We start from the raw sequence: 47567 nt of genomic DNA, 5'->3' as shown, positions 1-47567 counted from the left end.
GCCGCGCGCGCGGCCGACATCGCGCTGGCGCCGGCGGTGCCGGATGGCGCCTTCGCCAGCCTGCGCGGCCAGATGCGCGCGCCGGTCAGCGGCAAGATCGCGGCGCGCTTCGGCGCCAAGCGCGGCCAGGCCAAGTGGAAAGGCATGTTCATCCAGGCCGCCGAGGGCGCCGACGTGCGCGCGGTGGCGGGCGGGCGGGTGGTGTTCGCCAACTGGATGCGCGGCTTCGGCAACCTGGTCATTGTCGATCACGGCAGCCAGTATCTGTCGATCTATGGCAATAACCATGCCTTGCTCAAGCACGCCGGCGACGCTGTCAAGGCGGGCGACACCATCGCCAGTGCGGGCAGCACAGGCGGTAACGAAGAATCGGGTCTATACTTTGAGCTCAGGCATCTGGGCCGGGCGTTCGACCCGGCCAGCTGGATCAAATTTTAAGGCCTCCATATGAAGCAGCTTAATTTTGGCAAGTCGGGTGCGCGCATCCGTAATTTTGGCCTGGTCGGAGTCGGCCTGGTGGCCGGAATCGCGCTGTCGCTGCAGTTTCCCGCGGTAGCGCAAAAAGCGGCCGGTGCGCCGCTGCCGCTGGACGAACTGCGCCAACTGGCCGACGTCTACGGGCTGATCAAGTCCGATTACGTCGAGCCGGTCGACGACAAAAAACTATTGTCGGAGGCGATCACCGGCATGGTGTCCTCGCTCGATCCGCATTCGGTCTACCTCGACAAACGGGCGTACCGCGAAATGCGCGAAAGCATGCAGGGGCGCTTCGTCGGCCTCGGCATTGAAGTGTCGATGGAAGACGGCTACGTCAAGATCGTTTCGCCCATCGAGGATTCGCCGGCCTACCGCGCCGGCATCAAGCCGGGCGACCTGATCACCCGCATCGATGGCGCCCCGATCAAGGGGCTGACCCTGGACGACGCCATCAAGAAGATGCGCGGCGCGCCCGGCAGCAAGGTAGCGCTGACGATTGCCCGCAAGGGCGAGGACAAGCCGCTCGCCGTCGCGCTGGTGCGCGAGGAAATCCGGGTGCACAGCGTCAAGGGCAAGATCGTCGAGCCCGGCTACGCCTGGCTGCGCATCAGCCAGTTCCAGGAGCTCACGCTCGACGAGCTGGCGCGGAAAGTCACCGCGCTGTATGCGCAAGAGCCGCACATCAAGGGCCTGGTGCTCGACCTGCGCAACGATCCGGGCGGCTTGCTGCCCGGTGCGATCGGCGTCTCGGCGGCCTTCCTGCCGAAAGAAAAAATCATCGTTTCGACCATTGGCCAGTTGCCCGGCTCGAACGAAACGTTCTATGGCCGGCGCGAATTCTATGCCGGCCGCAGCGGCGCCGATCCGCTGGCCAAGCTGCCGGCCGCCGTCAAGACGGTGCCGATGGTGGTGCTGGTCAACACCGGCTCGGCATCGGCATCCGAAATCGTCGCCGGCGCGCTGCAAGATTACAAGCGCGCCATCATCATGGGCAGCCAGACTTTCGGCAAGGGCTCGGTGCAGACCTTGCGCCAGCTCACGCCCGACACCGCCGTCAAGCTGACCACCGCGCGCTATTACACGCCGCAGGGCCGCTCGATCCAGGCGCGCGGCATCATGCCTGACCTGCTGGTCGACGACAGCGCCGATGGCGACAGCCTGAACGGTGTGCGGGTGCGCGAGGCCGACCTCGTCAAGCACCTCGGCAACGAGGCCGACAAGGCCGACAAGCCGGTCACGATGGGGGCGCTACAGGCCAGTGCCAAGCGCGACGAGCTCGAGGAAGAGCGGCGCGTCGCCGCATCGCTGAAGAACCGCAAGCCGGTCGAATACGGCGGCAGCGACGACTTCCAGCTGGCCCAGGCGATCAACCATTTTAAAGGCTTGCCGGTAAAACTGTCGAAGGCCGACGTCGCGCTCGAGGCGCCTGAAGCGCAGGACGGCCGCAAACGTACAGCGCCGCAGGTGCCGCCCGAACTGAAAGCCAAGGCCCTCACGAAATGACGGCGTGGCGATGACGGCGATGACCGATGAGCAACTGCTGCGCTATTCGCGCCATATCCTGCTGGGCGAGATCGGCATCGAAGGCCAGCAGCGCCTGTTGGACGCGCACACGCTGGTGATCGGCGCCGGCGGCCTCGGTTCGCCCGCCGCGATGTACCTGGCCGCCAGCGGAGTGGGCCGCATCACGCTGGTCGACGACGATGACGTCGACCTGACCAACCTGCAGCGCCAGGTCATGCACACGACCGGCCGGGTCGGCCAGCCCAAGGTCGAGTCGGGCCGCGAAGCATTGGCGCAGATCAATCCCGACGTCGCCGTCACGGCGCTGCGCGAGCGCGTTGCCGGCGCCCGGCTCGTGCAACTGGTAGCCTCGGCATCGGTGGTGCTCGACTGCAGCGACAATTTCGCCACCCGCCATGCGGTCAACCGCGCCTGCGTGGCGGCGCAGGTGCCGTTGGTGTCGGGCGCGGCGATCCGCTTCGACGGCCAGATCAGCGTGTTCGATGCGCGCGACGCGTTCTCTCCGTGCTACGCCTGCCTGTTCCCCGAGGAAGCCGGCTTCGAGGACGCCGCCTGCGCCAGCATGGGCGTGTTCGCCCCGCTGGTGGGCGTGATCGGCGCGATGCAGGCGGCCGAAGCGCTCAAGCTGCTCATTGGCATCACGCCATCGCTGGCCGGCCGCCTGCTGCTGCTCGACGGCCGCGCCATGGAGTGGACCAGCATCGGCGTCGCCCGCAACGCTGCCTGCCCCGTCTGCGCGCATCCGGGTTGACCGTAGCACCCGTAGCACCCGTAGCACCCGTAGCACCCATAACAATGACAACAAAAGGAACGGCTCCATGAAGACGCTGCTCGCACTCACCCTTGCCGCCGGCCTCGCCGCTGGTGCCCATGGCGCCGAAACGGTGCGCTACGATGTCCATGCTGAAAATGGCAAGCGGATCGGCGAACAGGTCGTCGAGCGCGCCGACGACGGCCTCGTCACCGTCCGCTTCAGCTTCAAGAACAACGGCCGCGGCCCCGACCTGACCGAGCAGTTCCGGCTGGCGCCGGACGGCACCCTGGCGCAGTATGCGGTGCGCGGCAATTCGACCTATGGCGCGGTGGTGGACGAGCATTTCGAGCGCGTCGGCGACCGGGCAAGCTGGCATTCGACCTCCGAAACAGGCGGTAAAAGCGTGAGCGGCGCCGGCATGTACGTGCCGCTCAACGGCTCGTTCGAAACCGCCTCGATCGCGATCGCCGCGCTGGCGGCAAGGCCGGGCGCCAGCCTGGCGTTGCTGCCGTCGGGCGCGTTGACCCAGCGCACCCTCGACGTGCTCGACGTTGCCAGCGAGGGCCAGACCCGGACCGTGCAGCTGATCGCGCAGACCGGCCTGGGCCTGTCGCCGAAGCTGTTCTGGGCTACCACCGGCGCCCGGCCGCAGCTGTTCGCGGTGGTGTACCCCGGCTTCATGGCGATGACCGAGCAGGGCTGGAGCGGCAGCGTCAAGCTGCTGGCGGCGCGCCAGAAACTGGCCGAAAAAAGATTCTTGCCGAACTGGCTGGCCGCATGCAGCACAAGCTCGATGGCCTGACCGTGGTGCGCAATGCACGCGTGTTCGACAGCGCCACGGCGCTGCTCGGCCCGCTGTCCGATGTGTAAGTGCTGCGCGGGCGCATCAGCGCGGTGCTGCCAGCCGGCTCGCCCATGCGCGGCGCCGTCAACCAGATCGACGCCGCCGGCCGCGTCATGCTGCCCGGCCTGTTTGACATGCATGGCCACGTCAGCCGCTGGGAAGGCGGCCTGAACCTAGCCGCCGGCGTCACCAGCGTGCGCGACATGGGCAACGACAATGCCGAACTGCAGCAGATCCTCGACGAGACCGCCAACGGCACGCTGCTCGGTCCGCAAGTGGTGCCGACCGGCTTTCTCGAAGGCGAAAGTCCCTATTCGGCCAACATGGGCTTCGTGGTCAAGAACCTGGACGAGTCGAAGCGCGCCATCGACTGGTACGCCGAACACGGCTATCCGCAGCTGAAAATCTACAATTCGTTCCCGAAAGCGATCCTGCGCGCGAGCGTTGCCTACGCGCACGGCCGCGGCATGCGGGTGTCGGGCCATATTCCGGCAGGGATGCAGGCGCGCGACGCGCTCGACGCCGGTTTTGACGAGATCCAGCACATCAACCAGGTGATGCTCAACTTCGTCGGCTCGCCCGCCACCGAAACGCGCACGCTGGAGCGGTTCGTGCTGCCGGCCGAGAAAGTGGCAGCGCTCGACTTCGAGGCGCCGGTGGTGCGCAAATTCATCGCCCGCCTCAAGCAGCGCCAGACCGTGGTCGACGCCACCCTCGCCACCTTCGCCTTCCTCAAGCAAAAGGACGGTGACATCAACGAGCCGTTCGTCGCCATCGCCAGCCACATGCCGCCTGACGTGCAGCGCGCCTTCCACGTCGGCGAAATGAAGATCGCCGACGCCGCAACGTTGCAGCGCTACGAAAAATCGTACGCCAAGATGGTCGAGTTCGTGGGGCGCCTGTACCGCGCCGGCGTGCCGCTGGTGGCTGGCACCGACGAGCTCGCCGGCTTTACCATGCAGGCCGAACTCGAACTGCTGGTGAAGGCCGGCCTGACGCCGGCCCAGGCGATCCAGGTGGCGACCCGCAACGGCGCCCGCTACACCCGCACCAGCGATGAGCGCGGCGCGATCAGCACCGGCAAGTTGGCCGACCTGGTGCTGGTCGACGGCGAGCCGACCGAGCGTATCGGCGACATCCGCAAGGTGGCGGCGGTGATCACCCGCGGCTACCTGGTGTATCCGCGCGAGATTCACCAGGCGCTCGGCATCGAACCGTTCGTCGCCACTGTGCCGGCGCTGCAGGCGCTGGCGCCGGTGTCAAGCAATATTGCAAGCCAGTAAGAACCAGGGGCGGGCGATGGCGCGCACCAGCATCGGCATCGCCTGCCACCCTGTTTGCCAGAGCTGCAAGGGTGCTTGATTTCGGACTGATGTCAGCCTGATTACTGTGCCTGGCCGTAAGCACGGTTCGGCGTGCTGGCTTACAATGACTCAGGATGCGGCGCCGCCATTGCGCCCGCGAAGTTGGCCGCCGCCGCCCTTTCGCTCTATACTCTGCAATCCTTTTCGAGCTACCGACATTACATGACAATGCAAATTCACTCCCGTACTCGTTCACGATTTTCCCTCCGCCGGCACTTTGCGCGCGGCTTCACGCTGGTCGAAATCATGGTCGTCGTCGTCATTATCGGCATCCTCGGTGCGCTGGTGGTGCCCAAGCTGATGGGCCGCACGGGCGAATCGCGCGTGGCCGCCGCCAAGGTCGACATCTCGACCCTGATGCAGGCGCTCAAGCTCTACAAGCTGGACAACCAGCGCTACCCGACCACTGAACAAGGCTTGACGGCGCTGACCGCCAAGCCGACCGGCGGCCCGGCCGCCAGCGGCTGGAAAGCCGGCGGTTACGTCGAAAAACTGCCGAAAGACCCGTGGGGCAATGCCTATCAGTACATGGCGCCCGGCATTCACGGTGAAGTCGACCTGTTTTCGCTCGGCGCCGACGGCCAGCCGGGCGGTGTCGGCGAAGACAGCGACATCGGTTCCTGGGATATTTAATTTCAGTACGCAAGCATCAACGTGACGGAGTTTCCGTGCCAGCGATCGACAAGCGCCGCGTAACCCGCGGCTTCACCTTGGTGGAGTTGATGGTGGTGATGGTTATCATCGGCATCACGCTGGGGCTGGTCTCGCTAAATGCGATTCCAAGTCCGCAGCAGCATTTGCAGAACGAGGCCCAACGCCTCGCGCTGCTGCTCCAGCTCGCGCGCGACGAAGCGATCGTGCGCAACCGGCTGGTAGCGTTCGAAGCCGACGGCGAGCGCTACCGCTTCCTGGTGCGCAACGAAACGCGCTGGGACCCGGTCACTGGCGACGACCTGCTGCGCGAACGCGCTTTTAAAAATGCCCCGGTGTCGCTGCTGATCGACCCGGCCGGCACCGGCCCCGGCACGCCGCTGCGGATCACGTTCGGCCGCGAACCGGTTGACAAGCCGTTTTTGCTGACCCTGGCCAGCGGCGACGCCCGCGTGGCGATTCGCGCCGACGGCATCGGTCACTTCGTCGTCGAATGAAGACGCTGAAGATAAAGCTGTCATCGCGCATGCCCGTTAGATCGGCCGGCTTCACCTTGCTTGAAGTGCTGGTGGCGTTGGTCATCGTCGGCACCGCGCTGGGCGCGTCGCTGCGCGCGGTCGGCAGCCTCGCCGCCAACAGCGCCGGCCTGCGCACGTCGATGATGGCGACCTGGTCGGCCGAAAACCGGCTGGTGCAGATCCGCCTGGGCCGCGAGTTTCCCGCCGTCGGCAAGCGCGGCTTCGACTGCCCGCAGGGCGAGCTCAAGCTCAGTTGCGAGGAAGAAGTGCTGGCCAGTCCGAATCCGCTGCTGCGCCGGGTCGAGGTCAGCGTCATCGACAGCGAAAACCGGCGCGTCCTCAAATTGGTCCAACTCGTGATGAGTCCGCAATGAAGTCCGCCATGAAACGCGGCTCGCGCCTGCGCGGCTTTACGCTCGGCTTCACGCTCATCGAGCTGCTGGTGGCGATCAGCATCCTGGCGATGGTTGCGGTGCTCGGCTGGCGCGGGCTGGACGGCATCGTGCGGGCGCGCCTGGCGCTGACCGACCAGATGGAAACGACGCGCGGCATGCAGCTCGCGTTTGCCCAGATGCAAAGCGACTGCGAACACATGGCGGTCGACCGCGACCTGCTCGACCGGCGGCCCTTTCTGCTGGCCGACGACAACCGCATGACCTTGGTGCGCACCAGCTTCATTGAAAACGAACCGATGCGCCTGCAGGTAGTAGCCTACCGCGTGCGCGACGGCATACTGACGCGGCGCGAGTCGATCGGCACGCGCGACTTGCTTCAGCTCGACCTGCTGTGGAAAGCCGCCACCAGCGACGCCGACCCGACGCCCCCGGTGGCGCTGCAGGCTGGCGTCACCGGCATGCTGATTCAAACGTGGGAAAACAACCAGTGGCGCCAGCAGACGCAGACGCAGGGTAACCAACAGCCGCCGCCGGGGACGCCGCCGCCGGTCGTCGACGTTGTGCCGACCGGCCTGCAGGTGGCGCTGCAGGTGCGCCAGTCTGAAACGCCGATGGTCAAGGCCTTTTTGCTGGGGGGCATATGAAATTGAAGGCGAAACTGCTGTCGCGCCAGCGCGGCGTTGCGGTCATCACCGCCTTGCTGTTGACCACCCTGGCGATCACCATCGTCGCCAGCCTGTTCTGGGCCCAGCAGGTGCAAGTGCGGTCGATGGAAAATCAGAGATTGCACCTGCAGACCAAGTGGATCCTGCGCGGCGCGCTCGACTGGGCCGGCCTGGTGTTGCGCCAGGACGGCCGCGACAATGCCTTCACCTCGCTCGACCAGGTGTGGGCGACGCCGCTGGCCGAAACCCGGCTCGACCAGTACATCGAACGCGAACGGGTCGAGGGCGAGGTGTTCGATGCCACCTTGTCGGGCAGCATAATCGACGCCACCTCGCGGTACAATCTGTTTAATTTGGCAAAGCAGCGGCGCCGGGATCCGGCGCAGGTCGCCGTTTTTCAGCGGCTGCTGACCAACCTCAGGCTCGATCCGGCGCTGGCCGACAAGACCGCCATCGCGATCGCTGCCAGCGCGCCGCTACTGCCGACAACGGGCGATTCGCCGCCGGACGTTGCCGTCAAGCCGAGCGACGTGCGGGTCCGCCTGATCCAGCTCGACGACTTGCTGGCGATCCCGGGTTACACGGTGGAGGCGGTCGACAAGTTGCGCGACTTTGTCATCCTGCTGCCGGAAACGACGCCGGTGAACGTGAATACGGCGCCGCCGGAAGTGCTGGCGGCGGTGATCGAAAATTTTTCGCTGGCCGAGGCGAATGCACTGGTGGCGCGGCGCAAGAGCGCGCCTTGGCGCGATGTGGGGCAATTCGGCACCGAACTGAACGGCAAATTGCCGGTCAAGGATGCGGTAGGTGTGGTAAGTAACTATTTCCTGGTGCGCAGCCGGGTGCGGCTGGACCGCGCCGCGCTCGACGCCGAAGCGTTGATCAACCGCGGCACCGATCCGCGCAAGGTCACGACCTTGGTGTGGGTACGGCAAAACTAGAGACGAAAGCGAGACCGTTTGACTACTTTATATATCCGGCTTCCGGCCCGTGTCGACGGTGAAAGCGGCTTGTCGCGCTTCGCGTTGGTGGCCGACAGCGGCGCCGTCGACCGGCAAGGCGAAGGCCTGCTGCGCGGCTTGGGCGACCTGGTGGCGGCCAGCCGGCGCGTGGTGCTGTTGCTGGCCGCCACCGACGTGACCATGCTCCAGGTCAAGGCTCCGCCGCTGTCGGCGGCGCGACTCAAAGCTGCGCTGCCGAGCCTGGTCGAAGAACAGGTGCTGGGCGACCCTGCCGATTGCGTGCTGACGGTAGCGCCGGCCCAGTCCGACGAGGGCTTGCGCAGCGTTGCCGTGGTGCAGCGTGCGTGGCTCGAACCACTGGTGCGGGCGGTGCTGGCGCTTGGCGCGCGGCAGGTAGCGGCGCTGCCGGCCCAGTTGTGCCTGCCGCTGCTGCCTGGCAATGTCAGCGCCTGCGTCAGCCAGTCCGAAATCGTCGTGCGCGACGGCCTCTATTTCGGCCTCGGCCTGGCAATCGCCAGCACGCCGGAAATGGCGCTGCAGACCGCGCGCGAGCTGGCCGGCGACGCCCCGCTGACCTTGTACGTTCCTGGCGAAGAGCTTGCCCAATACCAGGCGCTGGCGGGCGATGCCGGCCCTGGCCTCACGCTCGAAGCGGACGCGTGGCAGCACTGGATCGCCGGCTCGAAGACCACCACGCTCGACCTGGTACCCGGGCTCGGTGCGGCCGGCGCCAGCGCCACCGACTGGCAGCGCTGGCGCTGGCCGATTCGGTTGGCCTTGCTGGCGCTGGTGGTCAACCTGGCGGGCCTCAATTACCAATGGCTGCAGCTCAAGCGCGAGGCTGACGCCTTACGCCAGGCCAACTTGCAAATCTACAAGGCCGCTTTTCCGAAAGACACGGTAATCCAGGACCCGGTGCTGCAAATGCGCGCCAACATTGCCCGCGCCAAGGCGGCCGGCGGTCAGGTCGGGACGGACGAATTCAGCTACCTTGCCGCCGCCTTCGGCGAAGCGGCGCGCGCGCTGCCGCGCCCGGTGGCGGTGGCGTCGCTCGATTATCGGGAACGCGCACTCAGCGTCAAGGTCAAACCGGAGTCGGCCGATCCCGGCGTCGTCGGCACCCTCAGGTCGGCACTGGCCGGACGCGGCCTGGGCTTGACCGAAGCGGCGCCGGCCACCTGGCAGGTTCGCAACACGGGAGCGAAGCCATGAGCGCCGCAAGCAATTTCGCGCAATGGAAGGAAAAGCTGGCAGTGGCGTGGCTGGCGCGCACCGAGCAGGAACGCAAGTACCTCGCGATCGGCGGCGCGCTGGCCGCGCTGGCGCTGGTGTATGGACTGTTCATCGCGCCGGCACTGGCGGCCAAGGCGCGGCTCGAGCAAGAGTTGCCGCAGCTGCGCACCCAGAACGCCCAGCTGCGCAGCATGGCGCTCGAGGCCGGCGAACTGGCGCGCCAGCCGGTGGTGCAGGTCACACCGATGACGCGCGAGTCGCTTACCGCCGGCCTGGCCACGTTGAGCATTACGCCGGCGTCGGTGACCATCACGGGCGAGTATGCGCGCTTGCAGCTAACGGGCGTGTCGTTCGCCAACCTGGTCACCTGGCTAGATGCCCAGCGGCGCGAAAACCGTATCGGGGTACAGGAATCGACCGTCACCGCGCTGGCCGTGGCCGGCCAGGTCGATGCCAGCTTGACTTTGCGCCAGGACAGCGGCGCGGGGGCTCGGTGAAGCGCGCCGTGCTATGGTGTGCGGCGGTCGTGCTGACGGTGGCGCTGACGGTGCTATTGTTTTTTCCAGCAAGCTGGCTGGGGCCAATTGTAGAACGTCAAACGGGCGGGCGTTTGACTCTCGGGGATGCGCAAGGTACGCTGTGGCGCGGTTCGGCCTTTCTGGGCGGGGCGCCGGGAGGCAACGGGGCGGTGACGCCACTGCTGCCTGGCCGTTTCGCCTGGCGCCTGTCGCCGCTGGTGCTGGTCGGCCAAGTCGCGCTTGAACTGGAAAACCCGCTGGCGCTGTCGCAGCCGATCCGGGTCGACGGCAACTGGTCGCAGTGGCAGGTCAGCCCAGCCGAGCTGATGCTGCCGGCCGAGAGGCTGGCCGGGCTTGGGGCGCCGCTCAACACGCTGGCGCCAAGCGGCGTGATGCGGCTGTCGTGGACGGCGCTCGAACTGGTGCGCCAGGAAAATATGGTGGCGGTCAACGGCCGCACGGTGCTGACGATGAGCGACATGGGTTCGCGCATGTCGCCGCTCAAGCCGCTCGGCAGCTACCAGCTGGCGATGGACTGGCAAGGCCAGCAGGCAAAGCTGAACCTGAGCACCTTGCGCGGCGCACTGTTGCTGTCTGGCAGCGGCACCCTCGACCGGGGCCGGATGCAGTTTTCCGGCCAGGCGTCGGCCGCAAATGGATATGAAGAATCGCTGGGCAATCTGCTGAATTTATTGGGCCAGCGCCGAATGGTGGGCGGCAAGAATATTATCGCGTTAGAGTTCAAATAATGAAAAAATCCACAAGCAGCACTTTCCAGGTTCCGGCGCTGCGCCGGCTCGTCGCCGGCGTCATGTTGTGCTGCGCGGCATCCGCGTTGACAATCACCGCGCCAGCGCTGGCGCAGGAGCCGACCGGTTCCGGCGCCGCCCTCAACTTCGTCAACGCCGACATGGAGTCGGTGATCAAGGCGGTTGGGCATTACACCGGCATGACGTTCATCATCGACCCGCGCGTCAAGGGCACGTTGACGCTGGTGTCCGAAAAGACGCTGTCGAAGTCGCAGGCCTTCGCGTTGCTGACGTCGGCGCTGCGGCTGCAGGGTTACGCCGTGGTCACCGGCGACGGCTTCGCCAAGGTGGTGCCGGAAGCGGAAGCGAAGCTGCAAGCCTCGCCAACCCAGGTCGGGGTCGGCGGTGCGCGCGCCAGGGGTGACCAGATCGCCACCCAGATCTTCCGCCTGAGCTACGAATCGGCGGCCAACCTGACCGCCGTGCTGCGCCCGCTGATTTCGCCGAATAACTCGATCATGGCGAACCCGGGCAACAACAGCCTGGTAATCACCGACTACGCCGACAACCTGCGCCGGCTGTCCAAGATCATCGCCGCGCTCGACGCCCCGGTTGGCGGCGACCTCGACGTGGTGCCGGTGCGCTATGCCGTCGCCAGCGACGTCGCCATCATGGTCAGCCGCCTGATGGAGCCGGCCGCCGGCGGCGACTCCGGCCGCGTCTCGGTGCTGGCCGACCCGCGCACCAACTCGGTGGTGGTGCGCGCGCCGTCGGCGGCGCGCGCCAATCTGGCCAGGTCGCTGATCGCCAAGCTCGACCAGCCGACCGCGGAAGCGGGCAACGTCCACGTGGTCTACCTCAAAAACGCCGACGCCACCAAGCTGGCGCAGACCTTGCGCGCGGTGGTGTCGTCCGACACCTCGGCGCCGGCCACCCAGCAAGGCACCCAAGGCGGCTCGGTGCCGTCCGGCACCCAGGGCACCGGTGGCGGCGCCGGCGGTCAGCAGCAGCAGCAGTCCGGCGGCAGCCTCGGCGGCGGCGGCGGCAGCAGCCTGAATGCGCAAAGCCCCGGCCAGACCACGGGCGGGGGCAGCGGCGCGGCCGGCGCCGGCTTCATTCAGGCCGACGTCGCGACCAATACCTTGATCATCACCGCCAGCGAGGCGGTTTACCGCAACCTGCGCGCCGTCATCGACCAGCTCGATGTGCGCCGCGCCCAGGTCTACATCGAGGCGTTGATCGTCGAAGTGGGCGCCAACAAGGCATCCGAATTCGGCGTCCAGTGGCTCACCGCCTCCGGCGACAAGACCAGCGCCTACCGGGTCGGCGCCGTGCAGAACTTCAACGCCACCAGCGGCAACGCACTCGCTGCGCTGGCCGCCGGCGGCGCTTTGCCTGGTCCCGGCATCTCGGTCGGCATATTCCGCCAGATCAACGGCGCGCTGGGGCTGGGCGCGATCGCCCACGCGCTCCAAAACGACCAGAACACCAATGTGCTGTCGACCCCGAACATGCTCACGCTCGACAACGAACTATCGACCATCAAGGTCGGCCAGAACGTGCCGATCATCAGCGGCCAGTTCACCACTGCTGCCGGCGGCGCCAACGCCAACCCGTTCCAGACCATCGATCGGCGCGACGTCGGCATTACCTTGAAGGTGCGCCCGCAGATTTCCGAAGGCGGCACCATCAAGCTGGCGATCTACACCGAGAGCTCCAGTGTCGTCGCCGGCAGCAGGACCGACCCGGCCGGCGTCACCACCAACATCCGCATCATCGAAAACAATGTGATTTCGGACGACGGCCAGATTATCGTGCTGGGTGGCCTGATCACGGACGACGCTGGCGGCGGCGAGGAAAAAGTGCCGGGCCTGGGCGACATCCCGTTCATCGGCAACCTGTTCAAATACCGCTCGCGCACCCGTAACAAGTCCAACCTGATGGTGTTCCTGCGCCCGGTGATCGTGCGCAGCAAGGAAGACAGCAACGCCATCGCGATGGACCGCTACAACTACATGCGCTCGTCCGGCGTCGATGCCCAGCCGCAGCGCTCCGGCGTGCTGCTCAACGAACTGGGCACCCCGGTGCTGCCGGCGCTGACCAACGGCCAGCCGCCGGTCGGCGGTGCGATGGCGGGGGTGCCGCCAAAACCGGCCGTGACGCCGGCACAGGCACGCACGCGCCCGGGCACTGCGGTCCCGCTCACGACCACGACCCCGATCATCACGCCGGCGCCAGAGCAGGCGCCTTTGTACCGGCCGGTGCAGAAATAATGAGGTTGAAACCATCATGAGTAACCTGTTGCCTTATGCCTTCGCGCGCGACTTCGGCGTGCTGGCGCGCACCCAGGACGGCGCCGACGGGCCGGTCGAGGTGTGGATGTCGGGCGCGACGCCGGTTGCGGCGATTGCCGAGGTGTCGCGCCGTTTCGGCCGCATCGCGCTGCGCCGCATGGAGCGCGCCGACCTCGAGGCGGCGATCGCTACCGCCTACGCCGGCGCCGGCGGCGACGCCTCGCAGGTGGTCGACGAATTCGACGCCGACCTCGACTTGACCAAGCTGCTGCAGGATGTACCGGCCATCGAAGACCTGCTCGAATCGTCCGACGACGCGCCGGTAATCCGCATGATCAACGCGCTGCTGACCCAATCCCTGCGCGAAGGGGCGTCCGACATCCACATCGAGCCGTTCGAACAGACGTCGGTGGTGCGCTTTCGCATCGACGGCGCGCTACGCGACGTGGTGCGCCCGCGCAAGGCAATCCATGCCTCGCTCATTTCGCGCATCAAGATCATGTCGCAGCTCGACATCGCCGAAAAACGCCTGCCGCAGGACGGCCGCATCACCCTGCGCGTCGGCGGAAAGCCGGTCGACGTGCGCGTGTCGACCTTGCCGACCGGCCACGGCGAGCGTGCGGTGCTGCGTTTGCTCGACAAGGAAGCCGGCCGCCTCGACCTGTCGCACCTGGGCATGAGCCCCAAGCTGCTGCCGCAGTTCGACCGCATGATCAACCAGCCGCACGGCATTGTGCTGGTGACCGGGCCGACCGGTTCGGGCAAGACCACCACCCTGTACGCCGCGCTGTCGCGCCTGAACGCGTCGACCACCAACATCCTGACGGTCGAAGACCCGATCGAGTACGACCTGGTCGGCGTCGGCCAGACCCAGGTCAACGCCCGCATCGACATGAGTTTTGCCAAGGCGCTGCGGGCGATCCTGCGGCAGGACCCGGACGTCATCATGATCGGCGAGATTCGCGATCTGGAAACGGCGCAGATCGCGGTGCAGGCGTCGCTGACCGGCCACCTGGTGCTGGCCACGCTGCACACCAACGACGCCGCCGCCGCCGTCACCCGCCTGCTCGACATGGGGATCGAACCGTTCCTGCTGTCGTCGTCCCTGCTGGGCGTGATGGCGCAGCGGCTGGTACGCAAACTGTGCGAGAGCTGCAAGCAGCCGGACGGTCCGTACTGGAAAGCGGTCGGCTGCGAAAAATGCGGCCACACCGGCTACCAGGGCCGGGTCGGCGTCTACGAGCTGCTCGAGACGAACGACCAGATCCGCGCCCAGATTCACAACCGCGCCTCCGAAGCCGACATCCGCGTGTCGGGCCAGGCGTCCGGCATGAAGACCATGCGCGAAGACGGCGAGCGCTTCCTGCTCGATGGGACCACCACCCAGGCCGAACTGCTGCGCGTGACCAAGGACTGAGCCCCAGATGCCCGCATTCCGCTATGAAGCCGTCGACGCCGGCGGCGCCACCCGCAAGGGCGTCGTCAACGCCGACAACCCGCGTTCAGCGCGCGCCGACCTGCGCAGCCAGGGATTGACGCCGCTGGCGGTCGATGCCATCACTGCCCAGCTCGACGCTGCTGGGGTTGCCAAGAGCCGCGGCTTCGGCGAGCGCTTGTCGCAGGTCGAGCTGGCGCTGTTCACCCGCCAGCTGGCCAGCCTGCTCGAAGCCGGGCTGCCGCTCGAGCAGGCATTTACCGCCTTGCTCGAACAGGCCGAGCGTCCCTACGTGCGCGACCTGGTCGCCTCGATCCGTTCCGAAGTGATGGGCGGCGCCTCGTTCTCCGGCGCACTGTCGCGCCATCCGCGCGATTTTGCCGAAATTTATCGGGCGCTGGTCGCCTCGGGCGAACAGATCGGCCAGCTCGCGCGAGTGCTCTCGCGCCTGGCCGACTACATCGAACGCAGCAACGCGCTGGTGCAGAAGGTGCGGCTGGCGTTTATCTACCCCGGCATCGTCACCGTGGTGGCGTTCGCCATCGTCATCTTCCTGCTCACCTACGTGGTGCCGCAGATCGTTTCGGTGTTCGCCAACACCAAGCAGAAGCTGCCGCTGCTCACCACCATGATGCTGGCGGTGTCGAACTTTACCCGCGCCTATGGCATTTACGTCGCTTTGATCGCCATTGGCGCTTTCTTTGCCTGGCGCCGCGCGCTGAAAAACCCCGTACTCAAGCGGCGTTTTCACTCCTGGCTGCTGACCGCTCCGGTGTACGGCAAGTTCGAGCGCAGCATGAACACCGCGCGCTTCGCCAGCACGCTGGCGATCACCACCGGTTCGGGCGTGCCGATCCTGCGCGCGCTCGAGACCAGCCGCGACACGCTGTCGAACGTGGCGATGAAGGAGCTGGTCGAAGAAGCCAGCGCCAGCGTGCGCGAAGGCGTCAGCCTGGCGCGCGCGCTGTCGGCGCAAAAGCACTTCCCGCCGATGCTGGTGCACATGATCCGCGCCGGCGAAATCACCGGCGAGCTGCCGGCCATGTTAGACCGCGCCGCCAGCGCGCAGCAGGCCGACCTCGAACGGCGCGCGCTGACGATTGCCGGTCTGCTCGAGCCGGCCCTGATCCTGGCGATGGGCGTGGTGGTCCTGCTGATTGTGCTGGCAGTGCTGATGCCGATTATTGAAATCAACCAGCTGGTGCGGTAACTGAAGGAAGTCGATGAAGCGTTTGCCCCTCTTGTTGAGTTTTTTTGCCCTGGTCGCGCTGACCGCCTCGATCACTTATTGGGTGATGCAGTGGATGCGTCCGCCGCTGCGCGACCAGGCCGCGGTGGCCGCTGCTGCCTCCCCGCCACCGGCACTCGATGCCGCCGCCACGCTGTTCGGCGGCCAGGCCTCGGCCGCGGTGGTCACCAGCTACCAGTTGACCGGCGTGGTCGTGGCCGGGCGTGAAAGCGTCGCCATCATTGTCGCCGACGGCGCCGTGCCGAAAGCCCTTAAGCTGGGCAAGGAAGTGGTGTCCGGCGTCACGGTGCAGGAAGTCCATCCGCGTTACGTGATGCTGTCCGACAGCGGCGTCCTCAAGCGCATTGAACTGGCGGTCGACAATCGGGCCGGCGCCGCCGCAGCCGATTCGTCGCAGCCAGGCCAGCAGCAGTTCCAGGCTCAGCAACAGCAACAGCAACAGCAACAGCAACAGCAACAGCAACAGCAACAGCAACAGCAACAGCAACAGCAACAACCGCTGCCGGTCGGGGTGCCGCCGCCACCGCCGATGCCGGCGCCGCTGCGCGGCCAGGCTCCCAACGGCGGCCCGGCCCAGCTCCAGTAAACCGGCGCCGCGCAATCGATGCCCGCACCCGCCGCCCTTGCTCTGCTCTACGCCGCCGCGCTGCAGTTGGCGCTTGCGGCGGGCGCAGCGGCCGCACAGGCCGCCGCTTCCGCTCCCCCTGACCCTGACCCTGCACCGCTTGCCGCCAGGCCGCGCATTGCGCTGGTGCTGTCAGGCGGCGGCGCGCGCGGCTTTGCTCACATCGGCGTGCTGCGCGTACTGCGCGAACTGCGCGTACCGGTCGACCTGGTGGTCGGCACCAGCATGGGCAGCGTGGTCGGCGGCGCGTATGCGGCCGGCGCCTCGGTGGCCGACCTCGAGCGGATGGCGCGTGGCACCGACTGGGAGCAGGTGGTGGCCGACCGCCCGGCCCGCGACGAGCTGGCGTTCCGCCGCCGCGAGGAAGACGTGCTGCTGCCGTCGCGCATCGAGTTCGGCGTCCACCGCGACGGTCTTGCCCTGCCGCCTTCGGCCGCCGGCAACGCCGCGCTCGAGCAGGCGCTTGGACGGCTGCTGCCGGCCGGTACCCGCGATCTGCCGGTCAGTGCGCTGGCGCTGCCGTTTCGTTCCGTCGCGTCCGACCTGCTGACGGGCGAACCGGTGGAGCTGGTCGATACCCCGCTGTTTCTGGCGATGCGCGCCTCGCTGGCGGTGCCGGGCGTGTTCGCGCCGGTTCGGGTCGAGCGCCGGCTCGTCGTCGATGGCGGCCTGGTGCGCAACCTGCCGGTCAGCACCGCCCACGCGATGGGCGCCGACATCGTCATCGCCGTCAATGTCGGCACCCGGCTGGCGCCCGAGAAGGAGCTTGGCAGCGCGTTAGGGGTGGCCCAGCAGATGCTCAACATCCTGACCGAGCAGAACGTCCAGCGCTCGCTCAAGGAACTGCAGCCGCAGGACATCATGATCGCGCCCGACCTGGGCACCATCAGCTTTCTCGATTTCGGCCACGTGCAGGAGGCGATCGACGCCGGCGCGCGCGCCGCGCGCGCGCTGGCGGCACAGCTGATGCCGCTGTCGCTGGCAAGAGCCGAATATGCGGTGTTCGAAAATCGCCGGCTGGCGCCGCCCGCGCTGGCCGACCTTGCCCTACCGCTGGCGCGCGTCGAGGTGCGCAGCAACGGCCGCATCAATCCGGCGGCGCTGGCGATCCAGTCGGGCCTGACGGAGGGCAAGGACGCCACCATGGCGCAGGTGCGGCGCGGCGCCGACACGCTGTACGGCCGCGGCGACCTGGCGCGCGTCGAGACCGACATCAACGACGCCGACGGCAAGCGCACAGTACTGATCCGCGCCACCGAGGCGCCCTGGGCCCGCAGCCGGCTGCGCGTTGGCCTCGAGCTGGCCAGCGACTTCGACGAAGCCAACAGCTTCGCGTTAAAACTGATGTACGTCGGCACCGCGATCAACCGCTGGGGCGCCGAACTGCGCCTGGTTGCCGGCATCGGCGGCAAGCGCGACTTCGGCGCCCAGTTCTGGCAGCCGCTCGGCCCCGGATCGCCATGGTATGTGGCGCCGTCGCTGCAGTACGGCTCGTCGTCGGGTGACATTTTCGCAGACGGGCGCCGGCTGCAACGGCTTGGCTACAACGTGCGTAGCGCCAGCTTTGTACTGGGCCGCGAACTGGGCAACTGGGGCGACCTGCAGGCCGGCCTCACGCGCCGCAACGCCAGCAGCCGCTTGGTGGTGCCGGAACAGCTTGATACCGTCACCGACCATGCCTACGACAGCACCGAGTTCCTGCGCTACCGGATCGACACCCTCGATTCGCTCGGTTTTCCAAGCCGCGGCGTGCTGCTCGACGCCGTGCTCGAGCGCTCGCCGAGCGGCGGCGACAACGGCAGGTCGCTGGCGCGCTCGTCGGTGATCGGCATGGCTGCCGTGCACACCGAGAACTGGGCCGGCCACCTGTACGGCGAATGGGCACGCGCCCGCAGCGGCGCGGCGCCGCTCAGCCTGGGCGGATTCCTGCGCCTGTCCGGCACCGCGGCAGCCTCGCTGCAGGGCCGCTCCATTGTCTTTTCCCGCCTCGTACTGGCGCGCCGCATCGGCGCCTTGCCGGTGACTTTAGGAGGCACCGTGCGCGCCGGCTTCTCGCTCGAAGCCGGCGGCGGCTTCGACCAGGACGAGCCGCTGGCGCGCCAGCGCAACACGTTCAAGCAGGCCGGCAGCGGCTTCTTGTCGGTCGACACCCGCTTCGGCCCGCTCTACCTCGGTGCCGGCGCCACGCGCGACGGCAACCGCACCTTGTATTTGTTTCTCGGGCCGATCTGGTAAAGGATGATTGCCGGTTGATTGCTCATGTAGTGCGCGGACGATTCAAGCCTGGCGCCGCATCTCGGTGAATGCCGCAAACTCCCACGACCGAAAGCCCAGCAACAGCGTAAAACCGTCGCGCTCGAGGGCCGGCAGGCGGCGGTCGCCCTGGTGCAGGCGGGCCAGTTCGGCGGCCAGTTGCTGGATCTTTTGCAGCAGTTCGCGTGCGCTCGGCAGCGACAGCCGCGCTGGCAGGCACATCAGGGTTTCGCCGGGACCGTCGAAGCGGCCGCCGAAATAGTCGGCCACCACGTGCTCGCGCACGTACTGCTGCACCGGGCCGTCGGCAAGCCAGTGGAAGGCGTTCGACACGCGCAGGCTGTAGCGGTTCAGGGGTTTCAGTTCGATCACGCCCAGGCGGTCGAGCTCGGCCAGAAAACCAATGCATTCCGGCTCGCTGATGGCGTACGTCTCGATCACCTGTTCCAACGTCCAGTGGCCCATGCAGCAGATCGCCACCAGCAGCAGCTTGGGTTTCGCGATCAGCGCTTTTTCCTGCACCGCGGTAAGGGTGTCGGCGTGCGGCTGGACGTCGGCGGCGCGGCGCAGCACGTCTTCCATGGCGATGCCGCTGGCGCTGCAGATCTGCGCCAGCCGCGACAGCGCCATGTCCTTCTGGCCAAACATACGCTTGACGCTCGACTCGCTCATGCCGATGCGCTCGGCCAATGCCTTGTAAGTGATCGAGGCGGCGCGCAACTCGGCGCGCAGCACCTGCAATACCAGCTCGGGTGAGCTCATGGATGTCCTTGAAAAAAATCGAAATGTATCGCAATACGGTACCGAATGTACAGGCTAACAGTGCTTTGCACAAGTCAGTGGCAACTGGCGGCGGATCGGCGGACACTCGCTACATGGCCTGATCGCGGGTGTCCTTTTTGGACACCCGCTGGCGGCCCCAAACTCTCTCCCGATCGCAGCGCCCGCTGGCAGCTTATCCATCTATTAAGATAAAGCACGATGACGAACCATCTTCCCCGGTGCATTTGTAGTGCCGTTGCTTTGATGGCAGCGCAAGCCTGCTTTGCGCAGGAAGAACCGACCGCGAAAGGCGTGGCTGGCCTCGAACAGGCCAAGCGCGAAGCGGTTGAAGCGGACCGCGCAATGCGCGCCGCAGCGCCGCCGGAGGCGAAGAAAGAGCCTGCCCTGAGCGCTGGCGAATCGGCCCTGGATCGTTTCGACAAGGCGGCCGACGCCGCTTTCATCGACCGCTCCAACACCCGTGTCGTCGACCAATACCGGTCAAGCGACGGTGTCGTCATCGAACGCATTACCTACGGCGGGAAAAGTGACTGCGTTACCAGCAGCACGGTCAACTACGTGCCCGGCATCCTGCACGACAGCAGCCGCGCGCGTAAAGTGACCTGCCCGCCGGCGAGCGCCGGCTGGGTGCGCAAATAACGCTTGCTCAGTCTTTTGGCGCCAGCTTGGCCTTGGCCAGCGCCCGTTTGTCGGATTGGCGCTGGGCGGTGGCGCCTTTCGTGTGCGGCCCGGCGGCGCGCAGCTTGGCCGCCACCGCCACCGGGTTGCGCGGCTTGCCGAAGCGCTGCGACGGTTCGATTTTCACCTGCATCTTTGCCCCTCTCCGCGCCCTACAGCACGTAGCGCGACAGATCTTCGTTTTCGGCCAGTTTGTCGAGCCGCTCGTTGACGTAGGCGGCGTCGATCGCCACCACCTGGCCACCCGATTCGCTGGCGGTAAAGGACACTTCCTCGAGCAGCTTTTCCATGACCGTATAGAGTCGGCGCGCGCCGATGTTTTCGGTGCGCTCGTTGACGGCGAAGGCGATTTCGGCCAGCCGCGTAATGCCTTCCGGGGCGAACGCGATCTTGACGTTTTCGGTCGCCAGCAGCGCCTCGTACTGGGCGGTGAGGCAGGCGTCGGTGGCGGTGAGGATGCATTCGAAGTCGGCGATGGAGAGCGATTCGAGCTCCACGCGGATCGGGAAGCGGCCCTGCAGCTCCGGTATCAGGTCGGACGGCTTGGCCAGGTGAAAAGCGCCGGACGCGATGAACAGGATATGGTCGGTCTTGATCATGCCGTACTTGGTGTTGACGGTGGTGCCTTCGACCAGCGGCAGCAGGTCGCGCTGCACGCCGGCACGCGAAACGTCGGCGCCGCCGTGCTCCGAGCGCGAGGCGATCTTGTCGATCTCGTCGAGGAAGACGATGCCGTTCTGTTCGACGTTGGCGATGGCCTTTTGCTTCATTTCGTCTTCGTTGATCAGTTTGCCGGCTTCCTCGTCGACCAGGATCTTCATCGCATCCTTGATCTTCATCTTGCGCGGCTTCTTGCGGGCGCCGCCGATGCCGGAAAACATGCTCTTGATCTGTTCGGTCATCTCTTCCATGCCGGGCGGCGCCATGATTTCCATCTGCGGGCCGGCGTCGGACACTTCGATTTCGACCTCGCGCTCGTCGAGGGCGCCTTCGCGCAGCCGCTTCCTGAAGGTCTGGCGGGTACTGTCGCCTTCCTTCGCCTCATTCGCGGCGGCAGCTACATTGAAACCGAAGTCGCGCGATGGCGGCACCAGGATGTCGATGATGCGGTTTTCAGCGGCGTCCTCGGCCTTCTCGCGCACCTGCTTCATTTCGCTGGCGCGCGTCTGCTTGATGCCGATGTCGATCAGGTCGCGGATAATGGTGTCGACGTCGCGCCCGACGTAGCCGACCTCGGTGAATTTGGTCGCTTCGATCTTGATGAACGGCGCGTCGGCCAGCCTGGCCAGGCGGCGCGCGATTTCGGTCTTGCCGACCCCGGTGGGGCCGATCATCAAAATATTCTTCGGCGTGATCTCGTGGCGCAGCGGCTCGGCCACTTGCTGGCGGCGCCAGCGGTTGCGCAGCGCGATGGCGACTGCCCGCTTGGCCTTGGCCTGGCCGACCACGTGCTTGTCCAATTCCGCAACGATTTCCAGGGGTGTCATGTTCATGGTGGGTTCCGCGCGCCTAGTTGAGCGTTTCGATGATGTGGGACATATTGGTATAAATGCACAGCTGGCCGGCGATGGTCAGCGACTTCTTGACGATCTCGGCAGGGGTGAGCTCGGTGTTTTCCTGTAGTGCCAGCGCGGCCGATTGCGCATAGATGCCGCCGGAGCCGATGGCGCCGACGCCGCCTTCAGGCTCGAGCACGTCGCCGTTACCCGTGATCACCAGCGTCGATTCGCCGTCCGCCACCAGCAGCATCGCCTCGAGCCGGCGCAGCACGCGGTCGGTGCGCCAGTCCTTGGCCAGTTCGACCGAGGCGCGCAGCAGGTTGCCTTGGTGTTTTTCGAGCTTGCCTTCGAAGCGGTCGAGCAGGGTGAAGGCGTCGGCGGTGCCGCCGGCGAAACCGACCAGTACCTTGCCTTGATACAAGGTACGTACCTTGCGGGCCGTGCCCTTCATGACGATGTTGCCCAGCGTTACCTGGCCGTCGCCGCCCAGCGCGACTTGCTTGCCGCGCCGCACGCATAAGATTGTAGTGCCGTGAAATTGTTCCATGTTCGCCTCGTAATGTCTTCGCTACAAACAATGGGGATGCCGCGCGAAATTGCAAGACAGGCTATGCCGGCGGCGAAGGCGGTTCAGTAGTTCTGTTCAATACTTGTGCGGGAACAGGCGCGCCGCCTCGCCGTAGCCCATCAGCCTGAACAGGGCGGCGACCAGGTGATTGACGTCGCGCAGTTCGATGATCTTGCCGGCCGCAGCCAGCGCGCGCAGGCGCACGAGCCAGGCGGCGGCGGCGTTGTAATCAATGCGCGCCAGCCGCGAACAGTCGAGCACCAGTGGCTGGTATTGGGCGGCGTAGTCGTCGATGGCGTCGAACAGCCTGGCGGCGGGGCCGTCGATCAGGGCCGGCAGCATGAAGCGGTCCGAGCGCGACGGCGCGCGCGCGCTGGCGGCGTTGGCGACATTGGCGACATTGGCCGGCGCCTCGAACGACGGCGGCGACAGCTCGTAGGTGACGCAGTAGTCCATCGCCGTCTCTTCGAAGTCTTTCTCGCGGTTCATCAGTTGCAACAGTTCGAGCAGTAACAGCCATGGCGCCTCGGAAGCGTCGCGCTGGCCGATGGCGATGGTGGCGCGCACGGTCTCGGCCAGCTCGGCGGCACCGGCGACGATCAGCTCGCGCCCGCCCCCGCGTAGCAAGCTCAGCGCCGCCAGCAAGCGCGCACAGCCCTCGGGCGTGACGTCCGTGACACGGCCGAATTCGAGCCGGGTGGCCGGACTGCCGGCGGCCAATTCGAGCAGGCGCTGCAGCTGCGGCGCGATGGCGGCGTCGAGCAACGGGCCGAACGACTCGGTAGGGGTGACGCCGGCGAAGGTGTTAACCAAGCCGGCGTGCGGCAGCGGGTTCCAGCTCGGCGGCGAGGTTTCGAAGCGGCTGGCGTAGTCGATCGCCACGTTGTCGAATGCGTCCTGCGCGCCGCTGCCCTGATATAGGTCGAACAGCATCCACCACACGTTGCGGTCACTCTGGCCAACGCCAGCCAGGCTGTCGACCAGCATCTGCTCGGCCAGCTGCAGCTGGGCGTTGGCGAACAGGATGGCGATTTCCTCGATCACGGGCGCCGTTTGCGGCGCGCTGGCGGCATCCGGCATGGCGTCGTCGGCCAGCAGCTCGGTGGTGGCCAGTTCGAGCACCGGCCACGTGTCGGCGCCGGCCGCGTTGGCCTCGATCTGGACGTTGGTGCGGGGGCGGCGCGGCTGGCTGCCCCAGGCCGGTTCGGGCTCGTTGAAGATGTCGAACGCCATCGCCGATTCGATGGCGTCGATCTTGGCGGCGGTGGCGCGCGCGATCTCGCGCTGGCGCCCGCGTTCGGCCTCATGCTCGAGGCCGAGGCGCGACGGCTCACCGCCGCGCAGCCGGGAGTTGGCAGCAGCCGCAGCGGGGTCCGGCGGTGCGTCTTTCTTCTTGAGGAAAGAGAAAATACCCAAGTCAATTCCTGGTTGCGATTGCGGCGAGATTCACGACGTTAGCACGCCGCCGACGCGGCACTGGCGCGCACGCGTGCGCTGCGTCAAACTCCTGCGCGGCGCTGTAGTGTATTCCATGGGCAAGCTTTCCGCGCGCACGGCAGGGTTCGGAAAACAAAAAAGCATGCGGGAAAGGCGCATGCTTTTTCGGGGTGCCGGTGCCTGGGCCGCCTAGTCGCCGTACAGCTTCTGCTTGAGCTCGCGGCGTTGCTGCGCTTCGAGCGACAGCGTGGCGGTCGGGCGGGCGATCAGGCGCGGGATGCCGATCGGCTCGCCCGTTTCCTCGCACCAGCCGTAGTCGCCGCCATCGATCGCCGCGATTGACTGCTGGACTTTTTTCAGCAGCTTGCGCTCGCGGTCGCGCGTGCGCAGTTCAAGCGCATGCTCTTCCTCGATGGTGGCGCGGTCGGCCGGATCGGGCACCAGCACGGTTTCGCGCAGGTGCTCGGTGGTCTCGCCGGCGTTTTTCAACAGGTCTTTTTCAAGCTGCTGCAAACGCGCCTTGAAAAACGCCAGCTGGGCCGCGTTCATGTAGTCTTTCTCATTCATCGCCCGGATTTCATCTTCGGAAATGAGACGGGTTTCAGTGGTCGCGGCGGTGGGGGATTTCGTTGTTTTAATCATGACTTCGCTTACCTTCGATACGACAGAGGTTTCATTTTATCAGCTAACTCGGCCGCGCCAAGCGACCCCTCAAGGGACGTTGCGGGCGAGATCACTACCTTGACGGCCTGCTGTACTACCGCCATTTTTACTGACTACCGCCGACGCGATGCACGTCACTCAGGCGTGCATCGTAAAACCGGGATAGTTTATACCAAACATTGCTCCAATCCGCGGATAAAGATATCTTTTGGTAAATTTTTGCCAATAAAAACCATTTTGCTGCGACGTTCCTCGGTTTCGCCCCATTTGGCGCCAAGGTCGCTTCCCATGATTTGATGCACGCCCTGAAACACCACCTTGCGCTCGGCACCTTCCATCAGCAGCACCCCCTTGTAGCGCAGCATGCGCGGGCCGAACACGTTGACCAGGCCGGCGAGGAACTGGTCGAGCCGGGCCGGATCGAATGCGCGCTCACTTTTAAATACGAAGGCGGCAATATCGTCGCTGTGGTGGCTGTGGTGGTGGTTATTTTGATCGTGACCGGCGTGATCACACGCTTCGGTGTGTACGTGTTCGTGTTCGTCGTCGTGATTGTGGCCGCTTGCCTCGGCTTCGGTCAGGAACGCCGGGTCGATGTCGAGCTTGTCGTTCAAATTGAAGCCGCGCAGGTCGAGCACCTCGGCCAGCGGGGCGCGGCCGAAGTCCGAGCGGCTGATCGGCGCGCGCGGGTTGATGCGTTTCAAGCGCGCCATCAAGGCGTCGAGTTGGGCAGGCTCGACCAGGTCGGTCTTGGAAATGAGGATCTTGTCGGCGAAGCCGACCTGGCGCTGGGCTTCCTCGTGCTCGTCGAGCTGCATCATCGCGTGGCGTGCGTCGACGACGGTGACAACCGCGTCGAGCAGGTAGTAAGAACCGACTTCCTCGTCGACGAAAAAGGTCTGCGCCACCGGCCCCGGATTGGCCAGGCCCGTCGTTTCGATGACGATGCGGTCAAAGGCGATCTCGCCGGCGTCGCGTTTTTGCGCCAGCTTTGCCAGCGCCACGATCAGGTCGCCGCGCACGGTGCAGCAGATGCAGCCATTGTTCATCTCGACGATCTGCTCGTCGCTGTGCTGGACCAGGATGTCGTTGTCGATGTTTTCCTGGCCGAACTCGTTCTCGATGACGGCAATTTTTAGCCCGTGATCCTCTTGCAGGATGCGCTTGAGCAGCGTGGTTTTGCCGGCGCCGAGAAAGCCAGTCAGGATAGTGCTTGGGATCAATGCCATGTCAAACCTTGCGCGAGTGCCGCGATGCGGCTGAAAATAATCGAGCGATTATGCCGGATTTCCTTAATTGCTTCCAACCAGACGGCAAATGCTTGATGTGCGTCATGTTGTCAGGCTTGCTTTATTTTGCCTTCGCCCGCGGATGGGCCTGGTCGTAGACGGCTGCCAGGTGCTGAAAGTCGAGCGCGGTGTAGACCTGGGTCGAGGTGATACTGGCGTGGCCGAGCATTTCCTGCACCGCCCGCAGGTCGCCCGACGACTGCAGCACGTGCGAGGCGAACGAGTGGCGCAGCACGTGCGGGTGGACCTTGACGGCGGTGCCGGCCTTGGCGGCGTGGGCCGCCAAGCGCAGCTGGACGACGCGTGGCGACACCCGGGTGGCGCGCTGACTTAAAAACAGCGCGTTGCCGCCGTCGGCCGCGCCTGGCCGCACCGCCAGCCAGGCCTGCAGTGCCGCCAGCGCGTGGCTGCCGACCGGCACCCGCCGCATCTTGTTGCCCTTGCCGGTGACCAGCACTTCGCCGGCAGCGAGGTCGAGCCAGCCGAGCGGGGCGCGCGCGCTGCCCGGTTGGCTCAACGTCGCGGCTGGCTTGACGTAGCCGACGTCGAGGCCGGCCAGCTCGGACACCCGCAGCCCGCTCGAATACATCAGTTCGAACATCGCGCGGTTGCACAGTTCGAACGGCTGCGGATGGTCGCGCAAGGCGGCGCCGCTGGATACCAGATGCACCGCGTCGTCGACCGACAACGCCTTCGGCAAGGTTTTGGGGCGGCGCGGCGCGCGCACGCCATCGACCGGGTTGGCCGCCAGCGGCAACTGCTGCGACAGCCAGTCGAAAAAGCCGCGCCAGCTCGACAGCTTGCGGGCGATCGAGCGCGCACCCAGTCCGCGTCCGTGCAAGGTGGCGGCGAAGCGGCGGATGTCGGCGTGGACAATCGCTTGCCACGAAGGGGCACCGGCCAGCGCGTCGAGCTCCTGCAGGTCGCGGCGATAGGCGTCGATGGTCAGCGGCGACAACTGGCGCTGGGTCGCCAGCTGCTCGAGGTAGCGCGCCAGCCACGCGTGCCGGGCGGCGCTCTCACTCATCGTCACGCGCGTAAAGCCCGTCAGGCGCGCAGCGCGGCCAGCGCCGCGCTGGCGGTCTCGCCGATGTGGATCAGGAAGTCGGTTGCCATGTCGGCTTCGAAACGGGCCGGGTCGGCCGAACCGAGGATCAAGAGGCCGAAGGCGGCGCCGCCGCTGCGCAGCGGCAAGATCACGGTCGATTGGACGGCGCCGGCGTCACCGAGCCAGCGCACCGCTTCGAAGTCGTGGTTGCTGCCGCAATAGGGCGCCAGCAAGCTGTTGGCGAAGATGCGGGCATCTTCCGATACGTCTTGCGCAAACCAGGCGTCGTCATGGCCGGGCGCCAGGTCCCACAGGCGCAACGTTGCCTGCGGCACGCCGAACTGGGCGCACAGGCCGTCGACCAGCGCGCGCGGCAGGTCGGCGCCATGGCGCGCCTGCAGCAGCGCCTGGTTCCAGCCGTGGAATTTTTCGGCAATTGCGCCGTTCTTCTGCGCCAGGCGCGTCAAATTGCCCAGCTGCAATTCCAGCGCCTGGTACTTGGCGCGCATGACTTCCATCTGGCGCTCCTGCAGCGAGACGGTCTTGCCGGTCAGCGGGCTCGACAGCTTGACCTGGCCCAGCAAGGTCGCATGTCGGGCGAAAAACTGCGGATTGTCGGCCAAAAAATGGGCAACGGCGGCGGAATCCAGGTTGTCGGTCATTAATGTCTTTGCGTGGAAATGATTTGAGTGCAATTCTAACCGACCGGGGTCCCATTTCCGGCATAAAAAAAGACGCCCGAAGGCGTCTTGCCGCGGGGCGGGAATTGATCAGAAACGGTGACGAATGCCGACCTGGACCGCGCGGGCGTTCGAGCCTGGAACCTTGGCGAAGCCGCCTGGCGAGCCAGCCGCGCCAGGGATGAACTGACCTTCGTTCTTGTTGTTGATCTGCGCGACAACAGTGTAGATGTCGGTGCGCTTCGACAGGTTGTAGTCGTAGCCCAGCGCGAACAGGTTGGCGTCGCTGTCGGAATTGCTGCGGTCGTTCTGGTGCGCGACCGACGCCATGACGCGGCCGGCGCCGACCCGGTAGTGCAGGCCGACCTGGTAGCTGGCGGCGTCAAGCTGCGTGTTGGCGCCGATATTGTTCAGGAACACAGTGCGCATTCCGGCAGCCAGTACAGGAGCGAGAGGGCCGGCCGGCACCAGCTGAGCGGCAATTCCCGGAGCGATCTGGGCATTGTAGCCGGCGGTGTAGTCGGCCAGCAGCACCGAGTTGCGGTTGCGCTGGTCGTGGTAGCCGGCAAAGAACTTGAACTCGCCCATGGTATAGGAGCCGCCGATCGTGCTGGTCACCAGGCTGGTTCTGTCGGACTGGTCGTAGCCGCGGTTGTGGGCGACGCCGACGTCGAAGCCGTTGGCCTTGTAGGTCGCGGCGGCGCCGTAGAACTTGTTGTAGCGGTTCAGGTAGCCGGAACCCTTGGTGCCGTACATCAGTGAGCCGCCCAGGCCGGCCGGGGTGGCGATCCGGTACTGGATCGATTTCGACGAACGGATTTCAACGCCCAGGTTGGTGAAGCCGGCGGTGCCGCCGGTGATGCCGCCCCAGGCGCCGGCGGTGCCGCTTTCGAAGACGTCGGATGCGGCGAACACTTCGTAGCCAGGGGTGTACATGCGGCCCATCAAGAACGCGCCGAACGGGGTGATCAAGCCAACCATCGAGGTGCGGTCGAACAGCGCGCCTTCAGCATTGACGGCAGCCGAGCCCTTGACCTGGAAACCGCCGCGAATGCTCTGCAATACGCCGGCCGACAGGGCGCCGCCGAGCGGGCCGAGCGGCGCGAGGACGCTGTTGAAGCCGGCGCCCATGCCGCGCGTCAGGAACAAGCCTTGTTCGTCGGACAGCAGGGTCGGCTTCTGCGAGCCGCTGTCGAGTTCGACGCGCGCCTCGAGATTGAAGATCGCCTTGAAGCCGCCGCCGATGTCTTCGGAACCCTTGAAGCCAAGCCGCGAACCATCGGCGATACCGCTGACCACGCGCAGGGTCTGGCCGCTTTGCTTCATCAGGCCGGCGTCGGCGATACCGTAGATCGTGACGCTGGACTGGGCCATGACAGGTGCGGCAAAACAAGTAGCGATGACTGCGGCGAGGAATTTTGTTTTCATTGCATCTCCAAGGATATAATTTTATGAAAAACGAACGCGCGTACTAATCCGTTCACATCAATATGCCATCGTTCTTTGGTGTTGTACAGAAAGGCGGGGCATATGGCGGTGTAAAGTTGCGTAAAAGTCACAAACGCCTGAGCCAGTGCCCAGACGTATCAAGGGCGGTGATGGTTGCCCATCCCCGCCCTTGTCGATTCACAGTGAAGCAGGGGAAACCCCCTGCGTCAGCTTAGAAAGCGTGGTTGACGCCCAGCGCGTAGATATTCTGAGTCTGTGGAACCTGAACGCCGCCTTTTTTACGCGATGCATCTGCGTACAGGTAGGTACGCTTCGACAGGCTGTACTCGTAGCCCACCGACAATTGCTTGGTCTTGGCGACGCCATCCGGGCTCTTCTGGCCATAACCGGCCAGGATCTTGCCTGGGCCCATGGTGTAGTTCGCACCCAGGACCCATGCCTTGGTCAGCGGGTTGATTGCGCGCGTGTGGTCCTGGTTCTGACGCTGATACGACGCCATCAGTTTCAGTTCAGGCGTAGCGAAGATCGACGCGGCGATCGACCACAGGCGGGTCTCGACAGCGTTGCGCTCGGTTGCCAGCATCGCGGCAATCGGGCCGTTCTTGTAGGTGGTCGCGATCGAGTACGGGTTGGCCGATGCTTCGGAACCAGGCGCGTATTGTGCAGGAGTGCCGACAGGGTTGCGGCCCTGGATGGCGGCGCCGCCGTTGGCTTCTTTGGTGCCGACGGTCGCGTTGACCTGGAAGCCAGCGAATTCAGGCGAGTTGTAGAACAGCGCGTTCGAGAAACGGTTGAGCGAACTACCGGCTGGGTTCAACGGTTCCGAGGTGTAACCGGCAATTTGCAGGTCGGTCTGGAAGCCGGCAGGCGTTGGCAGGCCGTGGAATGGCTCGAACGCGGTGCTCGTCTCTTGGAACGCGGTCAGGCCGCGGCCCAGGCGAACCATACCGAAGTCGCCTTGCAGGCCGACGCGGCTCTGGCCCTGGAACAATGGGCGGGTGACGCTTTCCAGCGTGCCGGTGTCCGGCTCGTAACGAACTTCCAGTTGAAACAGCGCTTTCAGGCCGTTGCCCAGCTCTTCAGTACCTTTGAAACCCAATGTGTTGTTGGCGCGCTTGCCGACGTTCAGGGTCTGGTTCGTACGCTTGATGACGCCAGCGTCAACGGTACCGTAGATCTGAACTGCGGTTTGAGCTTGTGCAACACCGGCGAAGGCGCCCAGAAGTGTCAGAGCCAAAAGTGATTTTTTCATGTATCAATCCTTAAAAAGTAAATCGGTAGAATCCGTAGAGCATTGAGTTATTTGAATTTCTGAACGCTCGGATGTAGTGAACCTTAATTGCTTGTTACCTCAAGCATGGCGTGTTGGTTAATTATGAGGGTTCACCTTGGTTGAAAGCCAATAATTCGAGTTGTGCTGTTGTATTTTTGAAACGCGGCAACATGACGAAAGCATTGTTTTGTGCGTAATTCCACGTTGTAAAGGTTGGTGCGGTGTCGTCATTGTTTGCGGAAACGCAAGCATTGCCGGATTCGGCCCGCTGCCTTGCGCCTGCCGTCTTAGACTTCGGCTGGCGTTGCGCGCGCGGCGCCAACGCGCAGCTGTTGTATATTGATAAACCGCCGACTTCCTCGACAGCCTTGAGCTGCAGACACCTCGTTCATGTTTTACTGGCTTTTACTACACTTTTACCGCAATACCAATGGCCAATCGTGAACAATTAGCGGTCATTCGCGCCGCGCGCGCCGGCCAGCCGGCGGCGCAGCTGAGCTTGGGCAAGCTGTATCTGTTCGGCAGCGCCGGCCTGCCTAACAGCCTGCCCACCGCGCTGTACTGGCTGGAGCGGGCGGCGCAGCAAGGCAGCGACGAAGCGTGCGAACTGATCGGCGCGCACATCCCGCTCGCGCTGGCGCGCCGTAGCGGGCAGCCGCTGGCGCGCTGGTACGTCCGCGCCTACGACCGTGGTGTGGCCGGCGCCGGCCTGATACTGGCCCAGCTGGTGCTGGGCCAGCCAGCGGAAACCGGCGTCGACCCTGGCTGTCGCGCCAAGGCGCTGCAGGCCTTGGCCGAGGCGGCGCGCGACGGCGTTGCCGAAGCCCAGTGGCTGCTGTCGCGCCAGCATGCCATTGTGTCGCCGGCCGCTGCCGCAGTTGGCGTCTTGTCCTCCGACACCGCGCCGAATCCGCACAACGCCCTAAACCCGCTGAACCGGCGCTGGCTGCGGCGCGCCGCCGATGCCGGCTTGCCGCAGGCCCAGTTCGCGCTGCTCGACGCCGCCTGGGAGGCGCGCCAGTGGGGCGACTACCTCAAGCGCGCTCTGCCGCTAGCGCGCGCGCTGGTGCTGGCCTTCAACGCCGCCGGCAAGGGACCGCTCTCGCTGACGAGCGCCGAAGTCACGCTGCTGTCGCGCTGCGCGCGCGCGCTGACGGCCGGCCCGCAACAGGCCCGCACCGAATTGGCCGGCGACGGCGACGGCGACATCGGGCGGTTCTGGGAACTGGCGGCGGCCGGGAACGACCGACATGCCCAGATGGCGCTCGGCCTGTGGTGCGCGCGCATGCGGGCCGACGGCACCCGCACCGCGGTAGGCGCCGGCTCGGCCAACTTCAAGAAAGCGATCCGCTGGCTGACCCTGGCCGGCGAGCAGGGCTTGGCCGAAGCGTGGTACGCGTTGTCGCGCATCTATATCAAGCCGGAATTCTCGCAGCGTAACGTGCCCGACGCCCAGGAATACCTCGTGCGCGCCGCCGCGATGGGCCACCGCGATGCCCAGTTCGAATGCGGCAACAAAGCCTGGCGCGCCCGCCGCGAAAGTGAAACCAACGATGTGCGGGCGGTGTACTGGCTGCAGAAAGCCGCCGCCCTCGGCTGCACCGCCGCCGCCGCCGCGCTGCGCAAGATCGCGCCGCGCCTTGCAGGCAGGGCGTTCAGCGAAACCGGCGCGCTGCGCATTGGCATTGGCCTTGACCTCGGCGCCAGCCATCCGCTGTTGGCAGCGCGGCTCGAGCTCGCCGCCATGTTCGGCCTGAGCCGGGCCGAAGCGCTGCTGCTCGATATCGGCCAGGCCGACCGCGGTCATTGCCTGGTGATCGACATCCGCGCCAGCTACGGCCGCAGCAAGCGGCGCCTGGTGCTAATCGAGACGGCGCAGCAGCGCCACGCGCTCGAGCGCATCGTACGGCTATTCGAGGATGTCGATTGCGGTCCGGGCGGGCCGGAAGGAAACTACCGCCAGCGGCTGTATCGCCTCAAGACGCTGTTGCCGCAGGCTGGGGATGGTGCGCAGTCAGGGGGCCGCTATGATCTGGCGGCGTAGGGATTTTTCGATGTCTATGCAAGAGCGCATCAGGCTGCTATTGCGAACAGTTCCAGTTTGAGTCCGTTCATTCCGGCTGGAGCATAGATCGCGATGCTCTGCCTCTTTAACATTGCCTCGTACAACGGCCCTTTGTTCTGAATCGAAAAATAATAGGTATTGGGCCGCACAGGTACCTCGGGCGGTACTTGCGCCATATGAATCAGCTCTACCCCTGACAATGCCAGTCCGATAAATCGTTCGATCTCTTCAGGCGAACCGACTTTGAAACGCAACGGGACCGCGGCGACCAGCTCAAGTGCCGGCATGTCGGCATTCACGGCAAGGAACAAGGCAGTACGGCTGTTGACCTGGCTTGTATCTAGCTGCCCGCAATAGTGCGTGCTTTTTCGCTCAACCATCACGAGCGGGATCGTGAAATATCTCGAGGAAATTACCGTCTCGATCAGTTCGCGCACGATTGTATCTAGTCGGGCGAACCCATGCGCCGGTTCTATATGGTTGTAAGAAGGCAAGTCACCAACGGCGTATTTTTTCGAAAAAGTCATCAGGCCGCCAGCGAGCGACATCAGTTTGTCAAAAAGTATTTCGGGGTGATGCTGTTTGTAGGTTGCGCAATGCGTCAGCGATGCCGCCGCTGTGCTAACGGTGTTCAGCATCCAATACGAGGAAATATCGCCGCTGTGGACCTCAAATACGTCTGTGCTCGACTGCCGGTGGCGCAAATACAGGGACTCGATCTTGATACTCAATTTGCTCAACAGCTTGTTAAGCATGACTTGTAGCCAAGGGGCGGCAGCGACCGACAAACTCGGCGGCACGAAAGCCGGATCAATTTCGAAACCGCCGTTTGCCACGCGGCGAACGCGGACCACGGGAAAACTGACAAAGGCGTTGCGTGATTCGAGATGCGACAGCAAATGCACTGTCTTGCGCAAAAACGCTACATCGATGCTGAATGCCTCGGTGAAGAGATCCGCCGTATCGCTTTCGACTTGCACGTAGCGCGCGCCATTACGGGACGTAGGCGAGTCCGACAAATTACTGCCATGCGCTTTCAGCGTCGGCAGCGCGGCATAGAATGTGAAGCACTGTTCGGTCATCGGCAATTTGCTCAAGTCAATGGTGCTCGGCAGCGTGTCCGTCGCCGGTGCGTCGAAGATTTCGCCGTCCTGGAAAATGAGCGACATCCAATCGGGTATCAGCAGGTTGTTGGCCAAACCATCGTGATTCCATTGCACCGAATGCACGCCCCACGCGTGCGGGTTGATTGCTGCCGCAATCCGCTGCAGTCTCGCCTCATGATACCGATCCTGCTGTTGGAATTGCTGCGGGCCTAATGTCAGTCCTTCGGACCACAACACTTTGGATGGCAAACTCATCGCGTTCTCCATTTCTGCTTGAACATGGGCACCACGACAGCATGAAGTTGTTCCGGCACACGACGTTGATGCTGCTCAGTTGAAATCATTTTCAAATGTAAACTATGCAGCGCAAATACAGTAAGAATCGCCGCTGCTCTCTTTTTCGCAATCGCAACTTGTAAGCGTACGATCGATCGATAATGGCTGCTTCGTGTCGTTTCCGGCAGGCTAGATTTGTGGGATCGTTATGACGCAGCGGTACGCGCCGGGATTATTTGACCGGCTGAAAAATGCCCCGTGTGATGAGTTCCCGGACGGCTTTGGATGGACGTTGAGCCAGCTTAAAGACGCTGTCGCCCGCGATCTGGAAGCCTTGCTCAACACCCGCGCCGGGCTGCCTGATTTTCTACTGGCCCCCTATCCCGAAACCGGTGCCTCGGTACTCAACTACGGCCTGATGGACTTTGCCGGGCTGTGCCTCAGCAGCGACGTCGATCAAAAGCGCATTTGCGCTGCCGTCCAGCTTGCCATCGAACGCCATGAGCCCAGGCTGCACGCCGTGAGCGCTGCGCTACGCATCCACCGCGGCGCCATCAACAGGATTGACTTCATCATCTGCGCAACGCTGAAAGCCGACGCGGCTGCCGAGCCGGTGCAATTCGACGCCGTGCTCAAGCAATCGACCCAGCAGTACTCGATCCATAGCTCGGGCGTGCGTCGAGGGGGCTTCGCATGACGCTCGCCGCTCTGCTACCGTACGTCGAGCGCGAACTGATCATCTTGCGAGGTTTCTTGCGTGAGTTTTACGAGCGCTACCCTGCGCTCGCCGGCAATCTTCAAATCGCCGGCGACGTTTGCGAAGACCCCCACATCGAACACCTGATCCAGGCGGTGGCGTTGATCGGCGCCCGCATTTCGAAGCGGATGGACGACGACTATCCGCAATTTACGGAAGCGCTGTTCGAAACCCTGTTCCCTCACTATCTGCGGCCGTTCCCATCATGTGCGATCGTGCAGGTGCTTTGCACGCGTGCTCACAACGAGGCCATGACGACGGCCACCGCCATCGCGCGCGGAACGGAAATGGAATCCGCGCTTATCCAAGGAGTGCGTTGCAAGTTCACGACCGCGTATGACGTGGCGCTGGCGCCCATCGCCCTGACCGCGGCCCGTTTCGATGCAGTGATCGATGCGCCAGCCAGTGCGCAGCTGCCTGCCAACGTCAGCTCGTCGTTGAGCATTGTCATTGAAGGTACTTCTGCTGCGGCCAGCCTCGGGCAACTGGTGCATGGCCCGTTGCGCGTCTTTATTAATGGCGAACCCTCGTTTTGTTCGGCACTGCGCGATGCACTATTTATGCGAACCGTGCGCGCGTTTGTCGAACTTGAAAATGGCGAATGGAGGCCACTCACCACAATTCCCCTCGCCCAAGTCGGATTCGCCGAAACGGACGCACTCATACCGTTTGGAGCGCGCTCCCATCAGGCCTACCGCGTGTTGACCGAATACTTCGCCTTCCCCGAAAAATTCAACTTCTTCGACATCGATCTGGCGGCAATTCATCTTCGGCTGCCCGAAAATTACAACCGCGTCACCTTGCACTTGGCAATGGATGGCGTGCGCCCGGACTCCCAGAACGCACGCCTGCTGCGCAGCCTGTCGCCCACCAACCTGCTGCTGTCGTGTACTCCGGTGGTCAATCTGTTCCAACGAAACGGCGTCCCGATCGCGGTGACGCATTTCGCTGCGGACTATTCGGTGCTCGCGCATCCGACCAATGCGAGCGCCTTCGAAGTCTATTCGATCGATTCCGTCCATGTGCTTCGGCAGCGCGAAAACCACAGTGTCGTAACCGAGTTTCGGCAGTTCTACTCCCTGCGCCACAGCGAAGGCGAGACCAAAAAAGGCCACTATTGGGTGCTGCGGCACGACGAAGCGCTGGCGCAGGTCAGCCCCGGCCATGAAAAGCGCATCACCCTGGTTGACGCCGACTTCGAGCCGCTGGCGATCGAAAAGACCAGCCTGTCGATTGAGCTGACGTGTACCAACCGGGAGTTGCCGGGCATGCTCAAATATGGCCAACCAAGTGGCGACTTGCTGCCCTTGGCCGCGGCGAACGGCAGTCCGATGCGTTTCTTGCGCCGCCCCAGTCAGCCTTACCGCTTCGACCCGGGATTCGGCCTGCACTGGCGTCTGATATCCCACCTGACGTTAAATCATCACTCGCTTGCGCAGGAAGGCTTGGCAGCATTCCGCGAGATGCTCGTCTTGTACGACCTTCCTCAATCACCCATTACGCGGCGCCAGATCAACGGCATCGTCGGTCTCGATCATGTCGCGGCCACAACATGGCGGCGTCACAAGCGCGGCGCATCCCTGGTCCACGGGACTGAAGTGCGCATCACGCTCGATGAAGAAGCATTTGTCGGTAATGGCATGCACCTGTTTGTCCAGGTTATTGACCAATTCCTTGGTCTCTATGTCCAACTGAACAGTTTCATCGAATTGGTTATCTTGTCTAAAACGTCGGGAGAGGAGCTGATCCGATGCAAGCCACGAAGCGGCAGCGTGAACCTGGTGTAGTCGGGCATCTCACCGAAGAGCCGTACCGCTTTCAGTTTTTCCAGGCGGTGCGCGTCCTTGTGCAATGGCTGGCCAAGAACGGCGTGCCGCACGATAAAGCGTTTTCGGATGTGCTGAGGTTCCGCAACAGCCTGTCCTTGAGTTTCCCCGCGAGCGAGCTCGAATCCCTCGTGACCCAGGTTGGCGCTAGTCCGGGCCAGATTGCCTCACTGCCGGTCGCGTTGAAACACGGCAAAGCGCGGATTCACCTCACGCCCGCCTTTATCGGCTTGCTCGGCGTCAACGGCGCGTTGCCCTTTCACTATTCGGAGCTGATCGCCGAACTTGAACGGCGCGAAAAAAATACCGGCGCGCGCGCATTTCTCGATATTTTTTCTAATCGCATGGTGGGATTGTTCTATCAGGCGTGGGGTAAGTATCGCGTCGAGCATACGTTCGACACACAGGGCAAGGACAGCCTGCTGCCGCGGCTGATGGCGCTGGCAGGCATTCGCACCGATGCTTTTTCAAGCGGACCCGGCAAGCGCGAAATTGGCGGGATGACGGAAGACGTCGCTGGCTATTATGCGGCGCTGCTGCGCACGCGCCCTGTTTCGGCCAGCACCATTGGCCGCGTGCTGGAGGACTATTTCCGCCTGCCGATCGAAGCGGAGCAATTCGTCGGAAGCTGGGACTACATCCCGCAAAGCAAGCGCAGCAAGCTGGGGACCGCGAATCCCAAGCTCGGCTACGGCGCTGCCTTGGGTGTGCGGCTGTGGCGCCAGGATCTGCGGGTTCGGCTGAGGATCGGCCCGCTCGACAAGGCGAGCCTGACGCGGTTTTTGCCGCGCGGCGACGCCGCCGCCGCGCTGGCAAAGATGCTTGCGCTCATGGGCGCGCCGGATCTGCAATATGAAGTGTGCCTGATACTGAGCAAGCCGTGCATCGAGCCGCTGGTTTTGAGCACCGCGCGACCCGACAAGATGCGGCGGCTGGGATGGGATTCCTTTCTCGTCAGCGGCCCCGGCAACGTGTCGCGGGCCAACGTCTGTTACATCTTGCATTTGGATCACGGTCAAGCCGGCAACACCTAGTTTGATCTGGATCAACTTGCGCGTGGTTAACAAACCTATAGTTTCTGTTGGTCATTTGACTCTTTGAATGAACAACGGAGGACACGTAGCATGGCTGAGAGCACCACGACGACGGCAATGGCGGCCTTGTCCGCCTTCGGCAAGGGAGCGCAAGACACCCGCCTGTTGCGCATGGATTTCCCCCGCGGCGACGGCCCCGGGCAGGCGGTCATGCTCGTCAACACCTTGGACGCCAGCGAAGCCATTTCACGCGACTTCCGCTTCGAAGCCGAAGTGCTGTCGGACGACGCGCGGATCCCGCTCAAGCGCATCATGGCGCGGATGGTGACCATCTCGATGGTGCGCGAGGACGGCTCGCTGCGCTACTTCAACGGATACGTCACCGAATTTCGCTTCGTCCGCACCGATGGCGGCTTTGCCTATTACAGCATGGTGCTGGAACCATGGCTGGCGTTTGCCAGGCTGCGCAAGGACAATGTTTCGTTCCAGAACCGCAGCGTGATCGAACTTACCGAAGCGACCTTCGACCATTACCAGACACGCGACTGGAAGACCTGTCTCTATGGCGACGACCCGAAGCTAACCTGCGCCAACCAATACAACGAAACCGACTACAACCACCTGCACCCGGCGCTGGGAAGATCTGGGCCTGCACTATTGGTATGAACACCGCGCCGATGGCCACACTCTCTGGATCGGCGACAACACGACGCTGGCCGAGCCGATCGACGCCACCGCCAACGCGATCAGGCCGCAAGAAATGCCGTTTCGCAGCCAGGTCGGGGCGATGGAAGATGACGGCATCGCCCAGTGGCAAGCGGTACGGCGACTCGGCTCGGGCGTGCTGACGCTGGCCAGTTTCGACTACAAGAACCCTTATGCGCAACTAGTGAGCGGCCACTCGCTCAACGCCCAGGGCGACGTATTTGCTCACGAAATATACGAAAACACCGGTTCATACGGCTTCAAGGACTCGCGCGACGGCGAACAGTTGGCGCAGCGCCTGATGGAAGAAAAAGACCGCATGACCCAGTACTTCGAGGCCGCCGGCAACGGCCGGACTGCGCAGGCCGGCCGTACGTTCCAGCTCGGCGGGCACTTCAGCGCCGACCCGCGGCGCCCGGTGCCGGGCGAGCCTGCGCGCGAAAGCATCGGCGCGCGCGAATACCTGATCGTCTCGGTGCACCATAGCGCCACCAACAATTACCAGGCCGGGCCGAAAGCGGCTTCGCACTACGAAAACAAGTTCGTCTGCACGCGCAAGAGCATCCGCTGGCGCCCCGGGCGCAACTACAACAGCAAGCCGTCCCGCATCCCGTACACGCGCGTAACGTGCGCCTCGTAGCGGCGTGGCAGCGCTGGGCGGCGTTGCAGGAAGGCGTACACGGTCAATCGCTGGCTGATCGGGTAATTGCCGGGCCGTGCTATCGTTACGCGCAAAACGTGGAGGCGATGGAGGAAACCATTTGCGCCGACCCGATCTGGAAGGACGGCACGCTGCTACGGCCGGCTGCGACCGATACGCTGGCAATGTTTGCCACGGCGCCGTTGATGTTCTGGCGCCGCCCTCATGTCTTGATCGAACTTACGCCCTCGCTGGCACATTTGCTGGCAGATTCCGATCTTGGCGGCGACATCCCTGTCGATCAGTTGCGTCCGCCAATGCCTGCTTGTTATATCCTTTTTGGCGAAGCGATGAAGCAAGCCATTGCAACGCCAAGCGAGGCGTCTGTCTTCAATCGCATTGAAGGTGCTTACGTGTTCGAATCGAAGCGCGACAACCGACGCGCGATCAGTGTGGTCGCGATCTACAAAATAGATGTCGCTGTGAAGCTCGGCGTTGGTTTCATCGAGCTGATGATCGATGATGAAAAAATGCCGTTGAACGAAGTTATCCGCCGCGCTTTCGATCACCCGGACAAACCGGGGTACCTGAAGCACTACGACACGATCGTGCAACTGTGCTGCAAGGTTTTTTTGTACGGAAATCTGGAGCAGGCCCGACGTATCGAAGAGTCGCCTTTCACCGACGCTATAAAGCAACTTGATCGCGTCGGTCCCAAGAAGGCGTCAAAACTACGCCGGCAAGTCGAGCGGTTGTATGACCGGGTCCTGCTCGGGCCATTGGCATTGCCCGGGCACGCGCAGCGCCAACACGGCGAGACGGCAACGCACTGGCGACGTGGGCACTTTCGCATGCAGCCCCACGGCCCACAGATGTCGTTGCGCAAAGTAATTTTTATCGCACCTGTTCTGGTCAGGGCCGATCGACTGCACGCGTTGCCAACGCAATGATGAACAAATCGAATTGACCAGAAACGCGCAGCGCCCGGGTCGGCCTGGCTACAGCGTCACTTCGCCTTCGAACACCGTCACCGCCGGCCCGGTCAGGTAGACCGGTGCACCAATGCCGGCCCACGCCACCGACAGTTCGCCGCCGCGCGCACTTACCTGCACCGGCGAATCGAGCAGGCCGCGCCGGATGCCGGCCACCACCGCCGCGCACGAGCCGGTACCGCAGGCCAGGGTTTCGCCGGCGCCGCGCTCGTACACCCGCAGCTTGATGCGATGGCGGCCTTCGATCTGCATGAAGCCGGCGTTGACCCGGTTCGGGAAGCGCGGGTGGTGCTCGATCAGCGGGCCGCTTTGCTCGACCGGCGCGCAATCGACGTCGTCGACCACCTGCACCGCGTGAGGGTTGCCCATCGAGACGACCGACAAGAACACGGTGTTGGCACCGCCCGGCTGTTCGATCGACAGCGGCCACAAGGTGTCGCCGCCCTCGGCCCAGCCGGCCAGGCCGGCGCTGTCGAACGGCACCAGCGCCGGCTCAAGTACCGGCGCGCCCATGTCGACCGTCACGCTGCCGTCGTCTTCCAGGCGCGGCGCGATGATGCCGTTCATGGTTTGCACCCGGATCGCGCGTTGCGTCGTCAAGCCTTTTTCGGTGACGAACTTGACGAACGCACGGGCGCCATTGCCGCACTGTTCGACTTCGCCGCCGTCATTGTTGAAGATACGATAGCGAAAGTCGCAGCCTTCGGTGTCGCTTTTCTGGACCACCAGCACCTGGTCGGCGCCAATGCCGAAACGGCGGTCGGCCAGCGCCGCCCACTGCTGGGTCGACAGGTCGACCTGCTGGTTGATGGCGTCGACGACGATAAAATCGTTGCCAGCGCCGTGCATCTTGGTAAATTTCAATTTCATAATAAAAGTATATCGGTTATGGTGGTTTATCGGGCGTAGGGCGACATCTCGCCGGCCGGGCGCGTCTTGAAGCGCTTGTGGGTCCAGAAGTATTCGGCCGGCGCCTCGCGCACGCGCTCTTCGATGAAGGCGTTCATGCGGCGTGCCGCTTCGATCGTGTCGCCGCCGGGGTAGTCGGCGAAGGCCGGGTAGAATTTAACCGTCCAGCCCCGATAGTTGGGCAGGTAGGTCGCCACCACCGGGATTACCTGGGCGCCGGCGGCCGCGGCGATGCGCCCGGGCGCCGTCAGGGTCGCTGCCGGTACGCCGAAGAACGGCACGAACGGTGCGTCCTTGTCGCCGAAATCCATGTCCGGCAGCATGAAGTAGGGCAGGCCCTCGCGCAGCGCGCGCATGATTGGCTTGACGCCTTGCTGGCGCGAGAACAACTGCACCGGGCGAAAGCGTGAGCGGCCGCGCCGCAGCACGTCGTCGAAGGCGCGGTTTTTCTGCCGCACATATATCGAGCACAGGCTCGATTCGAGCATCACCGCCACGCCGGCCACATCCAGGCTGACGAAGTGCGGGCACAGCAAAATCACCGGGCCCGCGTCGATCGCCGCCAGCGGCACGCCGGGCTCGACCCGGATCAGGCGGCGCAACCGGGCCGGAGATGCCCACCAAAGAATGGCGCGCTCCCATACGCTGCGCGAATAAGCCTGGAAGTGCTGGCGCGCCAAGCTCATCCGTTCGGCATCCGACAATTCCGGCATGCACAGCCGCAGGTTGGTCAGGGCGATGTGGCGCCGCGTCTTCAAGACCATGAAGAGCAGGCTGCCGATGGCTTCGCCGAAGCGCCCCAGCAGCGGCAGCGGCAGCCAGTGCAGCAGCCACATCAGTCCGAGCAGCAACCTCATGCTTGCGCCCGGGCTTCGGGCGCGGCGACGCCATCCGGCTGCTTGTAGCGGTTGTAGCTCCAGAAATATTGCGACGGGCAGCGCGCGATCAGCTGCTCCATCGCGCGGTTGATCGCACCGGCCTGTTCGGCGGCGGTGCCGCTCAGTTCGCCCTCGAACGGCACGAAGCGCACCACGAAGCCTTTACCCGCGGCCAAGCGCTCGGCGTACACCAGGATCACCGCGGCATCGCCCATCTGCGCCAGCTTGGCCGGTAACGTCATGGTGTAAGCGCTGCGGCCGAAAAACGGCGCCCACACGCCTTCGCCCTGCTGCGGCACCTGGTCCGGCAGCAGGCCGATCGGCTGGCCTTTTTTCAGCGTCTTGGCCAGTATCCGTACCCCCGACAGGTTGGCCGGCGCCAGGTGCAAGTTGTGGCGCGCCCGGGCGCCCTCGATCAAGGGTTTCAGCGCCGCCTGCTTGGGCGGGCGGTACATGACAGTGAGCGGCGTGCGCAGCGCGATCTGTTGCGCGGTGATTTCAAAGCAGCCCAGGTGCGGCGTCAAAAAGACAATCCCGCGGCCGCTATCGAGTACCGCCTGCACGTGCTCCCAGTTCTCGTCGGTGGCGTGACGCGCCACCCGTTCCGGCCTGGCGCACCAGACGAACGGCAGTTCGACAATGGCCTTGCCGGACTCGGCCACCGCGCGCGACAGCTCGCGGCCGAGTCCGGCCGCCTCGAGGTTGGCGCGCATCCGGCGCCGGTACGATGGCGAGGCCAGGTACACCAGCCAGCCGAGCGCGGACCCGAGCAGGTGCAGCAGCGGAAGCGGTAAAAACGACAGCAATCGGAAGAGGAGAACGAGCATGGTAGTTGACTGACGTCAGTGTACGGCCGGTAACCCAGCCAAAAATTCACAAGGAGCGTAAAATACCACGTTGATGGATCCGCCGAGTTAATAGACAACTTGCGAAGCGGAATATAAATGTCGCTAAAGCGTCGCAGGAAAGTGCCTTTACTGCGATATTGATTTTATGAACAGTAACAGGAGCTTCCATGTCCAACGACTATCTTTTCACCTCTGAATCCGTGTCCGAAGGCCACCCCGACAAGGTTGCCGACCAAATTTCCGACGCCATCCTGGACGCTATTTTCGAACAGGACCCGGCTGCGCGCGTCGCCGCCGAGACGCTGTGCAACACCGGCCTGGTGGTGTTGGCCGGTGAGATCACCACCCACGCCAACGTCGATTATATTCAGGTTGCGCGCGAGACCATCAAGCGCATCGGCTACGACAACACCGAGTACGGCATCGACTACAAGGGTTGCGCGGTAATGGTGTGCTACGACAAGCAGTCGCCCGACATCGCGCAAGGCGTCAATGAAGGCGCCGGCATCGACCTCGACCAGGGCGCTGGCGACCAGGGCCTGATGTTCGGCTACGCCTGCGACGAGACGGCCGAGCTGATGCCTGCCGCGATCCATTACGCCCATCGCCTGGTCGAGCGCCAGTCGCAACTGCGCAAGGACGGCCGGCTGCCGTGGCTGCGCCCGGACGCCAAGTCGCAGGTCACGCTGCGCTACGTCGACGGCCGCCCGGTCGCGGTCGACACCGTCGTGCTGTCGACCCAGCACGCGCCGGAAGTGTCGCACAGCCAGATCGAAGAAGCGGTGATCGAAGAGATCATCAAGCAGGTGCTGCCGCGCGAATGGCTGGTTGGCACGCGCTACCTGGTCAACCCGACCGGCCGCTTCGTCATCGGCGGCCCGCAGGGCGACTGCGGCCTGACCGGCCGCAAGATCATCGTCGACACCTACGGCGGCGCCGCACCGCACGGCGGCGGCGCTTTTTCCGGCAAGGACCCGTCCAAGGTCGACCGCTCGGCGGCGTACGCGGCGCGCTATGTCGCCAAGAACATCGTCGCGGCCGGCCTGGCGCGCCAGTGCCAGGTCCAAGTGAGCTACGCAATCGGCGTCGCCAAACCGATCAACATCACCGTCTACACGGAAGGCACCGGTGTCATCTCCGACGACAAGATTGCCCGGCTGGTGATGGAACACTTCGACCTGCGCCCGAAAGGCATCGTCCAGATGCTCGACCTGCTGCGTCCGATCTACCAGAAAACCGCAGCTTACGGCCACTTCGGCCGCGAAGAGCCGGAATTTACCTGGGAGCGTACCGACAAGGTCGCGCTGCTGCGCGCCGAGGCCGGCTTGTCGTAACACGCTAGCTGTTCGCGCAGATGGGGTCCTCGCGTTCGCCAGGACCCCATTTTGCAAGCAGGGCCGACATCCAGATTTCCTGTTCTGTGATAAAATTTTACATTCCGAGGAGCGCTGCGACGAATTCATTTTCGCCAGGCTCGGACTACACTGCGCTCACGTTACTTTTTTCTAACTGAAAGGAGGGCGTGATGAACGCCGTACTCAAGAGCATCAACGACTACCACATCGCCGACATCAGCTTGGCCGCATGGGGTAACAAAGAAATCAAGATTGCCGAAACCGAAATGCCGGGCCTGATGGCGATTCGCCAGGAATTCGCCGCCAGTCAGCCATTGAAGGGCGCGCGCATCACCGGCTCGCTGCACATGACGATTCAGACCGCGGTGCTGATCCAGACGCTCGAAGCGCTTGGCGCGCAGGTGCGCTGGGCGTCTTGCAACATCTACTCGACCCAGGACCATGCCGCCGCCGCCATCGCCGTCGCCGGCACCCCGGTGTTCGCCGTCAAGGGCGAAACGCTCGATCAATACTGGGACTACACCCACCGCATCTTCGAGTGGCCCGGCGATGGTGTCTATTCGAACATGATCCTCGACGACGGCGGCGACGCCACCTTGCTGCTGCATTTGGGTACGCGCGCCGAAACCGACATCTCGGTGCTGGCCAGCCCCGGTTCGGAAGAGGAAATCTGCCTGTTCAATTCGATCAAGGCGCACCTGGCAAAAGACGCCACCTGGTATTCGAAGCGCCTGCCGGCGATCCTCGGTGTGACCGAAGAGACCACCACCGGCGTGCACCGCCTGTACCAGATGCACAAGGAAGGCAAGCTGGCTTTCCCGGCGATTAACGTCAACGATTCCGTCACCAAGTCGAAGTTCGACAATTTGTACGGCTGCCGCGAATCGCTGGTCGACGGCGTCAAGCGCGCTACCGACGTCATGATCGCCGGCAAGGTTGCCGTCATCGCCGGCTACGGCGACGTCGGCAAGGGCTCGGCCCAGGCCATGCGCGCGTTGTCGGCCCAGGTCTGGGTCACCGAAATCGACCCGATCTGCGCGTTGCAGGCGGCGATGGAAGGTTACCGCGTGGTGACGATGGATTACGCCGCCGAACACGGCGACATTTTTGTCACCTGCACCGGCAACTATCACGTCCTCACCGAGCAGCACATGCTGGCGATGAAGGACCAGGCGATCGTCTGCAACATCGGCCACTTCGACAACGAAATCGATGTCGCCTCGCTCAAGAAATACGAGTGGGACAACATCAAGCCGCAAGTCGATCACGTGATCTTCCCGTCGGGCAAGCGCATCATCCTGTTGGCCGAAGGCCGCCTGGTCAACCTCGGTTGCGGCACCGGCCATCCGTCGTACGTGATGAGCTCCTCGTTCGCCAACCAGACCATCGCCCAGATCGAACTGTTCGGCAACATCGACAAGTACCCGGTCGGCGTCTACGTGCTGCCGAAACACCTTGACGAGAAAGTGGCGCGCCTGCAGCTCAAAAAGCTCAACGCCCAACTGACCGTTTTGACCGATGAGCAAGCCGCGTACATCACCGTCAGCAAGGACGGTCCGTACAAGCCGGATCAATACCGCTATTAATCGATATCGGTAACCCGCATTACCCTGGCGCGGCGGCCCCGCGCCAGTTTCCCGCATTACAAAATTCAAATCAAAAATTACAATAAAAGGGTCCCGATGCGCCTGTTATTGACCTGGATTATCAACGCCGCCGCCCTGATGGCGCTGCCCTACCTGATGCAATCCGTAACCGTGACCAGCATCGGCGCCGCCTTCATCGCCGCCCTCGTGCTGGGCCTGGTAAACACCCTGATCCGGCCCGTGCTGGTGCTGCTGACATTGCCGGTGACGTTCCTGTCGCTCGGCCTGTTCATCCTGGTGATTAACGGCCTGCTGTTCTGGGGCGTGGCGCAGATGGTCGGTGGTTTCCATGTCGCGGGATTCTGGTCGGCGATGCTGGCCGCGATCCTGTACAGCGTAATCTCGTGGGCCTTGTCCACTTTACTGCTCGGAAAAGATGAAAACCAATAATTTCAGTATCGAGTTTTACCCGCCCAAGACAGCAGAGGGCGCCGACAAGCTGCGCGTGGCGCGCGCCAGCCTCGCTACGCTCGATCCGAAGTATTTTTCGGTCACCTTCGGTGCCGGCGGCAGCACCCAGCAAGGCACGCTCGACACGGTGCTTGAGATCATCAACGAGGGCCACGTCGCTGCGCCCCACCTGTCATGCGTCGGCGGCTCGCGCGAATCGATCCGCGCCATCCTGGCCAAATTCAAGTCGCACGGCATCAAGCGCGTGGTGGCGTTGCGCGGTGACCTGCCGAGCGGTTACGGCGGCGCCGGCGAACTGCGCTACGCCAGCGATCTGGTCGAGTTTATCCGTCTCGAGACCGGCGACTGGTTCCATGTCGAGGTGGCGGCCTATCCCGAAGTGCATCCGCAGGCGCGCTCGCCGCAGGATGACCTGCAGAACTTCGCGCGCAAGGTGCACGCTGGCGCAAACGCCGCGATCACCCAGTACTTCTACAATGCCGACGCCTATTTCCAGTTCGTCGACAACGCGCGCAAGCTGGGCGTCGATGTGCCGATCGTGGCCGGCATCATGCCGATCACGAACTACACCCAGCTAATGCGTTTTTCCGACATGTGCGGCGCCGAGATCCCGCGCTGGGTGCGCCTGAAGCTGGCCAGCTTCGGCGACGACAGTGCCTCGATCAAGGCGTTCGGCCTCGACGTCGTCAGTGTCTTGTGCGAGCGCCTGCTGGCCGGCGGCGCGCCGGGCCTGCACTTCTACAGCATGAACCAGGCGGGGCCGACCAGCGCCTTGTGGCAGCGGCTGGCAAGCACCTAGCGTGGGTGTGCAAGCGCTGTGGATGCTACCGGTTCAACGTTAACCGGTTTCATCTGGTTTCAATGCGCAGTCCCGCACCGAACGACGTTAGCCAAGTTCCGTAATAATCCGGTCCAGCGCGACATCATGCGCCGCGCCAGTAAACTGCGCCGCCTGGCAAGCGTAGGCGATGCCGAGCGTGAACGGGCGCGGCGTGTGCTCCAGGGTGCGGTCGTAATAGCCGCCGCCGTATCCGAGCCGAAAGCGGTCTTGATTAAAACCGAGGCAGGGCACCAGCAGCGCCGGCGGCAGCGCCACCATCCGCCGACTGGCCGGCACCGCCACCCCCATCGCGTCTTTGAGCATCGCTTCGCCCGGCTGCCAGTCGGCGAAGCCGAGCGCCGCATCGCGCGCCAGCACCACCGGCAAGGCCAGCCGAACGCCCTGTTGCGCCAATTCGACGTACGCTAAGGACAAGTCCGCTTCACCGCGCAGCGGCCAGTACACGCCCAGCGCGGGTACCGGCTGGGCGCGCCACCACGCCATCAGGCGCTCGCCGATGGCCGCGTCCCAGGCGGCCTTGCGCGCCGGGTCGATGCAGGCGCGCAAGGCGGCGAGTTCACGGCGCAACGCCAGCTTGTCCGATTTTGCTTCGGCGCTCGGGGATGCTGGCTGTGCAGTGGAGGCGCATGGTATTCTGGAGTGGCCGGTCATGGGCGTGAATGTAGCTGAAAAGAGAGTTGGATTGATGTTTTCGTCAAAATTATTTGTTGTCGCTATCCTCTCCGGATCGTGCATGCTGGCGGCGGCGCAAAGCGCCACTGTGCCCATTGCGCCGGCGCCGCAGCCGGCGGTGGCGCCCGACGCTGCCGCCCGCGCCGCCGACGACCTGTTCTTGCTGCTGCGTGAAGCGGCGCGCCAGGACGACGCCGCCGGTGCCGCCAGTTATGCCGCCCGCCTGCCGAACCATGCGATCGCGTCGTATGTCGATTATTATCGGCTCAAACCGCGCCTGCGCAGCGCCTCAGGCGACGAAATCCGCGATTTCCTGCAGCACCACCAGGGCAGCGCCATCGCCGACCGCATGCGCAACGACTGGCTGCTCGAACTCGGGCGCAACCGCGACTGGCTTAACTTCGACCAGCAGTATCCGCTGTTCGTGCTCGACGACGACATCCAGGTCAAGTGCTACGGCCTGATGTCGCGTGCGGTGCGGGGCGAGAACGTCGCCGGCGACGCCCGCGCGCTGCTGGTCAATCCGCCCGGTTACGGCGACGCCTGCGCTTCGTTGATCGCCACGTTGGCCCAGGCCGGCCAGTTCGACGCCAACGACCTGCTGGCGCAGCTGCGCCTGGCCGGCGAGCAGCACGCCACCGGCCCGGCGCGCCGCGCCGCCGTGCTGCTCGGCGCCACCGACACCCAGGCCGCCCAGGCGGTCGACGTGCCGGCGCTGGCGCTGGCGCG

At 64.4% G+C, this 47567-nt stretch carries 46 protein-coding genes, 1 pseudogene and 1 riboswitch; of the genes and pseudogenes, 31 read left to right on the top strand and 16 right to left on the bottom strand.

Features of this window, described 5'->3' with window-relative positions; translation table 11 throughout:
• The 18 genes from CR103_RS17465 to CR103_RS17385 form a co-directional block, all read left to right on the top strand.
• Positions 1-438, top strand: a 438-nt coding sequence (locus tag CR103_RS17465; RefSeq protein WP_180279445.1) for a murein hydrolase activator EnvC family protein, incomplete at its 5' end; no start/stop codon positions are given.
• 9 nt (positions 439-447) lie between these two features.
• Entirely contained in the window at positions 448-1980 is a 1533-nt protein-coding gene (locus CR103_RS17460) for a S41 family peptidase (protein WP_099917215.1), read from the top strand.
• A 19-nt stretch (positions 1981-1999) separates the two neighbouring features.
• On the top strand, positions 2000-2752 hold the full coding sequence (locus CR103_RS17455) for a HesA/MoeB/ThiF family protein (protein ID WP_099917220.1): 753 nt from the start codon (positions 2000-2002) through the stop codon (positions 2750-2752).
• A gap of 67 nt (positions 2753-2819) precedes the next feature.
• A complete protein-coding gene (locus CR103_RS23565) occupies positions 2820-3557 on the top strand; it encodes a hypothetical protein (protein ID WP_229443542.1) in 738 nt (245 codons plus the stop codon).
• A 68-nt stretch (positions 3558-3625) separates the two neighbouring features.
• Positions 3626-4882 carry an amidohydrolase family protein gene (locus tag CR103_RS23560; protein WP_229443535.1) on the top strand — a complete coding sequence of 419 codons (1257 nt, stop codon included), beginning with the start codon at positions 3626-3628 and terminating at the stop codon, positions 4880-4882.
• A 243-nt stretch (positions 4883-5125) separates the two neighbouring features.
• A complete protein-coding gene (gene gspG, locus CR103_RS17445; protein WP_370659459.1) occupies positions 5126-5596 on the top strand; it encodes a type II secretion system major pseudopilin GspG in 471 nt (156 codons plus the stop codon).
• A gap of 35 nt (positions 5597-5631) precedes the next feature.
• Complete coding sequence (gene gspH, locus CR103_RS17440; protein ID WP_267874011.1) at positions 5632-6111, top strand: type II secretion system minor pseudopilin GspH; 480 nt, start codon at positions 5632-5634, stop codon at positions 6109-6111.
• Positions 6112-6140: 29 nt separating this feature from the next.
• Positions 6141-6506, top strand: coding sequence for a type II secretion system minor pseudopilin GspI (gene gspI, locus CR103_RS17435; RefSeq protein WP_099917218.1), 366 nt, complete (start codon positions 6141-6143; stop codon positions 6504-6506).
• Positions 6503-7171: a PulJ/GspJ family protein gene (locus CR103_RS17430; protein WP_099917213.1), complete on the top strand. Its 669-nt coding sequence runs from the start codon at positions 6503-6505 to the stop codon at positions 7169-7171. Before gspI ends, CR103_RS17430 begins: the two co-directional genes overlap by 4 nt.
• A complete protein-coding gene (gene gspK, locus CR103_RS17425) occupies positions 7168-8133 on the top strand; it encodes a type II secretion system minor pseudopilin GspK (RefSeq protein ID WP_099917212.1) in 966 nt (321 codons plus the stop codon). The genes CR103_RS17430 and gspK overlap by 4 nt, the downstream gene beginning before the upstream one ends.
• Positions 8134-8151: 18 nt before the next feature.
• Positions 8152-9366 carry a type II secretion system protein GspL gene (gene gspL, locus CR103_RS17420; protein ID WP_099917211.1) on the top strand — a complete coding sequence of 405 codons (1215 nt, stop codon included), beginning with the start codon at positions 8152-8154 and terminating at the stop codon, positions 9364-9366.
• On the top strand, positions 9363-9884 hold the full coding sequence (locus CR103_RS17415) for a type II secretion system protein M (RefSeq protein WP_099917210.1): 522 nt from the start codon (positions 9363-9365) through the stop codon (positions 9882-9884). The genes gspL and CR103_RS17415 overlap by 4 nt, the downstream gene beginning before the upstream one ends.
• Entirely contained in the window at positions 9881-10654 is a 774-nt protein-coding gene (gspN, locus tag CR103_RS17410; protein ID WP_099917209.1) for a type II secretion system protein N, read from the top strand. The genes CR103_RS17415 and gspN overlap by 4 nt, the downstream gene beginning before the upstream one ends.
• On the top strand, positions 10654-12927 hold the full coding sequence (gene gspD / locus CR103_RS17405; protein ID WP_099917208.1) for a type II secretion system secretin GspD: 2274 nt from the start codon (positions 10654-10656) through the stop codon (positions 12925-12927). Before gspN ends, gspD begins: the two co-directional genes overlap by 1 nt.
• A 16-nt stretch (positions 12928-12943) precedes the next feature.
• Positions 12944-14365, top strand: a complete 1422-nt coding sequence (gene gspE, locus CR103_RS17400) for a type II secretion system ATPase GspE (protein WP_099917207.1) — start codon at positions 12944-12946, stop codon at positions 14363-14365.
• A gap of 7 nt (positions 14366-14372) precedes the next feature.
• A complete protein-coding gene (gene gspF, locus CR103_RS17395; RefSeq protein WP_099917206.1) occupies positions 14373-15593 on the top strand; it encodes a type II secretion system inner membrane protein GspF in 1221 nt (406 codons plus the stop codon).
• Positions 15594-15606: 13 nt separating this feature from the next.
• Positions 15607-16218, top strand: coding sequence for a hypothetical protein (locus tag CR103_RS22840; RefSeq protein ID WP_180279444.1), 612 nt, complete (start codon positions 15607-15609; stop codon positions 16216-16218).
• Positions 16219-16236: 18 nt separating this feature from the next.
• Complete coding sequence (locus tag CR103_RS17385; protein ID WP_099917204.1) at positions 16237-18492, top strand: patatin-like phospholipase family protein; 2256 nt, start codon at positions 16237-16239, stop codon at positions 18490-18492.
• A 42-nt stretch (positions 18493-18534) separates the two neighbouring features.
• Here the strand turns inward: CR103_RS17385 and CR103_RS17380 are convergent, their stop codons facing one another.
• On the bottom strand, positions 18535-19272 hold the full coding sequence (locus CR103_RS17380; RefSeq protein ID WP_099917203.1) for a helix-turn-helix domain-containing protein: 738 nt from the start codon (positions 19270-19272) through the stop codon (positions 18535-18537).
• A gap of 264 nt (positions 19273-19536) precedes the next feature.
• On the opposite strand from CR103_RS17380, the gene CR103_RS17375 reads away from it, so the two are divergent.
• A complete protein-coding gene (locus tag CR103_RS17375) occupies positions 19537-19932 on the top strand; it encodes a hypothetical protein (RefSeq protein WP_099917202.1) in 396 nt (131 codons plus the stop codon).
• A gap of 7 nt (positions 19933-19939) precedes the next feature.
• Here CR103_RS17375 and CR103_RS22835 read toward each other — a convergent pair whose 3' ends face one another.
• The 10 genes from CR103_RS22835 to CR103_RS17330 form a co-directional block, all read right to left on the bottom strand.
• Positions 19940-20104 carry a hypothetical protein gene (locus CR103_RS22835; RefSeq protein WP_180279443.1) on the bottom strand — a complete coding sequence of 55 codons (165 nt, stop codon included), beginning with the start codon at positions 20102-20104 and terminating at the stop codon, positions 19940-19942.
• 19 nt (positions 20105-20123) lie between these two features.
• On the bottom strand, positions 20124-21464 hold the full coding sequence (hslU, locus tag CR103_RS17370) for an ATP-dependent protease ATPase subunit HslU (protein ID WP_180279442.1): 1341 nt from the start codon (positions 21462-21464) through the stop codon (positions 20124-20126).
• A 16-nt stretch (positions 21465-21480) separates the two neighbouring features.
• Complete coding sequence (gene hslV / locus CR103_RS17365; RefSeq protein ID WP_099917201.1) at positions 21481-22017, bottom strand: ATP-dependent protease subunit HslV; 537 nt, start codon at positions 22015-22017, stop codon at positions 21481-21483.
• 96 nt (positions 22018-22113) lie between these two features.
• Positions 22114-23454 (bottom strand): STAS domain-containing protein, encoded by a 1341-nt coding sequence (locus CR103_RS17360; RefSeq protein ID WP_099917200.1) that lies wholly within the window; start codon positions 23452-23454, stop codon positions 22114-22116.
• Positions 23455-23664: 210 nt separating this feature from the next.
• Positions 23665-24117 carry an RNA polymerase-binding protein DksA gene (gene dksA, locus CR103_RS17355; protein WP_099917199.1) on the bottom strand — a complete coding sequence of 151 codons (453 nt, stop codon included), beginning with the start codon at positions 24115-24117 and terminating at the stop codon, positions 23665-23667.
• Positions 24118-24305: 188 nt separating this feature from the next.
• The gene (locus tag CR103_RS17350) at positions 24306-25367 is read right to left on the bottom strand and encodes a CobW family GTP-binding protein (RefSeq protein ID WP_099917198.1); all 1062 of its coding nucleotides are present in this window, start codon (positions 25365-25367) and stop codon (positions 24306-24308) included.
• A gap of 121 nt (positions 25368-25488) precedes the next feature.
• A complete protein-coding gene (locus CR103_RS17345; protein WP_099917197.1) occupies positions 25489-26454 on the bottom strand; it encodes a tyrosine recombinase XerC in 966 nt (321 codons plus the stop codon).
• Positions 26455-26474: 20 nt separating this feature from the next.
• On the bottom strand, positions 26475-27137 hold the full coding sequence (locus CR103_RS17340) for a DUF484 family protein (RefSeq protein WP_099917196.1): 663 nt from the start codon (positions 27135-27137) through the stop codon (positions 26475-26477).
• 108 nt (positions 27138-27245) lie between these two features.
• Positions 27246-28583, bottom strand: a complete 1338-nt coding sequence (locus CR103_RS17335; protein WP_099917195.1) for a porin — start codon at positions 28581-28583, stop codon at positions 27246-27248.
• Between the two features lie 232 nt (positions 28584-28815).
• The gene (locus tag CR103_RS17330; RefSeq protein ID WP_099917194.1) at positions 28816-29856 is read right to left on the bottom strand and encodes a porin; all 1041 of its coding nucleotides are present in this window, start codon (positions 29854-29856) and stop codon (positions 28816-28818) included.
• Between the two features lie 451 nt (positions 29857-30307).
• On the opposite strand from CR103_RS17330, the gene CR103_RS17325 reads away from it, so the two are divergent.
• Positions 30308-31921, top strand: coding sequence for a tetratricopeptide repeat protein (locus tag CR103_RS17325; RefSeq protein ID WP_099917193.1), 1614 nt, complete (start codon positions 30308-30310; stop codon positions 31919-31921).
• A 29-nt stretch (positions 31922-31950) separates the two neighbouring features.
• On the opposite strand, the gene tssK is transcribed toward CR103_RS17325, so the two are convergent.
• The gene (gene tssK / locus CR103_RS17320; protein ID WP_099917216.1) at positions 31951-33303 is read right to left on the bottom strand and encodes a type VI secretion system baseplate subunit TssK; all 1353 of its coding nucleotides are present in this window, start codon (positions 33301-33303) and stop codon (positions 31951-31953) included.
• Positions 33304-33532: 229 nt separating this feature from the next.
• Between tssK and tssE the strand changes: the two genes are divergently transcribed.
• From tssE to CR103_RS17295, 6 genes are all read left to right on the top strand, one after another.
• Positions 33533-34021 carry a type VI secretion system baseplate subunit TssE gene (tssE, locus tag CR103_RS17315; protein WP_099917192.1) on the top strand — a complete coding sequence of 163 codons (489 nt, stop codon included), beginning with the start codon at positions 33533-33535 and terminating at the stop codon, positions 34019-34021.
• Positions 34018-35868 (top strand): type VI secretion system baseplate subunit TssF, encoded by a 1851-nt coding sequence (tssF, locus tag CR103_RS17310; RefSeq protein ID WP_099917191.1) that lies wholly within the window; start codon positions 34018-34020, stop codon positions 35866-35868. Before tssE ends, tssF begins: the two co-directional genes overlap by 4 nt.
• Entirely contained in the window at positions 35832-36941 is a 1110-nt protein-coding gene (gene tssG / locus CR103_RS17305; RefSeq protein WP_099917190.1) for a type VI secretion system baseplate subunit TssG, read from the top strand. The genes tssF and tssG overlap by 37 nt, the downstream gene beginning before the upstream one ends.
• A 90-nt stretch (positions 36942-37031) precedes the next feature.
• Positions 37032-37607, top strand: a complete 576-nt coding sequence (locus CR103_RS23555; RefSeq protein ID WP_229443373.1) for a contractile injection system protein, VgrG/Pvc8 family — start codon at positions 37032-37034, stop codon at positions 37605-37607.
• Positions 37585-38286 (top strand): contractile injection system protein, VgrG/Pvc8 family, encoded by a 702-nt coding sequence (locus CR103_RS23550; RefSeq protein WP_307719720.1) that lies wholly within the window; start codon positions 37585-37587, stop codon positions 38284-38286. The genes CR103_RS23555 and CR103_RS23550 overlap by 23 nt, the downstream gene beginning before the upstream one ends.
• Positions 38274-39236, top strand: a complete 963-nt coding sequence (locus CR103_RS17295; protein ID WP_143752661.1) for an AcrVA2 family anti-CRISPR protein — start codon at positions 38274-38276, stop codon at positions 39234-39236. The genes CR103_RS23550 and CR103_RS17295 overlap by 13 nt, the downstream gene beginning before the upstream one ends.
• 48 nt (positions 39237-39284) lie before the next feature.
• On the opposite strand, the gene dapF is transcribed toward CR103_RS17295, so the two are convergent.
• The 3 genes from dapF to CR103_RS17280 are packed head-to-tail and all read right to left on the bottom strand — an operon-like array spanning position 39285 to position 41892.
• Positions 39285-40148 carry a diaminopimelate epimerase gene (gene dapF, locus CR103_RS17290; RefSeq protein WP_099917188.1) on the bottom strand — a complete coding sequence of 288 codons (864 nt, stop codon included), beginning with the start codon at positions 40146-40148 and terminating at the stop codon, positions 39285-39287.
• 26 nt (positions 40149-40174) lie between these two features.
• Entirely contained in the window at positions 40175-41044 is an 870-nt protein-coding gene (locus CR103_RS17285; protein ID WP_099917187.1) for an LpxL/LpxP family acyltransferase, read from the bottom strand.
• On the bottom strand, positions 41041-41892 hold the full coding sequence (locus CR103_RS17280; protein ID WP_099917186.1) for a lysophospholipid acyltransferase family protein: 852 nt from the start codon (positions 41890-41892) through the stop codon (positions 41041-41043). Before CR103_RS17280 ends, CR103_RS17285 begins: the two co-directional genes overlap by 4 nt.
• Before the next feature lie 188 nt (positions 41893-42080).
• On the opposite strand from CR103_RS17280, the gene metK reads away from it, so the two are divergent.
• The 4 genes from metK to metF all read left to right on the top strand — a co-directional run bounded on the left by metK (position 42081) and on the right by metF (position 46124).
• A complete protein-coding gene (gene metK / locus CR103_RS17275) occupies positions 42081-43247 on the top strand; it encodes a methionine adenosyltransferase (RefSeq protein ID WP_099917185.1) in 1167 nt (388 codons plus the stop codon).
• 100 nt (positions 43248-43347) lie between these two features.
• Positions 43348-43412: riboswitch (S-adenosyl-L-homocysteine riboswitch) on the top strand.
• Between the two features lie 26 nt (positions 43413-43438).
• Entirely contained in the window at positions 43439-44854 is a 1416-nt protein-coding gene (ahcY, locus tag CR103_RS17270) for an adenosylhomocysteinase (RefSeq protein ID WP_099917184.1), read from the top strand.
• A gap of 96 nt (positions 44855-44950) precedes the next feature.
• Positions 44951-45304: a phage holin family protein gene (locus CR103_RS17265; protein WP_099917183.1), complete on the top strand. Its 354-nt coding sequence runs from the start codon at positions 44951-44953 to the stop codon at positions 45302-45304.
• Positions 45291-46124 carry a methylenetetrahydrofolate reductase [NAD(P)H] gene (gene metF / locus CR103_RS17260; protein ID WP_099917182.1) on the top strand — a complete coding sequence of 278 codons (834 nt, stop codon included), beginning with the start codon at positions 45291-45293 and terminating at the stop codon, positions 46122-46124. Before CR103_RS17265 ends, metF begins: the two co-directional genes overlap by 14 nt.
• 87 nt (positions 46125-46211) lie before the next feature.
• Here the strand turns inward: metF and CR103_RS17255 are convergent, their stop codons facing one another.
• Positions 46212-46817: a 5-formyltetrahydrofolate cyclo-ligase gene (locus tag CR103_RS17255; protein ID WP_099917181.1), complete on the bottom strand. Its 606-nt coding sequence runs from the start codon at positions 46815-46817 to the stop codon at positions 46212-46214.
• Positions 46818-46851: 34 nt separating this feature from the next.
• Here CR103_RS17255 and CR103_RS17250 point away from each other — a divergent pair.
• A pseudogene (locus tag CR103_RS17250) lies at positions 46852-47567 on the top strand (lytic transglycosylase domain-containing protein); the annotation flags it as partial.

Origin of the sequence: Massilia psychrophila (assembly GCF_002760665.1) — a bacterium.
GTDB lineage: Bacteria > Pseudomonadota > Gammaproteobacteria > Burkholderiales > Burkholderiaceae_D > JAFCUW01.
This window is presented reverse-complemented; position numbering and strand designations above follow the sequence as displayed.

Excerpts from the sequence above, each read along its gene's own strand:
- dapF (WP_099917188.1), bottom strand. The coding sequence starts at position 40,148 with ATGAAATTGAAATTTACCAAGATGCACGGCGCTGGCAACGATTTTATC.
- gspF (WP_099917206.1), top strand. The coding sequence starts at position 14,373 with ATGCCCGCATTCCGCTATGAAGCCGTCGACGCCGGCGGCGCCACCCGC.
- gspE (WP_099917207.1), top strand. The coding sequence starts at position 12,944 with ATGAGTAACCTGTTGCCTTATGCCTTCGCGCGCGACTTCGGCGTGCTG.
- CR103_RS17380 (WP_099917203.1), bottom strand. The coding sequence starts at position 19,272 with ATGAGCTCACCCGAGCTGGTATTGCAGGTGCTGCGCGCCGAGTTGCGC.
- gspG (WP_370659459.1), top strand. The coding sequence starts at position 5,126 with ATGACAATGCAAATTCACTCCCGTACTCGTTCACGATTTTCCCTCCGC.
- CR103_RS17265 (WP_099917183.1), top strand. The coding sequence starts at position 44,951 with ATGCGCCTGTTATTGACCTGGATTATCAACGCCGCCGCCCTGATGGCG.
- CR103_RS23565 (WP_229443542.1), top strand. The coding sequence starts at position 2,820 with ATGAAGACGCTGCTCGCACTCACCCTTGCCGCCGGCCTCGCCGCTGGT.
- CR103_RS17285 (WP_099917187.1), bottom strand. The coding sequence starts at position 41,044 with ATGAGGTTGCTGCTCGGACTGATGTGGCTGCTGCACTGGCTGCCGCTG.
- ahcY (WP_099917184.1), top strand. The coding sequence starts at position 43,439 with ATGAACGCCGTACTCAAGAGCATCAACGACTACCACATCGCCGACATC.
- CR103_RS23555 (WP_229443373.1), top strand. The coding sequence starts at position 37,032 with ATGGCTGAGAGCACCACGACGACGGCAATGGCGGCCTTGTCCGCCTTC.
- tssF (WP_099917191.1), top strand. The coding sequence starts at position 34,018 with ATGACGCTCGCCGCTCTGCTACCGTACGTCGAGCGCGAACTGATCATC.
- CR103_RS17460 (WP_099917215.1), top strand. The coding sequence starts at position 448 with ATGAAGCAGCTTAATTTTGGCAAGTCGGGTGCGCGCATCCGTAATTTT.
- tssE (WP_099917192.1), top strand. The coding sequence starts at position 33,533 with ATGACGCAGCGGTACGCGCCGGGATTATTTGACCGGCTGAAAAATGCC.
- hslV (WP_099917201.1), bottom strand. The coding sequence starts at position 22,017 with ATGGAACAATTTCACGGCACTACAATCTTATGCGTGCGGCGCGGCAAG.
- CR103_RS17385 (WP_099917204.1), top strand. The coding sequence starts at position 16,237 with ATGCCCGCACCCGCCGCCCTTGCTCTGCTCTACGCCGCCGCGCTGCAG.
- CR103_RS17345 (WP_099917197.1), bottom strand. The coding sequence starts at position 26,454 with ATGAGTGAGAGCGCCGCCCGGCACGCGTGGCTGGCGCGCTACCTCGAG.
- metF (WP_099917182.1), top strand. The coding sequence starts at position 45,291 with ATGAAAACCAATAATTTCAGTATCGAGTTTTACCCGCCCAAGACAGCA.
- CR103_RS17415 (WP_099917210.1), top strand. The coding sequence starts at position 9,363 with ATGAGCGCCGCAAGCAATTTCGCGCAATGGAAGGAAAAGCTGGCAGTG.
- CR103_RS17350 (WP_099917198.1), bottom strand. The coding sequence starts at position 25,367 with ATGGCATTGATCCCAAGCACTATCCTGACTGGCTTTCTCGGCGCCGGC.
- dksA (WP_099917199.1), bottom strand. The coding sequence starts at position 24,117 with ATGATTAAAACAACGAAATCCCCCACCGCCGCGACCACTGAAACCCGT.
- tssK (WP_099917216.1), bottom strand. The coding sequence starts at position 33,303 with ATGAGTTTGCCATCCAAAGTGTTGTGGTCCGAAGGACTGACATTAGGC.
- metK (WP_099917185.1), top strand. The coding sequence starts at position 42,081 with ATGTCCAACGACTATCTTTTCACCTCTGAATCCGTGTCCGAAGGCCAC.
- CR103_RS17375 (WP_099917202.1), top strand. The coding sequence starts at position 19,537 with ATGGCAGCGCAAGCCTGCTTTGCGCAGGAAGAACCGACCGCGAAAGGC.
- gspK (WP_099917212.1), top strand. The coding sequence starts at position 7,168 with ATGAAATTGAAGGCGAAACTGCTGTCGCGCCAGCGCGGCGTTGCGGTC.
- CR103_RS17330 (WP_099917194.1), bottom strand. The coding sequence starts at position 29,856 with ATGAAAAAATCACTTTTGGCTCTGACACTTCTGGGCGCCTTCGCCGGT.
- gspD (WP_099917208.1), top strand. The coding sequence starts at position 10,654 with ATGAAAAAATCCACAAGCAGCACTTTCCAGGTTCCGGCGCTGCGCCGG.
- CR103_RS22835 (WP_180279443.1), bottom strand. The coding sequence starts at position 20,104 with ATGCAGGTGAAAATCGAACCGTCGCAGCGCTTCGGCAAGCCGCGCAAC.
- CR103_RS22840 (WP_180279444.1), top strand. The coding sequence starts at position 15,607 with ATGAAGCGTTTGCCCCTCTTGTTGAGTTTTTTTGCCCTGGTCGCGCTG.
- CR103_RS17325 (WP_099917193.1), top strand. The coding sequence starts at position 30,308 with ATGGCCAATCGTGAACAATTAGCGGTCATTCGCGCCGCGCGCGCCGGC.
- CR103_RS17430 (WP_099917213.1), top strand. The coding sequence starts at position 6,503 with ATGAAGTCCGCCATGAAACGCGGCTCGCGCCTGCGCGGCTTTACGCTC.
- CR103_RS17335 (WP_099917195.1), bottom strand. The coding sequence starts at position 28,583 with ATGAAAACAAAATTCCTCGCCGCAGTCATCGCTACTTGTTTTGCCGCA.
- CR103_RS17340 (WP_099917196.1), bottom strand. The coding sequence starts at position 27,137 with ATGACCGACAACCTGGATTCCGCCGCCGTTGCCCATTTTTTGGCCGAC.
- CR103_RS17255 (WP_099917181.1), bottom strand. The coding sequence starts at position 46,817 with ATGACCGGCCACTCCAGAATACCATGCGCCTCCACTGCACAGCCAGCA.
- CR103_RS17280 (WP_099917186.1), bottom strand. The coding sequence starts at position 41,892 with ATGCTCGTTCTCCTCTTCCGATTGCTGTCGTTTTTACCGCTTCCGCTG.
- tssG (WP_099917190.1), top strand. The coding sequence starts at position 35,832 with ATGCAAGCCACGAAGCGGCAGCGTGAACCTGGTGTAGTCGGGCATCTC.
- CR103_RS17455 (WP_099917220.1), top strand. The coding sequence starts at position 2,000 with ATGACCGATGAGCAACTGCTGCGCTATTCGCGCCATATCCTGCTGGGC.
- gspI (WP_099917218.1), top strand. The coding sequence starts at position 6,141 with ATGCCCGTTAGATCGGCCGGCTTCACCTTGCTTGAAGTGCTGGTGGCG.
- hslU (WP_180279442.1), bottom strand. The coding sequence starts at position 21,464 with ATGAACATGACACCCCTGGAAATCGTTGCGGAATTGGACAAGCACGTG.